Origin of the sequence: Coralliovum pocilloporae (assembly GCF_030845175.1) — a bacterium.
Classification (GTDB): Bacteria; Pseudomonadota; Alphaproteobacteria; order Rhizobiales; family Cohaesibacteraceae; genus Coralliovum; species Coralliovum pocilloporae.
The window spans coordinates 3,146,963-3,204,633 of record NZ_CP132542.1; the positions used below are offsets into that span (position 1 = coordinate 3,146,963).

The window sequence follows — 57,671 nt, forward strand, 5'->3', positions numbered from 1 at the left end:
ATCCATATGATAAAGGCCGGAACTAGTTCCGGCCTGTTTCCTAACTCTAATCCAATTGATATCCAATGATATCAAGTCAGATATCTGACCAACTCTTTTCTTTGAAATCAAAGCATTGAGCCGTTTTGTTAAAGTCCGGAAAAATCATTGAAATCAAATCCGGTGCAACATCCCGTGGCGTCGGCAGGGTATTGGGATCCTCGCCCGGTACCGCTTGAGCGCGCATGGCTGTGCGAACAGGTCCAGGGCTGAACACATTGGCGCGAATGTTGAAATTCACATTCTCTGTTGCATAGGTTTTCACAAGGGCATTCAAGGCTGCCTTGGTGGTGGAATACGCGCCCCAGAACGGCTTGCATTTCTGGGCTGCACCGGAGGTGACAAAGACCGCACGACCCGCATCAGACTGCCGCAGCAGCGGGTCGAATGATCGCAGCAGACGCCAGTTGGCGGTCACATTGATCAGCATGGCCTCATCCCAGACCTTGGGTTCGATATGACCAACGGGAGAGATCGTGCCGAGAATGCCCGCATTGCCGATCAGGCCGTCGAGTTTGCCCCAGCGCTCATAAAGGGCCGCACCGAGGCGGTCGATGGCTTCCATGTCTTTCAGATCAAGAGGCACCAGAGTGGCCTGGCCACCTTCGGCCTTGATCGCATCATCCAGATCTTCGAGGCCACCCACGGTCCGCGCGATGGCTACAACATGCGCGCCAGCCTTTGCTGCCGCCAGAGCTGCATGATAGCCAATGCCGCGAGACGCGCCTGTGACCACTACGAGGCGATCCTGAAGGGCGTTTGTCATGGACTTATCTCCAGGGAAAGAGTAATGCCCGGGTTTTGGCCGGGCATCTGAATTCTAGTGATTTTCAACCAGCCGCGTAATCGGGCGGTCAGACGCTGTGCCTTCCTTGTCGGTGAGCACCGTCGGATATTCTCCGGTGAAACAGGCGTCACAGAACTGTGGAGCGTCATTGTTGCGGTTTTCATCACCAACCGCACGATAGAGCCCGTCAATGGTCAGGAAAGCGAGGGAGTCAACGCCGATATAGCGGGACATCTCTTCGATAGACATCTGAGAAGCCAGAAGCTTGGAGCTCTCCGGCGTATCGACGCCGTAATAGCAGGCATTGGTGGTCGGCGGGCTGGCAATCCGCATGTGGACTTCCTTGGCACCGGCATCGCGAACCATCTGAACGATTTTCTTGGATGTGGTGCCGCGCACGATGGAATCATCCACCAGAACCACACGACGACCTTCCAGAATGCTGCGATTGGCATTGTGCTTCAGCTTCACGCCCATATGACGGATCGTGTCTGTGGGCTCAATGAAGGTCCGACCCACATAGTGGTTACGGATAATGCCGTAGTCGAACGGAATATTGGATGCTTCGGAAAAGCCGATGGCTGCAGGCACGCCTGAATCAGGCACAGGCACCACCACATCAGCTTCCACACCCGATTCACGGGACAGCTCGCCACCAATACGCTTGCGCACATTGTAGACGCTGGTTCCGGCAAAATTGGAATCCGGGCGGGCGAAATAGACATATTCGAAGATGCAGAAGCGGGAGGCATGGGTCCGGAACGGATGGAGGCTCTCAAGGCCCTTGTCCGTAATCACCACCATCTCACCTGGTTCGATCTCGCGAATGAAGTCCGCGCCGATAATGTCAAATGCACAGGTCTCGGATGCCAGTACATAGGCGTCATCCAGCTTGCCAAGTACCAGTGGACGGACCCCGAGAGGATCACGCGCCCCAATCAGCTTTTTCTCGGAAAGGGCAACAATCGAGAAAGCACCCTCCAACTGACGCAGGGCATCAATCATACGCTCAACCAGCGGACCGCGATTGGATGTGGCGATCAGGTGAATGATTGTTTCCGTGTCCGATGTGGACTGGAAAATAGAGCCCCGTTCCTGAAGCTGACGCTGCAGGGTGCGGGCATTGGTGATGTTACCGTTATGGGCCACTGCAAAGCCGCCACCGGCAAACTCCGCATAGAGCGGCTGAATGTTGCGGATACCGCCACCGCCAGCCGTGGAATAACGATTATGCCCAATGGCACGGGTGCCCTGCAGGCGATCAAGAACGGCCTGTTGGGTGAAGTTGTCGCCGATCAGCCCAACATGGCGCTCGGAATGGAACTGGGTTCCATCATAGCTCACAATGCCGGAAGCTTCCTGACCGCGGTGCTGCAGCGCGTGCAGACCAAGAGTGGTCAGCGCTGGTGCGGCCTCATGATTGAAGATGCCAAAAATCGCGCATTCTTCATGAAAAGCATCATCATCCGAAGTGCAGGCAGAGCCTGCGGCCTCAAAGGGGTGGGACGTGAAATCTTCCACAGTCTTGAGCCTCATGGTCTTGTGTCGTGCCAGAGCGGCACATTTAGCGATATTCTTGCGTTTTGTCGCCCGGAAAAGAACCCCGGCTTATAATTATTGTGCATCGCTCGCCACAAGTTGATCAAGCTGACCGCGGCTGGCGTCGGAATAACGCGCCGGTTCATCTGTGATCGTACGTGACGCCTGATCTCCGCTTTCTTCAGCAAAGACGTTTTTGAGCGCATCAATCCATGTGTTGAACAGCTCCGGATCATCGGGCAGAAGTGTGATGATCTCTTCAGCAGCGGTATCGAGTGCCGGCTTGGACTTGGCATCCTCAATCCAGCCCGGACGTCCGTCAGAGGGAACCAGCCAGTTCACAAAGATCATCGCAATGGTCATCAGCAGGAATCCACGTGCAGAGCCGAAGACAAAGCCCAGTGTTCTGTCGAGCGGGCCGATCTTGCTGTCGAGAACAAGGTCGGAAATCTTGATGGTGATAAGGGAGACCAGCAGAAGGGTCACGAGAAACACACCACCAACAGTGGCCGCTGCAGCGATTGTCTTGTCGGAAATCTGTTCAAGCGCGAAGGGATAGACAGATTTGAACAGCACAAATACGGCTACAACCGCAGCCACCCAGGATGTGATCGACAGGACTTCCCGCATGAACCCGCGAACCATCGCCAGAATTGCGGAAATGAACATCAGACCCAAAAGAATGCCATCAAGCCAGGTAATCGGCATTGGACACCGTCCTTTTCAAACATATCCAGAGACCCATGGATTACGGGTCGTTACTTAGCAGATCAGTACGCTACAGTCTTTAATCTTTTCTTTGTGCTGGAGCCTGGGCCGCAATCCGGGCAACAAAACCGGAAAGTGAGGTAATGGCTTCTAGCGTCAGCCCGTAGGACTTTGTGTCAATCTTGCCTGGCATAGGCGCGGCTGCTTTTCCAAAGCCGAGTTTTTCAGCTTCTTTCAGCCTTTGCGGCGTATGACTGACCGGTCGTGCTGCCCCCGACAAACTGACTTCGCCGAAATAGACGCAATCAGAGGGAAGAGCAACCCCCGCCAGCGAGGAAATCAGTGCAGCGGCTACAGCCAGATCTGCTGCAGGTTCCTGAATACGCAAGCCGCCTGCCACATTCAGATAGACATCATGCATCCCGAGCTTGACCCCGCAGTGAGCCTCAAGCACGGCAATCACCATGGACAGCCGGCTTGTATCCCAGCCGACAACAGCACGGCGTGGCGTGCCAAGGCTTGATGGTGTGACGAGAGCCTGGATTTCCACGAGAATAGGACGGGTGCCCTCCATACCGCCGAAGACCACAGTGCCGGGAGACGGATTGTCCCGATCACCGAGAAACAGCTCGGATGGGTTATGGACTTCGCGAAGCCCTGAATCCCCCATCTCGAAGACGCCGATTTCGTCAGTCGGACCAAAACGGTTTTTCACCGCCCGCAGGATGCGGAACTGATGGCCTCGTTCACCTTCAAAATAGAGCACAGCATCGACCATATGCTCAACCACGCGAGGTCCGGCAATCTGACCGTCCTTGGTCACATGACCAACCAGAATAACCGCAGACCGGCTTTTCTTAGCGTAACGGATAAGGCTTTGCGCCGAGGCGCGCACCTGAGTGACCGTACCGGGGGCTGATTCAACGGCGCTCGTCCATAGCGTCTGGATGGAATCAATGATGACAAGGGCAGGGGGCTTGTCCGCGTTCAGCGTTGCGAGAATGTCTTCAACGCTGGTCTCTGATGCCAGCTTGACCGGCGCATCACTCAACCCGAGGCGTTCAGCCCGGAGCCGGACCTGGTCGATGGCTTCCTCACCGGAGATATAGACAACCCCGTGCCCGGCGCGTGCCAGGGAGGCTGCGGCCTGGATAAGGATTGTGGATTTGCCAATGCCGGGGTCTCCGCCCACCAGCAGAGCTGAGCCGTGGACAATGCCGCCGCCGGTGACGCGGTCAAGCTCCTTGATGTCGGATGCGATCCGGGGGGCTTCCTTGCGGTCTCCATCAAGGCCGACAAGTTCAATCACCCGACCTTTGGCACCAAGGCGTGCTCCGCCTGAGGCAATCGGTGCTTCAAGAGCTTCCTCGACAATGCTGTTCCATTCACCACAGGAATCACAACGCCCCGCCCAGCGGCTGCTGACAGTGCCGCAGTTCTGGCAGATATAATTTGTCTTCTGCTTTGCCAAATCGCCCGTATCCCTGACTCTAGTCGACCACGGAATGGCGGTCTATGTAGACCCGTTCGTAACGATGTCCGAGATTGGTCAGGATCTCGTAACTGATCGTACCGCATGCCTTTGCAACATCGTCCACAATAGCATGATCGCCGAGTAGCTCTATCAAAGAGCCGCGTTGGAGGTCAGGACTGTCTGTTGCATCCAGTGTGATCTGATCCATCGAAACCCGGCCGAGGAGTGGCACAGCCTGTCCCTTGTGATAGGCGACCCCGCCTGTCTGGCTGTCCGTATTGCTGGCCATGCGCTTGTAGCCGTCTGCATATCCGGCAGCGATGACAGCAAGCCGCGTCTCGCGCTTGAGTGTCCGGTTCGCACCATATCCAACGGTTTCACCGGCAGGGACCGTACGCACCTGCATGACACGTGCATCCAGATAGGCAACCGTCTTCATCGGGTTTGGGTTGCCTGGTGTCGGGTTGCCGCCAAAGAGCGCGATGCCTGGTCTGACCAGGTCGAACCGATAGGCCTCGCCCAGGAAAATCCCGGAGGAATTGGCAAGTGAGCATGGCAGGCCGGGATAGGCCCTGCGGATTGCTTCAAACTCAGCCAGCTGCTGTGCATTCATCGGGTGATCGGGTTCATCCGCACAAGCCAGATGCCCCATCAGCAAGGTGGGTGCGAACGCGCCGAGCAGGTCGTCCTGTGCTGCGAGATATTCAAGGTCTTCCCGTCGCATGCCAAGGCGGTTTATTCCTGTCTCCGCATGCAGAGCCGCGGGGAGACGATCACCTGTATCGCTGCAATAGGATGCCCAGTCCCGCACCTCATCCAGACTTGAGAGAACCGGACGAAGCTGGGCGCTGGCCAGAAGAGATTCAACGCCGGGGAAAAGGCCGTTGAGAACATAAATGACCGCGTTGGGGGAAACACGGCGGACAGCGACGCCTTCTTCAGGCAGGGCGACGAAGAAGGTGTTACATCCGGCCTGCTGCAGAGCCACGACGGTTGGTTCGACGCCTGTTCCGTAGCTGTCTGCCTTGACGACTGCCGCACATTCCGCAGCACCGGATTCCGCGTTCAGATAGGACCAGTTGTCTGCCAGGGCGGACAGGTTGACAGTGACACGCGCACCGGACAACGGGTTGATTGGCCTGTTTCCCGATTTGGACATGAAAGGTACCCCGATGGACTGAACTTCACTTATGCGGCGACCCTAGGGTTACCCATGAGTGATGGCAAGAGCAGATCGGCAGGAAAGCCTACTCCATTCGTTCGGGAAGGTAATCATCATCGATCAGGTCATCAAAGCGGGTGAATTCCTTGGTGAACTGCAAGGGCACACTGCCTGTGGGGCCGTGACGCTGTTTGGAGATGATCACTTCGGCCTTGTTCATGACCCGGTCCATTTCGGCCTGCCACTGGGCCATGCCTTCCAGATTGTTCTCTTTCGGCATCTGTTTTTCGAGATAGTACTCTTCGCGATAAACAAACATCACGACATCGGCGTCTTGCTCGATAGAGCCGGATTCACGCAAGTCAGACAATTGCGGGCGCTTGTCATCACGACTTTCCACCGTACGGGAAAGCTGGGAAAGCGCGATAACCGGAACATTCAGTTCTTTCGCCAGTGCCTTGAGACCGGTGGTGATGGCCGTGATCTCCTGAACACGGTTCTCACTGGATTTCTTGCCGGAACCGGTAATGAGCTGCAGATAGTCGATGACCAGACAGTCGAGACCGCGCTGGCGCTTCAATCGCCGGGCCCGGGCCGTCAGAGCTGCAATGGAAATACCACCGGTCTGGTCAATATAGAGCGGAACCCGCTGCATCTCCTGCGAGACGTTGACGATCCGGGAAAACTGGTTCTCGTCAATCTTGCCGCGCCGGATGTCACCGGATGGAACTTCGGCCTGCTCGGAGATAATACGGGTGGCGAGCTGTTCGCCGGACATCTCCAGAGAGAAGAAGCCGACAACGCCGCCATTCACGGTCTTCACCGTACCGTCCGGCTGTTCCTCTGACTGATAGGCGCGGGCAATGTTGAAAGCGATATTGGTCGCAAGCGAGGTCTTGCCCATGGCGGGACGACCGGCAAGGACAATCAGATCCGAATGCTGGAGACCACCCATCTTTTCATCAAGGTCTTTCAGGCCGGTCGAAATCCCTGAAAGCTGGCCATCTCTCTGATAGGCGGCACTGGCCATGTCGATGGCGTCGCGCAGTGCATCGGAAAAGGTAATAAACCCGCCGTCGGATCGGCCCGTCTCAGCCAGGTCAAACAGACGCCGTTCCGCATCCTCGATCTGTGAAGAGGGTGGCATGTCAATCGGCGCGTCAAACGCGATATTGACCATGTCCTCGCCAATGCGGATCAGGTTGCGCCGGGTCGCCAGATCCTTGATCAGTCGACCATAGTCTTCGGCGTTGATGACAGTTGTTGCCTGGCCAGCCAGCCGCATCAGATATTGCAGCACCGGCATGTCGGCAACCTGCAGGTCATCGGCAAAGAAGGTTTTCAGGGTCAGAGGGGATGCTGTTTTACCCGCCTGGATCAGCTGAGCCGACTTCTCGTAGATATCCTTGTGGGTCTGGTCATAGAAATGGCCGGCCTCAAGGAAATCGGACACACGGAAAAAGGTCTCGTTATTGACCAGAATCGCGCCGAGAAGCTGCTGTTCAACTTCAAGATTGCGCGGTGCCTGACGCGTCAGCATCTGATCCGCAGAAGATTGCTGTCTTGCAGGCTCTGCCATGCCCTAGACCTCCGGTGCCCCTCAAGGGCAAACGCAATGATTACCCTCTGTCGGTTCGCATTATGCAGAAGCTTGGATGGGATGGAAGGAGGTGCGTGGTAGCGTTGTACGGATTCAGAAGAAAAACAGCGTTTTCCACGGATTCCCACAGGGGTGAAAATCTCCCCTGTGAAAGCTTGTGAATCGCTCTGGATTTTGGCACGGACCCGATTCGATCCGGCATTTCATCTCTACTCGCAGGCCACGCCAAAGCGGGGTTTGTCGCCATCCTGCTGACGAAGACGGTCTTCCTCATCCTGCATGTAAGCCCGTGTCATGGGCAGGACAGTCTGATCCTTCACCATCTGGATCTGGAAGACCATCAGATCCTGATAGCGGAATGCGGTTTCACAGGCGGCAAGATAGAATTCCCACATCCGACAGAAACGTTCATCGTAAAGCATGGCCGCCTCATCCCACCGAGCCATAAAGCGGTTTCGCCAGGCACGGAGCGTATCAGCATAGTGAAGGCGCAGAATTTCAACATCTGTGACCTTCAGACCTGAGCGCTCGAGAACGGGCAGGACCTCGGAGAGAGCGGGCATGTAACCGCCCGGGAAGATATATTTGCGAATCCAGGGATTGGTTTCGCCCGGCCCGTCAAGTCGACCGATGGAGTGCAGAACCATCACACCATCATCTGCAAGCAGATTGTGGCACATATTGAAAAATTCCGGGAAATGACCAATGCCGACATGCTCAAACATGCCCACCGAGACAATCCGGTCGAACTTCTGTTCCAGTTTGCGGTAATCCCTGAAACGGAAATCCACCCGGTCTCTCAGGTTTTGTGTTTTTGCACGACAGCGGGAAATATCAAACTGCTCTTCAGACAGCGTCACACCGGTTACGGAAACGGGATAGTTCTGCGCCAGATAAAGGCTCAGGCCGCCCCAGCCGGACCCGATATCCAGAACAGTCTGGTTTGGCTGAATATGAAGCTTGGCCGCAAGGTGGCGTTTTTTTGCCAGCTGGGCGTCTTCCAGGGTTGAGGTACTGTCTTCGAAATAGCCACAGGAATATTGTTTGTCTGTGTCAAGAAACAGGTCATACAGAGCGCCACTCAGGTCGTAGTGATGAGCCACGTTCTGCTGGGCTCTCTTCCTGGTGTTGTTTTGCCGGAAACGACGCGTCCAGACACGCAGGCGGGAAAGCGTAGCCATCCACCAGGGGCGTTTCGCAGCCTCCATATTGGCAATAGCCAGGGCAAGAAAGTCGTAAAGGCTACCCTGTTCCACCAGAAGGCGGCCATCCATATAGGCCTCGCCAGCCTCTCGTTCCGGGTCGGCGATCAGTTTCCATTCTGTTGTCCTGTTTGTCAGGCGAATGGTGACGGTCTGCTTGCTTTGGACTTCTCCGAAGTGAAAGGATTGTCCGGCGCAGTCAATAACTGTCAGACTCCCCTTAACAATGATGCGATTGAGAAAACTGAATAACAGGCGGTTCATGCTCATCTCCCGCACTGCCACGTGATGAAAATGTCGCAACCCATATCCAGATATGCCGCGGATAGTCTAAAAAGTAAAAATCAATGACAGTTCGGGTTTTCCAATAATAAAGACATATCTGAACGTATAAGCATATCAACAGAATAAAGTGGCAGTATTGTTCTGATTACTGAAATATTTAGGTCTTCAAAATGCGGAAACCATAAGAACCACAGCTTTGTGTTTTCTTTGTGATGGTACGAAAAAAAAGCCCGGCCATTGGCCGGGCTTCTGCAATATCAGAGAAAGTGGATCTCTGACTATATTATTCAGCAGAGGCTTCTTCGCCTTCTGCTGCTTCTGCTTCGTCGTCAGAACCGGCTTCTTCGCCGTCTTCGTCTTCATCGTCAGCTTCGAATTCGAACTCGTCGTAATCGGTGACGGTGAGGTCTTCACCGCTGGCCTGACGGGCAGCTTCGTCTTCAGAACGGGCAACGTTAACAGAAACTTCGACTTCCACTTCCGGGTGGAGGACGATGGCAACGCTGTGCAGACCGATGGTTTTGATCGGACGCTCAAGGCTGACCTGGTTACGGGCAACGGTGAAGCCGGAATCGGTCAGGGAGTCTGCGATGTCACGGGTGGAAACGGAACCATAGAGGTGACCTGTTTCACCAGCCTGACGGATAACAACAACGCTCTCGCCATTGAGTTTCTCGCCAACCTGCTCAGCTTCCTGACGACGCTCGAGGTTGCGTGCTTCAAGCTGGGCGCGCTGTGCTTCGAACTGGGCTTTGTTTTCGTTGTTGGCGCGCATGGCTTTGCCCTGCGGCAGAAGGTAGTTACGGGCATAGCCGTCACGAACGTTGACGATTTCGCCCATCTGGCCGAGCTTGGCTACACGCTCAAGAAGAATAACCTGCATGGTTCAGTTCCTTTTATGGGGCCGGAGAGGTCCGGCCGGTTTCTTTCCGGACTACTCAGAGTCCGGCTGGTTTGTGTTCTGGCCGATAAAGCGGCCACGGAAGTTCTTGCTGGTCTCAATGGCGCCCAGAATCATGATGGGAATGCCGATCCAGCCGAAGAAAAACAGAAAGAGATAGAGGCCTCCCAGCAACAGCGGGCGAGCTGAACGACCTCGGGTAATGACGTGCAGAACCGCCAGCCCCAGAAACAGGAAGCTGCCGGCAATCGAGATGGCAATCACCTGAAAGCTTCTGCCGATCATGCCGTCCAGAAACAGAGCGACGGCAAAGACCAGCGCAAACAGGATTGGGAACCACTGCGGCAGCTCGAATGTGGACAGATCAGGCCATGGTCGGGCGAGGCGGCCTGACATCCGAACGATACGTGCTGAGAGGTAGAGATTGCCAAGAAGCGTCACAAAGCTGAACAGCGCAAAAGACAGCGGTAGCAGGACCATCATCATATTGGTGATGCTGGCTTCGTTCACGCCTTCAGCGGTGTTGATCAGCCCGGACGCAAAAAGCTCCTTGGACAGATTGCCGATGACTTCAGCCATCCGTACTTCACTGAAGGAGAAGGCGACGAGGAAGACCAGAATCACGAGGGCAGAAGCAATGCCGCTTGCCCAGGCGACGATATTGCCAACCGGATACCACTCGGTCTGTTCCTGACCGCGATCATCTGTATAGGTGCGTGACAGCCCGGCCAGGTTTGAGAGCCAGAAGGCTGGAAGACCCGTTGCCAGGCAGAACAGGAAACCATCAAGGGGGGCTGACGCTATCGCGACAGACAAACCGGATATGGCTGCGGCAATCAGGCCGGTCAGATTACCCCAGCCGAGGCTCGCAATAAAAATCGGAAGCGGGGAGAGCATCACCAGAATCAGGCCAAGTCCAGTGCCGGACAGAGCTGCAAAATTGAGCACTGCGGCGCCAAGGCCAGAAAGAATACCGATGAGCCAGTAAGGAAGCATCCGAGCTGTCCCGCCTTTGCGGTTAGAGGGTGGTCGCGGAAAATCCGGCCAGTCCCCAACATGGGTTTAAATCAACATCAAAACGGAGGGCGACAGAGCCGCCCTCCGGAATTTCCAGAACTGCTTACTTGATGACGTAAGGCAGCAGGCCGAGGAAGCGAGCGCGTTTGATGGCACGGGCCAGTTCGCGCTGTTTCTTCATGGAAACGGCCGTAATACGGGACGGTACGATCTTGCCGCGCTCGGAAACGTAACGCTGCAGCAGACGGATGTCCTTGTAATCGATCTTCGGCGCGTTCTCACCGGAGAACGGGCAGGTCTTGCGACGACGGAAGAACGGGCGACGGGTTGGGATCTGTGAAATATCCATGGTTCTCTATCTCCCGGTTCGATTAATCGCGCGGGCCGCGCTTGCCGCGGCGGTCGTCACGGTCACGCTTCTGCATCATTGCAGACGGACCTTCGTCATGACCTTCAACACGAACGGTCATGTAGCGCAGAACATCTTCGTTCAGACGCATCTGGCGTTCCATTTCGGAGATCGCGTCGTGACCGGCGTCGATGTCCATCAGAACGTAATGCGCTTTACGGTTCTTGTTGATCCGGTAAGCCAGGGTTTTCAGGCCCCAGTATTCGGTTTTGCCGAAGGAACCGCCGGTTTCTTCGATGATAGCTTTGAACTGCTCGGTCAGGGCATCAACCTGCTGAGCAGAAACGTCCTGGCGAGCCAGGAATACGGTTTCGTAAAGTGCCATAGGGCCTTCCTCTTATTCAATCAACGCGTCCGGATCAGCGCAAAGCCTCATCGAAACCTCTGGAAAGGCCTCTAAGACGTCTTCGAGAGCGGAGACACGGGAAGCCGGACCCTCGTGAGATCCTGCAGGGCGATCATTCTTTATGGAATAACCCCCAGCCTTCCGTTCAGCCACCAGCTGATCAAGACCGGATGCGCGGGTTATAGAGGCTTTTACCGGGAATGCAAGGGGAAAGTAGCCTTGTATGGGAAAGCGACGTAACGGCATCTCGTATTGCTCCGGACCTTGACATCCGGCAAGATTCTGGGCCTAAGAGAAGGCCGACCCCGGAGAGGGTCAACCAGAGAATAACCCAAGTGGGGCACAAGAGGAAGAAGCCGGATGAGCATTGCGTTCACGTTTCCCGGGCAGGGCAGTCAGGCCGTCGGTATGGGTAAGGCTCTAGCTGACGCATATCCAGAAGCAAAAGCCGTTTTTGATGAAGTTGATGAAGCGCTGGGCGAGAAACTCTCCGATATTATGTGGAACGGTCCTGAAGAAACGCTGACGCTGACCGCAAACGCCCAGCCTGCGCTGATGTCTGTCAGCCTTGCTGTCATGCGGGTGCTGGAGGCTCGTGGATTCTCCATGGCCGATAAGATTTCCTACGTGGCCGGTCATTCTCTCGGTGAATATTCAGCCCTTGCTGCTGCTGGAGCGCTGTCCATCAGTGATGCAGCCCGTCTTTTGCGCATTCGCGGCAACGCCATGCAGAGTGCCGTGCCGGTGGGTGAGGGTGCCATGGCTGCGCTTCTGGGACTTGATTTCCCGACTGCCGCAGACGTGGCCGATGCCGCAGCCCAGGGTGAAGTCTGCACTGCAGCCAATGATAATGCCGATGGCCAGGTGGTTATTTCCGGTCATAAGGCCGCTGTTGAGCGTGCCGTTGACATTGCCAAGACCAAAGGTGCCAAACGGGCCATGCTGCTGCCTGTGAGTGCGCCATTCCATTGTGCGCTGATGGCACCAGCCGCTGACGCAATGGAGCAGGCACTGTCGGAAGTAACGGTCAATGCACCGGTTGTTCCTGTTGTGGCCAATGTTCTTGTCAGCCCGATTTCTGACCCGGATGCCATTCGCCGCAGTCTGGTTGAACAGGTCACCGGCATGGTGCGCTGGCGCGAGACAGTACAATGGTTTGCTGGCAATGATGTCACCACGCTTTATGAGATCGGTTCAGGTAAAGTGCTGACTGGTCTTGTGCGCCGGATCGACAAATCCGTCCAGGGTGTTGCCGTCAACGGCCCGGATGATATTGACGCTGCACTGGCCAATCTGACTGCTTAGAGCGTGTTGCGCCAAAGTGGCGGCCGGTTTGGCGACAGACAACTCGCGTCATCAAGGACAGAGAGCATGCGCATGAATCCTGTTCATCGCAAAATGCTCTAAGGTTCGGCCCCTGAATTTTTGAAGGATAATCTGATGTTTGATCTCACTGGCAAGAAAGCTCTTGTTACCGGCGCCAGCGGCGGTATCGGCAAGGCGATTGCAAAGGCACTGCATGAGCGTGGTGCGGACGTGGCCCTGTCAGGCACCCGCATGGAAGCGCTTGAAGCCGTGCAGGCGGAGCTCGGTGACCGGGCCCACATCCTGCAGGCCAATCTGAGTGATATGAGTGAGGTGGATCAGCTCGCCCCCCGTGCCGAAGAGGCAATGGGTGGTCTCGACATTCTGGTCAACAATGCAGGTATCACCCGCGATGGTCTTTTCATGCGTATGAAAGATGCAGACTGGGATGATGTGATTGCCGTCAACCTGACAGCAACATTCCGCCTCTCCCGTGCTGCCATCAAAGGTATGATGAAAAGGCGTCATGGCCGCATCATCGGCATTTCTTCTGTAGTTGGTACTACGGGCAATGCCGGGCAGGGCAATTATGCAGCCTCCAAGGCAGGCATGATCGGCATGTCCAAGGCGCTGGCTCAGGAAGTGGCGTCACGCGGTATCACCGTGAATGCCATTGCGCCGGGCTTTATTGAAACAGCCATGACGGACAAACTGAATGACAAGCAGCGTGAAGCGATCCTTGGATCCATCCCGGCAGGCCGCATGGGTTCCGGAGACGAGATTGCCTCTGCCGTTGTCTATCTTGCCTCTGATGAGGCCGCTTACATGACGGGTCAGACCCTGCATGTAAATGGTGGTATGGCAATGATCTGATGTCGATTCAGGTGGGCAGATGTCGCTTTTCCTACACTGCATTTGGATGCTGGCATGTATAAGGGAAATGTGATAACACCCGCCTGAATGTTCACCTGTCCCTGTGTTCTTGGACGATTCTCAACGGTTTTTACGGGATTCTGGCAATGACCGTTTGAGCTCTCTTCCTGCACGTGGTAGGGACCAACCGAATTGCGGTCTGACTGACTCGGTGCAAGCAGCCTGCAAACCGTAATTGTTATAGAAACGAGGAAGATAAACATGAGCGACGTCGCTGATCGCGTGAAAAAGATTGTTGTTGAGCATCTCGGCGTAGATGCTGAGAAGGTCGTCATTGGCGCAAGCTTTATCGATGATCTTGGCGCTGACAGCCTTGATACCGTTGAGCTCGTTATGGCGTTTGAAGAAGAGTTCGGTTGTGAAATCCCGGACGACGCTGCTGAAACGATCCTGACGGTCGGCGATGCCGTCAAGTTCCTCGAAGCCAACGCCGGCTAAGGATCTGTGATCCTCTGTTGGAAATGACAATGGCCGGGCTCCGGATGACGGGGCCCGGCTTGAGGTGTTCTGAATGAGACGTGTAGTAGTTACCGGACTGGGTATGGTTTCGCCACTGGGCTGTGGCGTCGAAGAGACCTGGAAGAATATTCTCGCTGGCAAGAGCGGTGCTCGTGCTGTCGAGCAATTCGATGTGTCAGATATCCCTTGTAAGATTGCCTGCACCATCCCGCGCGGTGATGGAACAGACGGAACTTACAATCCGGATGACTGGATGTCGCCGAAAGAGCAGCGCAAGGTCGATGAATTCATCGTCTACTCCGTTGCTGCTGCGACGATGGCGCTGAAAGATGCCGACTGGGCTCCTGAAGCCTATGAAGACCAGATTCGCTCCGGCGTTCTGATCGGTTCAGGCATTGGTGGAATTTCCGGTATCGTGGAAGCGGGCTACACGTTGCGGGACAAGGGTGCACGGCGCGTCAGCCCGTTCTTTATCCCGGGCCGCCTGATCAACCTGGCCGGTGGATATGTCTCCATTCAGCACGGCCTCAAGGGCCCGAACCACGCTGTGGTTACGGCCTGTTCAACCGGTGCTCATGCTATCGGTGATGCCTCGCGTCTGATCGCTCTTGGTGATGCGGATGTGATGGTTGCCGGTGGAACGGAATCTCCGGTTTGTCGCATCTCGCTTGCTGGTTTCTCGGCATGTAAGGCACTGTCCAGCGGCTTTAATGAAGAACCGACCCGCGGTTCCCGTCCATATGACAAGGACCGGGATGGCTTCGTCATGGGTGAGGGTGCAGGTGTTGTCGTGCTTGAGGAATATGAGCACGCCAAGGCACGTGGCGCCAAGATCTATGCTGAAGTGGTCGGCTATGGTTTGTCCGGTGATGCCTATCACATCACAGCTCCATCATCTGATGGCGATGGCGGTTATCGCTGCATGGAAGCCGCGCTCAATCGCGCTGGTATCACCATGGCTGATGTGGACTACATCAACGCCCATGGCACATCCACTCCGCTTGGAGATGAGATTGAGCTGGGTGCTGTTGAGCGTCTTGCCGGTGATGCAGCGTCTTCCCTGACCATGTCTTCAACCAAATCCGCTGTTGGTCACCTGCTTGGTGCCGCCGGTGCCGTTGAAGCGATTTTCTCCATTCTGGCCATTCGCGACCAGATTGCACCGCCGACACTCAACCTGGACAATCCGTCCGTTGACACGGCGATCGATCTGGTGCCGCATGAGGCCAAGAAGATGGAAATCAATACGGTTCTGTCCAACTCCTTCGGGTTTGGTGGAACAAACGCATCACTCGTTCTGCGTAAAGTGAACGACTAAATCTATCAGCCATGGCGGAGACCGGATCTCTGCCATGGCCTGACAGTCTGATGGTTTAAATGCCAGATTGTAAACGGGGCCGGACTACCGACTGATTTCCGATTACAATGCTATTCTTTGGCGCAACGGATGAGTGACATGATGTCGAATAACTCGGACACAGATCCTTCCGCACACGAAACAGAGAATGGCGACGTCAAGGCCGACGATCTGGACGTGACGTCATTTGCTGATGGCGGAGATGCGTCTGCGTCTGCCGATCTGATCTCATCCTCCAGACCGAATCCCAGAAGCCCGCGCGAGGCTATCCAGCCGGAACCTGGCCCGAAGCCTCCAGCGCGTTCACGCGTTGCCAAGCATCCGATTATCATCTTCATGAATTTCTGCATGTCGGTGCTGATGCTCCTGGTCCTTGGTGCCGGTGGGCTGCTCTATTATGGCAAGACCCGTTTTGATGCTGAGGGACCGCTATCCAGTGACCGGACGATCCTGATCCCGAATGGTGCATCACTCGCGTCTATCTCGGATATCATGCGCCGTTCTGGCGTCATTGATCGTCGTGAAGGGCTTCTGTCCGATGCAACCGTCTTTGAGTTTGGCGTTAAGGCATCCCGTGTTGCCGGATCACTGAAAGCCGGTGAATATCTCATCCCGGCGCATGCCAGCATGCGCACGATTATGGATACTCTGGTGAAGGGTAAGGCCATTCTGCATACGGTTACCTTGCCGGAAGGTCTGACCAGTCTGCAGATTGTTGACCGCCTGCGTCAGGCTGAGAAACTTGTCGGTGATATCACCGATATCCCTGCAGAGGGTTCCCTGCTGCCGGAAACCTACACGTTCACCCGTGGCACCACCCGACAGGAAATCATCGAGCGGATGCGCAGGGAACAGAAAAAGATACTCGAATCCATCTGGAATCGCCGGGTTGATGGGCTCCCCGTCAAGACCCCTCAGGAACTGGTGGTTCTTGCATCTATCGTTGAGAAAGAAACAGGACGTGCCGACGAGCGCCCGCGCGTGGCTGGTGTGTTCATCAACCGCTTGAACCAGGGTATCAAACTACAGTCCGACCCGACCATCATCTATGGACTGGTTGGCGGCAAGGCCACTCTTGGACGGTCTATCCTGAGAAGTGAGATTTCCAAGCCGACCCCATACAATACCTATGTGATCGAAGGCCTGCCACCGGGACCAATTGCCAATCCGGGACGCGCAGCCCTTGAGGCCGTTGCTAATCCGTCCCGGACCAAGGATCTGTTCTTCGTGGCTGATGGTACAGGTGGCCATGCCTTTGCCGAGACATTGGCAGAGCACAACAAGAACGTGGCGCGCTGGCGTAAAATTGAGAAAAAGCGCAAGGAAGAGGCGGAAGCCAACAGCCAGTCCACAAACTGATTGACGACCAACGAGGCGGGGCAACAACACAGAGCGAGGACACATGACTCTGGCTAGTATGACGGGTTTCGCCACGGCAGAGGGGGAAAGCGGTTCAGCCCAATGGGCCTGGGAACTCAAAACAGTCAACGGCAAAGGGTTGGATATCCGCTTGCGCCTGCCGTCAGGGTTTGAGGCGCTTGAAGCTGCCGCCAAGAAAGATATCGCCTCGGTCCTGCGCCGCGGAACGGGTTACGCGACGCTCAGCGTGCACAGAGTGGACGAGAGTGATCAGCCGACGATCAATGAGGCTGTGCTGATCGATTTGGCGCATCAGGCGAAAGCACTCGCGGAAAAATGCGGACTGGCAGCCCCGACCATTGAAGGACTGCTGGCTATTCGCGGCACCATCGATGTGCGAGAAAAGCGCGACCAGTCTCCCGATGACATGGATAGTCTGCAAAGAGATATCCTCTCCGGTCTGTCCGGCGCATTGGCTGAGTTGAAGGAGATGCGACAGCGTGAAGGCGCGGAGACGGCCTCTGTTCTGCTGGATCGCCTCTCGGAAATTGAGGATCTTGTTGCCCGTGCCGAGGCTTCGCCAGCGCGAACGCCGGATGCCATCCGCAAAAAGCTGTCAGAGCAGGTCGAAAAACTTCTGGAAAGCGCGTCTGCACTGGATAGCGAGCGCCTGCATCAGGAAGCCGTTATTCTGGCGACCAAAGCTGATATTCGTGAAGAGCTTGATCGATTGACGGCCCATATCCAGGCAGCCCGTGACTTGCTTGCAAGTGGCGAAGCGGTTGGACGGCGGCTTGATTTTCTCGCGCAGGAATTCAACAGGGAAGCCAATACCCTCTGTTCAAAATCCAACGATAGCGGTCTGACGGCAATCGGGCTCGACCTGAAAGCCACGATAGACCAGCTTCGGGAACAAATTCAGAATATAGAGTAAGACTAGAGTAAGACCTATGGACCAAGCCAACAGACGTGGCCTGATGCTCATCCTTTCCTCTCCATCAGGAGCCGGGAAGTCCACTATTGCCCGCCATTTGCTGGATTCAGAAGATCTGGAGATTTCAGTTTCTGTGACGACCCGTGCCCGGCGCGGCAGCGAGATTGACGGCAAGCATTATCACTTCCTGTCTGTCGAGAAATTCCAGGACATGCGAGAGCGTGATGACCTGCTGGAATGGGCCCAGGTGCATGATAATTTCTACGGCACACCGCGCGAGATGGTGGAGAAAGCTCTTCAGGCCGGGCGTGATGTTCTCTTTGATATCGATTGGCAGGGCACTCTGCAGCTTTATGAAAAGATGCGCGCTGATATCGTCTCGGTCTTTGTTCTGCCTCCGTCAGCTGTCGAGCTACGGTCTCGTCTTGAGCGCAGGGCTGAAGACAGTACGGAGGTGATTGAACGACGTCTGAAAAATGCCAGCGAGGAAATGAGCCACTGGCAGGAATATGACTACGTGATCGTCAATGATGATCTGCAGACGTCTTTTGAAACTGTGCAGTCTATTCTCAAGGGAGAACGATCCCGTCGCAGCAGGCAGGTTCATATGGCCGATTTTGTCGATGGACTGCGGTCTGATCTGTCCTGATCACCCGTTTCGGCTGAGCATTTGAGCCAACGCCAGAAAGGCAGGAACAGGAACCTGTTCGGCCCGTTCTGTTGGCTCAATACCCACGTCCTCGAGATAAGCCAGAATCTCAGGCTCAAGGCTCTTCAGGCTTTGGCGCAGCATCTTGCGGCGTTGGCCAAAGGCTGCGGCCGTCAGATTTTCCACGGCCTCCGCATCAGCTGTGACAATGGCATCTTTCGGAACCAGATGGACGATGGATGATGTCACTTTGGGTGGTGGCGTAAAAGCCGAGGGCGGCACATCGAACGCAATAAAAGCGTCTGTGCGCCATTGGGACAGCACACCGAGACGGCCATAAGCCTTTTCACCAGCTTCGGCAACAATCCTCTGGGCAACTTCCTTTTGAAACATCAGCGTCATCGATTCATACCAGGGCGGCCATGGATCAGTTTTCAGCCAGTTGATCAGAAGCGGGGTTGCCACATTGTAAGGCAGATTGGCGATGATCCGGGCAGGACCGGAGACCAGCGTCGTCATGTCGACGGTCAGAGCATCTGCATCAATCACATCAAGTTTGCCGGGATAGGCGTCAGCTATTTCCTGCAATGCTGGCAGACACCGTTGGTCTTTTTCGATTGCAATAACCTTGTCTGCTCCAGCAGCCAGAATAGCGCGGGTGAGACCACCCGGGCCCGGACCGACTTCCACAACGGTCCGGCCTTCAAGAGAGCCCGCAGTCTTTGCAATCTTGAGCGTCAGGTTGAGATCAAGCAGGAAGTTCTGACCCAGAGTCTTCTTGGCATTCAGGCCATGTTGCCGAATGACGTCCCTGAGTGGGGGAAGATTGTCTATCTGAGCCATGACTATTCAGAACCCGCAGATGACAGCTGGTGGGCCAGTTTCAGAGCTTCCTGAAAGCTCTCAGGATTAGCATGGCCTGAGCCGGCAATATCCAGAGCTGTGCCATGGTCCGGAGACGTGCGTACGAATGGCAGGCCAAGCGTTACATTCACCGTGCTGTCAAATGCCAGCGTTTTTACCGGAATCAGGGCCTGATCGTGATACATGGCCAGCGCTGCGTCATAGGTCTTGCGTGCTGCTGCATGAAACATGGTGTCAGCGGGCAGGGGGCCTCGAATGTCCAGTCCGTCCTTCTGCAGACGCTCAACGACTGGCGTGATGATATCTTCATCTTCGTGACCCATGCTGCGGGCTTCACCCGCGTGTGGATTAAGCCCGGCACAGGCCAGACGAGGCCTGGCGAGACCAAACCGCTCACTCAGATCCTGAGCGACGATCCGGGCAACAGTCTCGAGCCGCTCCTGGGTCAGAAGGCTCGGGACTTCAGACAGGGCGTTATGGACGGTAACGGGGACAGTCCTCAGGTCCGGGCCAGCCAGCATCATGACAGGTTCACAAGGCTGACCTGTCCGTTTGGTGCCAAGTGCTCCCAGAAATTCTGTATGGCCCGGATGATGGAACCCGGCACTATAGAGGGAGCTTTTCTGAATGGGCGCGGTAACAACGGCAGTGACTTCGCCGCGCTCCTCAAGAGCAACAGCAATCTCAATCGCTTCGATTACACAGGCAGCATCAGCCTCATCCGGCTGGCCGGGTATACCGGATGTTACACGATTTTCCGTTTCAAAGACCGGCAAGGCTTCATCAAAGCAAGCCATGGCCTCAGATGCTGAACGGACAACTGCAACCGGGACGGAAAGACCCAGAAGATGGGCTCGTTGCTCCAGGCAATCAGCGTCGCCAACCACGAGAAACTCAGGCAGGGATTGTTCCCTGCGCCCAAGCCAGGATGAAAGAATGATATCCGGCCCGATACCGGCAGGTTCACCCTGAGTAACTGCTAGCATATGGTGTTGCCCCCATTGCAGTCGAGTAGGTGCGGTGCAGTCGTTTAACGGCGAACGATAATGGCATCCTGCCGGAGGTCACGGATGACGCGCTTCTGCATGGCGTCTGCCTGTTCCGTACGCAGATCCTGGCCAATTTCGATCCTTGCATCTGCATCACTGGCAATCTCGCGCTTGCTGCAGACCGCAATCATTTCAAGGCCCAGAGGTGATCTGATCGGTTTTGAAGCTTTGCCGATCGGTGTGTCCTTGACGATCTTCCGCATCCGGCCCTGGATTTCACCAATGCTACGTCGCCCTGCAGATCGAACCACCACTTCTTTGAGAGATCGAGCCAGCTTTTCACCTTCCTCACAGCCATCAAATCGTCGTCTGAGAGCATTTGCTTCCGTCTCGCGACGGCGAACAAGGGCTGCAGAAGCTTTCTCTGGAAGAACAAAGATGATCTGCTTCAGCTCATATTGGGTGCTGGTTTGTGCTCCATCACCCTTTTTCTTGAGGGCGGCGGACAGACGTTGTTCTGTGACACGCAAGCGAGACCGTGCAACGGCGCCTGTGTAACGCTGATAAGTCATACGTCCACGGAGGAAATCCTTAAATGCCCGCGGATTGACGCCGCGCTGACGCAATGCCTGCTGCATCTGGGCAGGTGACAGGCGTGCAGCTTTGGCTCGGCTCGCAAAAAAGGAATCGACCTGACTGTCGTCGACAGAAAGGTTCCGCCTGCGAGCTGCCTGGATGACGAGCAGGTCATCAATCAGCATTTCGAGAGCCTGATTGCGTGCGTTACCACGTGCCTGGCCAATAAGGGTCAAAACACGGGCGCGCTGGTTCACATCCAGAGAGGTGATCGGCTCATCATTCACGACGGCGACAATCTTGCTCTGGGCCATCGCTGCGTTAGGCACAGAGAGAACAAGCAGCGCTGCTGCACAAAGGATCAGTCGAGCCATGTTCATTCGATCAAGTCCTCATAACCATCGTTCTTGCCGTATCAGCGGCAGTCAATGACGTTGAATTGTGGCGATGTCACGACAGTTTGGAAGTCTGAACATCAATTGTCCAGAGACTGATTTGTCGACAACTCACCAAGAGTACGGAACTGCATGCGCAACAGGATCGTCTGTTCCACATTCTGGTCCGTAAAGAGCTGACGGTTTTCTCCATAAGTCACTGACATGGAGAAACTCTCATCATCATAGGCCAGCCCCACGTTACCCGAGACCACTTCACCAAGGTCCGCATCGAAACGAATGCCACCAAAGGCACGCCAGTAGTCGGTCATCTGCACAGCGAGGGAACCGCTGATTTCTGACCTGACACCTGTCACATTGACGGAGTTACGCTCATCGAAATAGGTGTAACCCACAGCCGCTGCGATTGGGCCATAGGCGCCATTGATGTTCACTTCACCGCGCCGGACTTCCCTGGCATCCTGATCATACCGGATATGAGCAGCAGCGCCGATACCATGCTTGGACGTGATGCTGGCACCAGCAACGATATCTGATACATCATCCTCAAGGCCTGAGCCGATGGTATTCTGGACGATATCCTGATTATCAAACGGATTGTCACCTGCGAGATGATAGGACTGGCCGATAACGGCGCGCAGTGCGTAACCACTCTGGAACTGCGCTGTATATTTCAGCCCTACATTGGCTCGGGTGCCGCCCTCAATCCGGTCGTAACCGGAGAACTTGTTGAGAGAGAACAGGTTAGTGTCATCAAAAACAAGACTCTGGGCATCCTCATTGGGGATGCTGGAGAAGTTGTTGGAATCCGGACGGACAATGATCTGCGCTACAGGTTCGAAAACCTGAGTAACAGATTGAGAGGCAACCAGAATGGGCCAGCTGGCTTCAAAGCCGCCAGCAATCATGCCCCGGGTGACAGCCTGATCATCTTCAATCAGAGCCGGTGCAGAGGTCTCGCTGTTGACGTAAGCCAGATCACCACGCGCATTGACAAATGGCTTGATGAGCAGGCCACCCGGCGCGATCAACTGCTTTTGCCAGTTCCCCTGAACCGTGCCGCGTGATGTTGTGCCTTCAATGCCGGGTGAGAAAGTTGTTCCACCGGCAACAAATGTTTCAGGATCCTGACGTGTCAGACTGGTGAAGTTGACGTCATAGCTCAGTTCGCCGCCAAAGACCGGCTGATCAAAGATTACGTTGTAATCAAGAACCGGATGAACGACGGGAAGAGTATCCTGATTGTCTGTGGAGTTGAAGGTGCGGAAGTGATAGGCGCGGAGGTCAAAGAAATTCCGCTCGCCTAGTCCGGACAGATACAATTCTGACGCGATATCCTGAGACAGACTTGGCACAAGGCCGTAATCCTCGCCAAAGTCCCGGTCTGTATCCACATAGCCCTGCCAGCCCCAGACCCAGTTGTCGTTGATGTTGAAACGACCATCGGTCTCAATGCTGCCACGGAAATCACGATCACCGGACTGGCCAAGAAATGCTTCCGGGTCACGCTGGAAAATGCCTGATGCGCGGATGGAATAGGCGCCATCAAGAATCTTGTGTCGCCATTCAGCCTGAGCAAGAAGTCCCTGATCACTGTAATAGGTGGGCGTTACAGTCAGATCATAATCCGGTGCCAGAGCGAAGTAATAGGGAACACTGATGCCGAAGCCGAGATTGTCACGCTGTCTGAGTGTCGGGGTCAGAAAACCGGAACGGCGTTCGGAGCTCGGATCGGGATGTGCGAAATACGGCAGATAGGCCACCGGCACGCCGAGGAACTCAAATTTCGCATCATCATATTCGATCAGCTGGCTTTCCTGATTATAGATGATCTTGCGTGCCTTGATCTGCCAGACAGATCGTTTGTTCGAGTCTTTCACACAGGATGCGCAGGCGTCATATACACCATTATGAAACACCACGCTGCCATCTGGCTGCCGTTCAGCCCGCTCTGAGGCGAAATGAATACGATCCGGTGTTTCCAGCTGAAGTGCAGCAACAAAACCTTCGCTGAAATCCTGGGTCACATCGATCTGGCTTGCGCGGATAATGTTTCCGTCAGGCTGAATAAGCGTAACGTCACCCGATGCAATCAGACGGCCTGTTTTCTGATTATAGACAAGCTTCTGCGACCGGAGGGAATTGTCCTCGTAGTAGACCTGAACATTGCCCTCGGCGATAACCTCTCCCTTGTCGAAATCGTAAGTCAGCTCATCTGCTTCAACCAACAGAGGCGCATCCTGCTTCACATCGATGCTTGAGACTTTATCGGCAATGGTCTGGGCCTGGGCCAGCTCGGCAAGAGGGAAGGCAAAAAGACAAACAGAAGCCAGTAGCAAACGGCGCAGCCGCTTGGCTTGTCTGGTGGTATTCTCTCTGCGGACGGTACACAACAAACTCATCCGTCCTCCGTATACAGCAGGATCGTCATACTCATTAGCATTGCGACAATAGAGGGCGTCCAGGCAGCTATGCCAGGCGGCACTAGTCCGGTCGCTCCCAAGTCCCCAGCAATCTTTGAAATTACATAAAGCACGAAGCCAGCGGAAACACCACCCAGAATCAGCTTTGTCAGCCCGCCCATCCTCGAAATTTTCAGCGAAACGGTTGCTGCAACGAGAACCATTGAAATCAGAAGAACGGGAAGGGCTATCAGCGAGTGCAGTTTTTGGCGATATCGATCCGCCGGAAGGCCTGCAGCCTCCGCAAATTCAATGAGGGTCGGCAGACGCCAGACGGATACCGTGTCAGGTTTGGACAGCCGCTCTCTGAGATAGGTCTCGCTCAGATTCGTCGCGATCAGTTCGGTCTCGAACGGGACCGGTGCCGAATCAGCGGCAATAATCTTGCCGTCTTTCAGCAGCCACTGGCCGTTTTTCAGTTCTGCTGACTGTGCATCAAGCCTGCGGCTGAAGAGCCCGTTCTGATCAAACTCAACAATTGTAACGCCGTAGAGCAGCTTGCCATCATTCAGGCTGGCTTTGGCATTGAGGATCGAATCTCCCGCCGACCCTCCCTGTCGCAACCAGGCCTCGCTATCCAGCGCACCCGTTACATTATCGCCAACTGTGAGAAGGCGCACCAGGCGGGTATCGGCTTCGGCTTTCAGGTAAGTGGTGACCGGGTTAAGGAGCGCCACAAGGACAAGGCCGATGGCACCGGCAGAAAGAGCGATGGGCAGGAGAAACTGCCAGACGGAAATGCCTGCCGCCCGTGTCACCGTCAATTCTGACCGCCGGTTGAGGCTGACCAGCGTGGCAATGGCACTGAACAGGGCTGCGAACGGAAAGGCCTGCTCGAGAAAGGTCGGAGCGCGGAATGCAGCAATCAGAAAAGCATCCCAGGTGCTGTAATTGGGCTTGTCTCCGGCGCGCCTGATCACCTCGACGAAATCAACAAGGAAGATCAGCGTGAAACAGAGCGCCAGCACAACAAGAAAATTGCGGACGAACTGGCTTGCAAAGTAAAACCCGAGAACCCGAAGAGCCATTGCTATTGCCGCCCCTCAACCGGATCGTGCGCCTTGGTCAGGCGGGCTGCATGGGCCTTGATCGTATCGAGAGAGAGATACAGCTTCTGTTCGCTCCAGCTGAGAATTTTTGGCTTACGCCCTCCTGTAATCAGGAAGACGGGCAGGAAAACCCCAAGCGCAGGGGAGAGATACATGCCGAGAAAGCCGTAGGTGGTTGTCTTGGCAAGACCTGCGCCAAGGAAACCGCCAAGACGCACAGCCACAACACCTGCAATGACCATGACAATGGCTGTCATGCGCCCCTGGCGAATGCTCTGAGGAGAGCCCAGAAACGCCAGAGCCACCATGACAAAGGCCAGATTGTACCAGGGACCGGAAAGCCGGTCATGCAGTTCAATGACATAGCGTTCCGGATAGCGCTGGAAGTAGGCATCATCCGGGTCAGGGGACAGAAGATAGGTGACCGGCTGCTCACGTGGTTTATAGGTGGAGCTGGTTTCCACATTGGTGAATTGCGACAGATCGAATGCATAAGATTCGAACTTCACAATTGAAATCTCGCCGTTCTGCTGATTGATCCTCTGGATGTTGCCGTCCTGCATCACAAGATAGGTGCCCTGCGGTGCCTCGATGACCTGTCCCTTGTCCGCCAGATAGACAAAGCCGAATTCCTTGTCGCGCTTGTCGCTGACAAAGATGCCGCGCATGGTGCCGTTGGCCTCACGGTCACGAATATGGAAGGTCAGCCCGTCATCCAGCGTCCGGAAGTTGCCGGGCTTGACGATGGAGGCAATCAGATCAGCCTGTACCTGCGTGACGCTGTCCCGGAGATTGCGTAGGGACAGAGGGGCGAGCCACAGGCTGAGAACAAGCCCGAAGATCGTGCATATAATCCCAAGTGTAATCAAAGGTTTGGCAACAGTCTTAGGGGACCCGCCATTGGCATTGATCACAATCAGTTCGCTGTCTGTGCTGAGCGTGTTCAATGTATAAATGGCTGCTATCACCAGCGCAAAGGGCATGGTGACGATCAGCAGAACGGGGATCAGCAGAGACGTAATCTGGATAAAGATGAGGATTGTCTGACCCTTGGACGTGATCAGGTCAAACTCGCGCAGGGCCTGCGTCACCCAGACAAGGCCTGTCAGAGCCGTCAGGCACAACAAAAACGCGCCGAAGGCACGCTTGAAAATGTAGCGTTCTATAAGGCTCATCGCCGCCTGCGTCCTGACATGATCCGGTGGGAGCACCCCGTGCCCCGATTCAGACCAGTTTATCAGACACGGTCTTGGCTAAAAATAGGCAAAGAAAGATGGTTAATAAAACTTAATCTTGACCCCGGTCGCGCTGCGTACCAACTTAGCGACACTTAATTAAGGCCTCGGGACATGCTCCCGGTATGGGCCAGACCGACCAGACTGCTCAGGGACACTTGTTTATATGGCTGCTCTTCCTACTGTTACATTTTCAAAACTGACCATGCCGACCAAGGGGACGGCTGTTGTCTTCGTCAACGATGACCTTGCCAAGGGAACTGTGACGGAAGAGATCAATGCAACTGGCAACGGGTCCATCGACCGGGCGTCATCCGCTGCAGACTTCAAGGGCAAGGCTCTGTCGAAAATGTCTGTCCTGACACCGGCAGGCACGACGCTGGACAGTCTGATCGTGATTGGCCTCGGAGCACCCGCTGAAATGACGGAATATGACTGGCTGCGCCTTGGCGGTACAGTGATGAGCCAGATTTCCGCCTCCAAAGCCAAACAGGCAACGATTATCGGCGAGTTCCCCGGGGCGGATGCAACACCTGAGCGGCTTGCTGATTGCGTCATGGGCCTGCGTCTGGCGGCCTATCGTTTTGATACCTACAAGACAAAGACGAAGGATGACGAGGCCGCCAAGCCGGTCAAGGTTTCCTTCGCTGTTGAAGATGCTGCCAAGGTTCGCAAGGCTGCCGCCGCTGCCAATGGTGTTGCCGATGGCGTTCTGCTCGCTCGCGACCTGGTAAACGAGCCGGCCAATGTTCTGGGGCCTGAAGAATTTGCCAAGCGTGCAGTAGCCCTGACTGAACTGGGTGTTGAAGTTGAGGTTCTCACCGAAAAAGAGATGGCCAAGCTTGGTATGCGTGCGCTTCTTGGCGTGGGGCAGGGCTCAGACAGGCCATCCCGTCTTGCCATCATGAAATGGAATGGCGGTCGCAAGAAGGACAAGCCGATTGCCTTTGTCGGCAAAGGTGTTGTGTTCGATACCGGCGGTATTTCCATCAAGCCAGCCGGCGGTATGGAAGACATGAAGGGCGATATGGGCGGTGCTGCCGCTGTGACCGGCCTGATGCATGCGCTTGCTGCCCGTAAGGCGAAAGCCAATGTGATTGGTGTGATTGGTCTGGTCGAGAACATGCCGGATGGTCGGGCACAGCGTCCGGGCGACATCGTTGAATCCATGTCCGGGCAGACCATCGAGATTATCAACACGGATGCCGAGGGACGCCTGGTTCTCGCAGATGCTCTGACCTATACCCGTCAGGAATTCAAACCGGCCTTTATGATCAATCTGGCGACGCTGACCGGTGCTGTTCTGGTTGCTCTTGGTAATCATCATGCCGGTATCTTCTCCAATGATGATGAGCTGTCGGAGCGCCTGACCCAGTCCGGTCTGGCCACGGGCGAGAAAGTCTGGCGTCTGCCTCTGTCACCTGATTATGACAAGATGATCGATACCAAGAATGCCGATATGAAAAACACGGGCGGTCGCTATGCGGGATCGATCACTGCAGCCCAGTTCCTGCAGCGTTTCGTTGAAGATACGCCATGGGTTCACATCGATGTGGCCGGTACTGCCATGGGTTCTCCGCAGACCGAGATCAACAAATCCTGGAGTTCCGGCTACGGCGTTCGGCTTCTGGATCGTCTGGTCCGGGATTACTACGAGGCCTGACCGGAAAAGGCGGGAGACCTGTCGGTGGCACCATGACGGATATTCTTTTCTATCATCTGCAGCATGCGCCGCTGGAGCAGGTTCTGCCGACACTTCTTGAAAAGACACTCGAGCGTGGCTGGAAAGCCGTTGTTCAGGCCGGATCGGCTGAACGGCTGGCTGCGCTCGACAGTCATCTCTGGACCTATCGTGACGAGAGCTTCCTGCCGCACGGGACGAAAGAGACCGGCGACCTGGACAAGCAGCCTGTCGCGCTTGTTCTGGATGATGATAACCCCAACGGTTCGAATGTCCGGTTCTATGTGGATGGGGCCTCGGTCGGCGATGTATCCGCTTATGAGCGCGCAGTCTATATTTTCGATGGCAGTGATGAATCCCAGCTGCAGCAGGCGCGCAGCCAGTGGAAGACCTTGAAGGCTGCTGAACATAACACCACCTACTGGCAGCAGACCGAGCGGGGGCGTTGGGAGCAGAAGGCATGACTGACCCGAAGGATCGTCCCGGGGACGAGAGTTTTGAAGCCCGCCGCAACGAAGCCCGTTCCCGTCTGGACACACTGACGGGTGCAGTTGGTGGTGATCATAAGGACCGGAATGACTGGTTCGATCAGGTCTATGATCTGGCTGATGGTGATGCCGCCGGTGTGCCCTGGGCTGATCTGGAGCCAAAGAAAGCGCTGGTTGACTGGCTAGCGAACAATCCTGGTGAAAGGCAGCAGGCTATCGATATCGCGTGTGGTCTTGGAGACAATGCAGAGGCACTCGCATCTCATGGATGGCAAACAACAGCCTTTGATTTTGCCAGCGGCGCCATAAGCTGGGCCGGGCAACGCTTTGAGCATTCAGAGGTTGCCTATCAGGTGGCAGATCTGATGGATCCGCCTGCCCATTGGATTGAAGCCTTTGATCTGGTTCATGAATGCTACACCCTTCAGGCGCTGCAGGGTCCTATGCGTGAGGCTGCTTTTTCTGCAGTCGCGGCTCTGGTCAAACCCGGCGGCCGCTTGCTGCTGATCACGAGAACGCGCGATACGGAAAGCCAACCCGACGGGCCACCGTGGCCACTCTCACCGGGTGAGTTGAACCGGTTTGACTCTCTCGGTTTCAGTCTGGTTGAGCGCCACGACTACGAAATCGTCAAGAAAGGCCGGTCCATCCCCCATACCCGCCTGGAGCTGTTGCGCAAACAGGGGGATTGATGCGTCTCACGGAGACGTGACCTGATCCTCCTTGCAGTTTGACCGCTCTGAACCCTAAGTCTGTCGACAACAGATAGGGGCAAATCATGCAGCAGTTTTTCAAGCGCCATCAACCGGCTCAACCCGTTCAGAAATCCCTTTTGGCTGGTCTCGGCGGCATGCTGGCCATCGGGCTTGTCGGTCTGCTGTCGCACCTCTCAGGAATACCATGGTTGATGGCACCGTTTGGCGCGACTGCTGTGCTGCTGTTTTCAGTGCCAGCCAGCCCGTTGTCACAACCTGCCAATGTGGTTGGCGGCCATCTGATCAGCGCAGCTTCGGCTCTGATCCTGATGCAGCTTCTGCCAGAAGCCTGGTGGGCGATAGGTTTTGCCGTCGGCGTTGCTATTGCTCTTATGGCACTCCTGCGTATCACACACCCGCCAGCAGGGGCCAATCCGATTGTGATTTTCCTGAGCCAGCCGGGATTCGATTTTCTGCTGTTCCCGGTCTTGATTGGAAGCGTAGCTCTGGTGGTGCTGGCTTTTGCCTATCACCGTCTCGCAAAAACGGCCAGTTATCCGCTGGATTCCTAGAATCGCACTCTAATCGGCCATAGCCTCTTCAAGTTCGGCTGAGCGTTCAAGCCAGTCTTCTTCCGTCTGCAGGAGAAGCCGTTCCGTATCCGCACGCTCTTTCGACAGTTGAACGCCTTTTTCCGGATGATCTGTGAAAAGGTCCGGCGTTGCGAGGCGCTTGTCCAGCTTGTCAAGTTTGGTCTGAAGCGTCTCGAGCTGGTCCTCAAGTGCCTTTACCGTCTTACGGAGTGGCGCCGTTTCCTTGCGCCTGTCTGCAGCCTGTTTGCGGCGATCCTGAGCAGATGGTGTTGTTTTGACCTGATCTGCAGACCGGTCCTGCTTGCTGTCTGCTGACAGGATCAACCGTCGATAATCGGTCAGATCCCCATCATAGGCCTGAACGGTTCCGTCACGCACAATCCACAGACGATCAGCCACGGCCTCTACCAGATGCCGATCATGCGAAATCAGGAGAACAGCCCCCTGATAGTCGTTGATGGCCTGAATGAGTGTCTGGCGGCTGTCCACATCCAGATGGTTGGTGGGCTCGTCAAGGATCACCAGATGAGCACCACTGAACGTCGCCAGTCCCAGAAGCAGCCGCGCCTTCTCTCCACCGGACAGGTCCTGAGCGGCTGTTTCCATCTTCGAGGTGGCCAGTCCCATCTGGGCGACTCGGGCCCGAACCTTGGCTTCAGGCGCATCCGGCATCAACGCTCGGACATGGTCAACAGCGGACTGGGATGGAACCAGCTCATCAAGCTGATGCTGGGCGAAATAGGCAATGTCCAGCTTGTCGGCGCGGGTGAGGGTGCCTGAAAATGGCTCAAGACGCCCGGAGATAAGTTTGGCGAAGGTGGACTTGCCGTTGCCGTTTGCCCCCAGAAGCGCAATCCGGTCATCCGGGTCAATCCGCAGGTCAAGACGCCTGAGAACGGGCTTGGCCTGATCATAACCGACAATCAGCTTCTCCATCCGCAGAATAGGCGGGGAGGCGGGTTTTTCGGGATCAGGAATCCGGATGGGCTGGATTTCGCTGTCTATGAGCGCTGCAACCGGCTCCATCTTTTCAAGCGCCTTCAGGCGGCTCTGGGCCTGGCGGGCCTTGGTTGCCTTGGCACGAAACCGCTCCACAAAGGCTTCCATATGCTTACGGGCGGCATCCTGCTTGTCTTTCAGCTTCTGTTGAAGAGCCTGCTTCTCCCGGCGCTGACGTTCGAACTGGTCATAACCGCCCCGGTAGGAGGTGAGCTGGCCCTGATCCAGATGAAGGATCCGCCCCACCACATTGTTCAGCAGGTCCCTGTCATGGCTGATGATGATAACCGTATAGGGATAACGGCTGAGATAGGTCTCGAGCCAGACTGTGCCTTCCAGATCGAGATAGTTGGTCGGTTCGTCAAGCAGCAGCAGGTCTGGTCGGGCAAAGAGAACACCGGCAAGGGCAACACGCATGCGCCAACCGCCGGAAAACGCATGGCAGGGGCGCTGTTGCGCCTCGTGATCAAAACCCAGACCATGAAGAATGGCTGCAGCTCTCGCTTCTGCCGAATGGGATTCGATATCTGCCAGTCGTACCTGAATTTCAGCAATCCGGTTCGGGTCTTCAGCCGTCTCTGCTTCCGCCAGAAGAGCGGTTCGTTCGGTATCAGCGCGGAGCACGAAGGAAATCAGGCTTTCATCAGTCGCTGGAGCTTCCTGGGCGACCTGGCCAATCCGAGCCTCTTTCCGCAGGCTGAGAGTACCGGATTCCTGGGATATATCCCCCGTAATCAGCTTGAACAGGGTTGTCTTGCCGGTGCCATTGCGGCCCACCAACCCAATCTTGTCTCCGTCCGGCACCACAGCGGAAGCTGTATCCAGCAGAGTTCGTCCGGCAATGCGATATGTCAGGTCTTTGATCGTCAGCATGGGGTTCTTTTGACCTGAAACACCTGACAGGGCAAGCCCCTGTCACGTCCGGGATTTATCCCGACCTCTGCATGGTCCGTTTCTCCACAGATCACACCTGCTGTGCGGGGTCGTGAGTGAACGTGAAGACGGTCAGGTCTGAAAATATGGTTATGTGGTAAAAATGCTTAATTTTTTTGAGCAGTCGTTCAAAAACCGGGTTCCATTCATAGGGCTTGAGCAATATGGTTTTGGACCGTTCGTTCAGCGGGTCATGTGGCTACATGAGGGGCAGGCGGTAGTGCTTTTGTCTTTTAAATTTAAATCCCGGGGGAGAAATTGATGACGAGACAATTGTATGAATTGTGCGGTGCAGACAAGACTGTCCGCTTCAGCCCCTATTGCTGGCGCACACGTCTTTCACTGGCACACAAGGACCTGCCTTTTGAAACTGTGCCAGTACTGTTTACGGAAATCCCCGACATCGCGGGATCAGACAGCCCCACAGTACCCATTCTGTTCGAGGCAGATATGTCCCGCTCCGATAGCTGGGCAATCGCGACCTATCTGGATGAAACCTATGCCGACCGATCGAGCCTGATCGGTGAGGGCGCTGCGGCTTCGCTGGCGCGTTTCGTCGATAACTACAACAATACGCTTCTGGTTCCGGGCGTTGCCCAGCTTATCATCCTTGATATCCACGATATGCTGGACCCTGCGGATCAGACCTACTTCCGCGAGAGCCGGGAGAAGCGGTTTGGTCGCAGTCTCGAGGATATTCAGGCAGGCAGGGATGAGCGGGTAACACAGTTCAGATCCAGCCTGGTCGCATTGAGACGGACCCTGGAACAGCAGATGTATATTTCCGGTGATGATCCCGCTTATGCGGATATCTCGGTCTATGGCACCCTGCAATGGGCGCGCTGCTGCTCATCATTTCAATTGCTTGAAACCGATGATCCCATCGCACTCTGGTTCGACCGCATGACCAGACGCTATGATGTTCAGGCACAAACAGCCTGGTGAGAACACGAAAGCCCTTGAAGGACTGGGTGGCCGCCTGTATAAGCCTCGCAAATCCTCCCCTTAATGGTTTTTGTCAGAGGCAGAACAGATGGCCATCGAACGTACCTTTTCCATGATCAAGCCGGACGCAACGGCTCGCAATCTCACCGGCAAAATCGTTGCCAAACTCGAAGACGCTGGTCTGCGCGTTGTTGCTCAGAAGCGCGTTTGGATGTCCCGCAAGCAGGCTGAAGGCTTCTATGCAGTGCACAAAGAGCGTCCGTTCTTTGGTGAACTGTGTGACTTCATGTGCTCTGGCCCGACTGTTGTTCAGGTTCTGGAAGGCGAAAACGCTATTGCCAAAAACCGTGAAGTCATGGGCGCAACCAATCCGGCTGAAGCTGCTGAAGGCACCATCCGTAAAGAGTTTGCTCAGTCCATCGGCGAAAACTCTGTCCACGGTTCAGATGCTCCTGAAACCGCAGCAGAAGAAATCGCTTACTGGTTTGCTGGCATTGAGCTGGTTGGCTAATCCAACGCTCTGTCGGTAAGTGATTGAGGGGTGCCTGATCAGGCACCCCTTTTTCGTGGGCCCAGCGGAGGTGCTTTAACATATTGTTTTCACGCGAGCTTTTATCCGAAAAGTCTGTCAACTTTTCGGAAGCACGCTCTAATCAGCTTTAGACGCGTCGAGGCTGAAAGAGACAGTCACATCGAACGGCACAAGAGAGCCGTCCTTGAATCCAATGCCATAGGCCTTGCGATTGATCTGCGCCTGCCCTTCGGCGTGAGCATCAGAATCGTTTACATTGAGTGTGAAAGAAAGTGTTGCAGGAAGCGCTATATCCTTGATGGTCAGGCTCCCTTCGGCTGAGTAGGTTCCATCTTCAAGCCTTGCTACAGACGCGCTTTCATAGACGGCTTCCGGAAACTGGCCGGTGTTGAACCACTCCGCGCCATGCAGGGCCTTGTCATTGTCAGCGCGGCCGGTCGTTGCGTCATTCAATGGTATTGTTACGCGAATGGACGCGTTTGCCAGATTGGCAGGATCAAGAATGACTTCGGCGCTGAATGAACCCAGAGACCCGCGGATGGCGTTGCCGCCTTTTCCGGCCGAAAATGTCAGGGAGCTTGTCTCTGGCTTGACGGTCCATGGGCTGGCGGATGCTGTTGCAGCAGGCAGCAGAAGGCCAGATGTGATGATTGCGGTAAAGAGAGTGCGAAAAAACATTTTTGAGACTATCCAATAAGTTGGAACACCGCGCGTCATTCTGGTTTGCCTGGCAGCATCCGCTTAAGCGTGGCATCCCGGTTGATAAAATGATGTTTCAAAGCTCCGGCAATATGAAGCAGAAGCGTGACCAAAAGCAGCTTTCCGGCAATTTCATGAACAATCGCCGCCACTGATTTCAGCGTCTCATTGGGCTCAATCAAGGTCGGGAAGGGGAACAGCAGAAACTCCTCGAACCGCTGCTCAGAGGCCGCATGCTGCAGCCAGCCGGTCAGAGGAATCAGGATAATCAGCAGGTAGAGAAGATGGTGCACGCCCTTGGCCAGGCGAATTTCCAGCCTTGTCATCTTCTCGTCGAGCATTAAGGGGCGTGAACTGAGCGATGACCAGAGAAGCCGCGCAACAGCCAGGGCAAAAGCAATCATGCCCAGGCTCTTGTGGAGTGCATAGAGCTCGACCTTCTCAAAAGACGGCGGCAGGTCTTCCATATACAGGCCAAGGCCAAGAAGACCGATGATCAGCAGTGCGGAAGCCCAATGAAAAAGCTTCGCAATGCTGCCATAGGACCGCTCCGTGTTCTTGAGACCCATATACTGCCGCCCCTCTGAATTCATTGGCCGGAGACTATTTTTTCTTCAATTCCACATTGATTGATACATCAATGCGGTCTGACGTCAGGGGAGCAAAGGCACCAACATCGAAATCTGACCGGTTGAGGCTGGTGGTGGCCTTGAACCCGGCCCATTTGCCTGCGTAGTAGTCGATGAACGGTGCCAGAGGGTGGTCGCCCAGATGAATAAGCTGCACGGCAAGGGTCGCTGGCTTGGTGACCCCGTTTATGGTGAGGTTTCCTGCTACATCGGCGGTATTTTTACCGGTCCGATTTACTGCGGTGCTCTTGAATGTAATTTCCGGATGTTTCTTCTCATTGAGGAAACCGGGTCCCTTCAGCTCCGTATCCAGCGGGCCAAAGCCCGTATGCAGGCTGTCCACCTTGATCGTGACTGTCACATTGCTCTTGTCGGGATTTTCCTCGTCCAGAACAACGGTACCGGAAAAGTCCGTAAATTCTGCTGTCTGGTCTGATACGCCTGCATGGTTCCAGCCCATGATGATCTCGCTGTGCCCCTTGTCGAACGCAAAGCTTTCTGCAGCATTGGCCTGAGAAGAAAGCGCAAAGGGAGTGGCCAGAAGAGAAGTTGCGAGAAATGCCGAAGCAAGCAGTTTGGATGTCATTGAGGGAGACTCCTGATCCATGAGACGATGCCAGTGACCCTCAATATGGGGGTTCTGACTGATTTGAATATAAAAGTTTTGTTGAACAGTGTGAGCAGTGAAGAGCAACTAATCAAAAACACCCGACTATGCGGGAGTTGTTGTCTTCATCTGTTGTCTGATATGACAGCCAAAACGGGTCGTAACTGTTCCAGATGCGAGCCCGGAACCTTTTGGGAGCTGGAATGGAAGCGTCAGATCAGCCGGAGTTCAGATTCTCAGTCTGCCCTCATGATTGCCCATCAACCTGTGGCCTGTCTGTGGAGGTGTTGGACAGCAACACCATTGGCCGGGTTCGTGGTGCGAAGGACCATAGCTACACGGCAGGGGTCATCTGCGAGAAGGTCGCGCGCTATGCCGAGCGTGCCCATCATCCTGACCGTTTGACGCAAGCGCTCAGGCGTACCGGTGCAAAGGGGGACGGGAACTGGCAGTCATTGTCGGTGGAATCAGCCCTTGATGAAGTGGCAGAAGCCCTCCTCAGGGCTGAGCGTCTCCATGGCGCTGAAACGGTCTGGCCCTATTATTTTGCCGGAACCATGGGCCTGGTCCAGCGGGATGGCATTCAACGGCTGCGGCATGTGAAGGGGTATTCCAACCAGTTCAGTTCCATTTGTACAAACATGGCCTGGACGGGCTATGTGGCTGGAACCGGCAAGCTGATGGGGCCGGACCCCAGAGAGATGGCGGAGACCGATCTCCTGGTTATCTGGGGAACCAATGCGGTCGCGACCCAGGTCAATGTGATGACGTTGGCCGCCCGCGCCAAAAAAGAGCGTAAGGCTCCGCTGGTTGTTGTGGATATCTACGACAATGCCACAATGCAGAAGGCCGATCTGGCCTTGCGCCTGCGCCCGGGTACGGATGGCGCGCTGGCCTGTGCGGTCATGCATTGTCTGTTCCGGGATGGAAAAGCTGATTGGGACTACCTTCGGGCTTACAGTGATTGTCCTGATGCCTTCGCGGAACACCTGAAAACCAGAACTCCACAATGGGCCGCCGGAATTACGGGCCTTTCGGTTGAGAAGATTGAGCAGTTTGCAAAGCTTCTCGGCGACCGTCCTCGCGCCTACCTCCGACTGGGTTATGGCTTCGGCCGTCAGCGCAACGGGGCGGTCAACGTCCATGCAGCATCGTGCATCGCCACGGTACTTGGCGCCTGGCAGCATCGTGGAGGCGGTGCGTTTCAGAATAACGGCGCTATTTATACGCTGGATACAGAATTGAACGAGGCGAACAGCTATCGCCGGGACGATATCCGCTATCTTGACCAGTCCCAGATTGGCCGGATCCTGACAGGCGACGCGGAAGCATTGCGGCACGGGCCGCCGGTCAATGCGCTGTTTATACAGAACACCAATCCGGTCTCTGTTGCACCAGAGCAGGAGCTGGTCAAACAGGGGTTCCTGCGGGAGGACCTGTTTACCTGTGTCCATGAACAGTTCATGACGGAAACCGCAGAGCTGGCCGATATCATTCTGCCGGCAACCATGTTTACCGAGCATGATGATGTGTATCGCGGTGGGGGACAGATGCATCTTGCCTATGGTCCCAAGCTCGTCGACCCTCCCGGAGAATGCTTGTCTAACCACGCGGTTATCTGCGGACTTGCTGAAAGGCTGGGGCTTGACCATCCGGGCTTCCGGATGACCGAGCAGCAGCATATCGACGCAATGGTCTCAGGCGGTGGTCTCGGGTCTCTTGAGCAGCTGAAGACGAAGAACTGGATTGATTGCCAGCCGGATTTCGAAACCGCCCATTTCAGCAATGGCTTTGCCACACCGGACGGGAAGTTTCACTTCAAGCCTGATTGGGGGCGGTTTCCCGCACCCAACAAGCCGGTCGGCGAGCCGTTTGGTGACTGGAAAGATATCCCGCCAATGCCGGATCACTGGTCCGTCCTTGAAGACGCGGATGAGATTTATCCCTATCGGTTGGCCACGTCGCCCGCACGGACATTTCTCAACTCCACCTTTACAGAGACACCGGGCTCCCTGAAACGGGAAAAGCAGCCAACGGTCCTTATCCATCCTGAAGACGCAGGCCAGCATGACCTTGCGGACGAAGACCGGGTAACGCTCGGCAATGAGCGAGGCACAGTAATTGTCCACGCAAAGGTGACGGAAACCGTTTCAAAAGGCGTGCTGATAGTGGAAGGGATCTGGCCGAACCATGCCCATGACGATGGCCGCGGTATCAATACGCTGGTTGGAGCGGATGCCGTTGCACCCTATGGCGGGGCAGCCTTCCATGACAATCATGTCTGGTTGAAAAAGCTTTAAAGCGTGTTGCGCCAAAGTGGGAACCGTTTTGGCGACAAACAACTCGCTCCAGTAAAAGCGTGTTGCGCCAAAGTGGGAACCGTTTTGGCGACAGACAACTCGCGTCATCAAAAACATGGAGCATGCGCATGAATCCCGTTCATCGCAAAATGCTCTAGCGCAGAACCCGCAGGCAGGACTGGTCCAGATCGGTCTGCTGGTCGAGCTGTCCTGAGGCGACCCGGGCGAGGGCTTCCGGATAGAGCTTATGCTCCTGGGCCAGGACCCGTTTTGCAAGCGAGGATTCCGTATCATCGGTGAGGACCGGCACAGCAGCCTGTCCGATAATGGGCCCAGCATCCATTTCAGCCCGCACGTAATGAACGGTGCAGCCGTGCAGTGTAACACCGTCGGTCAGAGCGCGGGCGTGGGTATCCAGGCCCTTGTAGGATGGCAACAGGGCAGGATGAATGTTGATCAGCCGGTCGTGCCAGCGATCCACAAACCATGGTGTCAGAAGGCGCATGAAACCGGCAAGGCAGACCAGATCGATATCGTGCTTCCGGATGGCGCTATCGAGGGCAATCTCAAAAGCTTCCCTGTCCGGAAAAGTCTTGTGATCAACGCAGTCGGTGGCAATGCCATGGTCTGACGCAAACTGAAGTCCGGCAGCATCCGGTCTGTTGGACAGGACAAGACCAATCTCTGCCGGATAATCTGCACAGGCCGCTGCCTCGACCAGAGACATCATATTGCTGCCTCGGCCTGAAATAAGAACTGCGACCCGTGTTTTTGTCATGCGCGTTTGCCCTACAGTGCCAGGGAGCCGTGATAAACCACCGGTTCCCCATCACGAGGACCAATGGTGCCGACGCGAACAACGGTTTCTCCGGCATTGGTCAGACACTCAGTAACAGCGCTGGCGCTTTCGGCATCCACGGCGACAATCATGCCAATGCCGCAATTGAAGGTGCGGAGCATTTCATCTTCAGCGATGCCGCCAAGGCCAGCCAGCCATGAGAAGACCGGCAGAACGGGAACGGACGGAAGATCGATTTCTGCAGCGAGCGTGTCCGGAAGAACACGCGGAATATTCTCGGTAAATCCACCACCGGTAATGTGAGCCAGTGCCTTTACGGAACCAGTTTCGCGAATAGCGGAAAGAATGGGTTTCACATAGATCTTGGTCGGCTCAAGAAGAGCTTCGGCCAGTGACTTGTCGCTGGCAAACGGGGCGGGTTGATCCCAGGCCAGACCAAAGTCGGCCACCAGACGGCGCACAAGGGAGAAGCCGTTCGAGTGAACGCCGCTCGATGCGAGACCCAGCAGCACATCACCCTCCTGAAGCGCTTCTGAGGGCAACAGGGTGCCGCGTTCTGCCGCGCCAACAGAGAAGCCGGCCAGATCATAGTCGCCGTCCTGATACATGCCGGGCATTTCGGCGGTTTCTCCGCCAATCAGGGCAGCCCCGGCCTGGCGGCAGCCTTCGGCAATGCCTGCAACCACATCTGTGGCCACATCTGTCGCCAGCTTACCGGTCGCGAAATAGTCGAGAAAGAACAGCGGCTCTGCACCCTGGACCACAAGGTCATTGACGCACATGGCCACCAGATCAATGCCCACAGTATTGTGGATGTTGGTGTCGATAGCCAGTTTCAGCTTGGTTCCCACACCATCATTGGCAGCAACCAGCACAGGATCCTTGAAACCGGCACCTTTCAGGTCAAACAGGCCGCCAAAACCACCGATTTCGCCATCTGCGCCCGGCCGCATTGTGCTTTTTACATGGGGTTTGATTGCCTCAACAAGAGCATTGCCTGCATCAATATCCACGCCGGCCTGGGCATAGGAGTAGGAGTTTTTGCCGTCTTGTCCCGGAGTGTCCGCCATGGTTCGCCAGTCCCTGATCTCTGATAAGGAGTTGTTGGGAGCATCGAACAGAAAATGAGCTGAAACGCAAGCCCTTCCACTGCTTTCAACAAGTATCAGACGATAAAAACAGGCTTGGACTGGACCTTTGCGGGAAAAAGCGTATCTCTGCAAGGAGTGAACCTGGTGTCGGAGTCGGTTTCGTGACACTTCCCAATCTGATCAGCATTGCACGTCTGCTGATTGTTCCGCTGATAATCTGGCTCATACTGGACCAGTATCTAATGGCGGCCTTTGTGCTGTTTGTTGTTGCCGGTATTTCTGATGCCATCGACGGCTATCTGGCACGTCTGATGAATTCGCGCAGTGCGTTGGGTACCTATCTTGACCCAATCGCGGACAAGACCCTGCTGGTCTCCGTTTATATTGCACTGGGTATCCCCGGAATTATCCCGCTCTGGCTGGTTATTCTGATCGTCAGCCGGGATGTCTTGATTGTCGGCGGAGTTCTGCTGGCCCGCCTGATCCATCGCCCCATGGTCATGCGCCCTCTGATGATCAGCAAGATCAACACCACAATGCAGATCATTCTGGCGGCGTCCAGTCTTGGCAGTGCCGCATTTGGGGTGGATTTTGCTGCCGCCGGGCCGATTCTGTTCTATCTTGTTGCGGCAACAACGGTGTTTTCCACTCTGGCCTATGCGGTAGAATGGATGCGACACATGAGTGATCTGGATGAGGACGGGGCGCACGCGCCATGACATTGAAATCGAAAATCGGGTTCTGGCTGGCAGGTTTTGTTGCCTTTATCCTGTTCCTTTATGTATTCAGGGCTATCCTGCTGCCTTTCGTGGCGGGCATGGCGCTCGCCTATTTCCTTGATCCCGTCGCAGACCGTCTGGAACGGGCCGGGATGAACAGAACCTGGGCGACGGTTACAATCCTTGTGCTGTTCCTGATTGTCTTCGGTCTGGCCCTGATGCTGATTATCCCGTTGCTCGGGCATCAGTTGGCCGGGTTCCTGGCCAATCTGCCGACCTGGATTTCAGATCTTCAGGTGCTCCTGGCCAGCCAGTCGGAGGGCATGTTGCTTTCCAAGCTCGGTATTCCGATTACAGAGCTGAAGAATAATCTTGCTGACATCATCAAGGAAGGGGCAGGGTGGCTAGCCACGCTTGCGCAGTCTATCCTCAACGGTGGACAGGCCTTGTTGAATATCGCGGCCCTGTTCGCGGTTACGCCCGTTGTTGCCTTCTATCTGCTGCATGACTGGGACCGGATGGTCGAGAAGGTGGACAGCTGGCTGCCCCGGGATAACGTGGCGACAGTTCGCCAGCTGGCAAGCGAGATTGATGCCTCTGTATCGAGCTTTGTGCGCGGGCAGGTGAGCGTCTGCATCCTGCTTGGTATTTTCTACGCACTGGGTCTCATCCTCATTGGCCTCAAGTTTGGTCTGCTGATTGGACTGGGTGCAGGTCTCATCAGTTTTATTCCCTATATCGGAGCCATACTTGGACTGGTGGTGTCAGGCGGAGTGGCGATTGTTCAGTTCTGGCCGGACTTTACCCTCATCGGGCTGACGCTGGCCGTGTTCGCTGCCGGGCAGTTCCTTGAAGGGAATATTCTCCAGCCGAAACTGGTCGGAAAAAGCGTCGGTCTGCATCCGGTCTGGCTGATGTTTGCCCTGTTTGCCTTTGGATCTCTGTTCGGCTTTGTCGGGATGCTGATTGCGGTTCCCGCAGCGGCTGCCATCGGCGTTTTTGTACGGTTTGCTCTCAGACAATATCTGGAAAGTCCGCTCTATCATGGTCATTCCCCGAGAGTTGTTGAAACCGGGACCGCTGAGACGGATGAAACATGATCAAGCCGACCCAGCTCACTCTTGAACTGCCTCACGACCCGGCAATCGGTAGCGAGGATTTCATTGTCGCGCCGTCAAACAGCGCGGCCTTCGAGCTGGTCCACTCCTGGCCGAACTGGCCATCCCAATGGGTGATGCTCACAGGCCCCGAAGGATGTGGTAAAACTCACCTCCTCTGGGCCTGGCGGGAATTGTCGGATGCCTCACTGGTCCGGGCACAGGATTTGCCGGGATATGATCCCGGGGCTCTGGTGGCGAAGGGTGCACTCGGTATTGAGGACCTTGGTGAAGACGGCATCGATGAACGGGCCCTGTTTCACGTCCTGAATGCGGCAAAGGAGGCTAATGCCAGCGTCCTGATGACCGCACGCCGATCTCCTATGGAATGGGGCCTGGAAATTCCGGATCTTCTCTCCCGGTTAAGGTTGGCGACGCCTGTAGCGATTGATGAGCCGGATGACGGGATGCTGCGGGCTATTCTGGTCAAGCATTTCTCAGACAGGCAATTGCATGTGGAACCCCATGTGATCGATTATCTTCTGACCCGGATGGAGCGTTCGCTGGGTATGGCAGCACGGGTGGCAACAGCGCTCGACAGGCTGGCACTGCAGCGGAAAACGCGCATCACCCGTCACATAGCCGGGGAAGTTTTGGACGGACTTGATCCGATTACATCTGAATGACACAAATGCTGAACTAAAGTGTAGCCGGGTAACACGGGCAAACGGAAGAGACCTTATATGTCTATGCAATCAGAAACCGCGGTTGAAGCACTGGATGTCGTCGAGCCGGAAGACGCGACCGCTGTTGACGAGGTGTTGCGGGTATCACCTGAGAGGTTCATCAACCGGGAGCTGTCCTGGCTGCAGTTCAACAGGCGTGTGCTTGAGGAATCTGAGAACAGCAATCATCCACTGCTTGAACGTTTGAGGTTTCTGTCGATCTCGGCCAACAACCTTGATGAATTCTTCATGGTACGCGTTGCCGGGTTGAAAGGGCAGGTCGGTGCGCGGATTGAAACCAAGAGTCCCGATGGCCTCAGTGCGCTTGAACAGCTCTGCCGCATTAATGAGGACGTCTGCAGCCTGACAAATGACCAGCAGGCGCGCTGGCGGGCTCTCAAGGCTGAACTGGCCGCAGAACATATTGATATTGTTGACTGCGGTTCCCTGTCTGCTGACGAGCTTGCCTGGCTTGAAACCCATTATCTCACCTACATCTTTCCCATCCTGACACCCCAGGCGATTGACCCTGCGCATCCGTTTCCGTTCATCCCCAATCTCGGCTTTTCGCTGATGATGGACCTCAAGCGGGTCTCTGATAACATGCGGATGACTGCCCTTATCCGTATCCCGCATGTGATGAAGCGTTTTGTGGAGCTGAATACGGGTGACGCAGCATCTCGCGAGCATCGCTTCCTGCTGCTGGAAGACGTGATCTCTCGTTTTATTGACCGCTTGTTCCCTGGCTACGAGGTTCAGGGGTCAGGTGTGTTCCGGGTTATCCGCGACAGCGATATCGAGATCGATGATGAAGCGGAAGATCTGGTTCGTCACTTTGAAAGTGCTCTGAAACGCCGTCGTCGCGGCTCGGTCATCCGGCTGGAAATCTCCTCATCGACACCGGATCTGCTGCGACAGGTGGCAACTGAGTCCTTGGATATCGGCCAGGAGGACATGGTTGTCGTTGACGGTCTTCTGGCTCTTGATGGCTTATCCGAGCTGGTTGATGTGGATCGTCCGGATCTGAAATTCGAGCCGTTCCGGCCCCGGTTCCCAGAGCGTATTCGAGAGCATGGCGGGGATTGTCTGGCAGCCATTCGGGAGAAGGATATTGTTGTCCATCACCCTTATGAATCCTTTGACGTGGTTGTGCAGTTTCTCCGTCAGGCGGCCCGTGATCCGGATGTGGTCGCCATCAAGCAGACACTCTACCGGACCTCGAAGAACTCCCCCATCATCAATGCTCTGGCACAGGCGGCTGAAGCTGGTAAATCCGTAACCGCGGTGGTCGAGCTGAAAGCGCGTTTTGACGAAGAGGCGAATATCCAGTGGGCGCGAGACCTGGAGCGCGCAGGCGTTCAGGTGGTCTACGGCTTTATCGATCTGAAAACCCACGCGAAACTGTCTATGGTGGTGCGCAGGGAACAGAACCATCTGGTCTCCTACGTTCATATTGGAACGGGGAACTACCATCCGATTACGGCCAAGATCTATACGGATCTGTCCTATTTTACGGCCGACCCGACAACGGCCCAGGATGCGGCCCGGATTTTCAACTTCATTACCGGGTATGCGGAGCCGCAGGACCTTGAGAATATGTCATTCTCGCCGGTTACCCTGCGCAAGACACTACTCGACAGCATTAAACAGGAAGCCGAGTTTGCCCGTGCCGGAAAGCCTGCGCAGATCTGGTTGAAGATGAATTCACTGGTGGATGCACAACTGATTGACGCTCTGTATGACGCCAGCACGGCTGGTGTGGATATCGACATTGTGGCGCGTGGGATCTGTTGTCTGAGACCGGGTGTTCCCGGCTTGTCAGACCGTATCCGAGTCAAATCCATTGTCGGACGTTACCTGGAGCATTCCCGTATCTATTGTTTCGGCAATGGCTACGGTCTGCCGTCACCCAAGGCCACAGTCTTTATCAGTTCAGCCGATCTGATGACCCGTAACATGGACTGGCGGGCTGAATCCATGGCCAAGATCACCCATCCGACGGTGCATGCCCAGATTCTGGATCAGATCATGGTGGCCAATCTGATGGACAATCAGCAAAGCTGGACGGTACTCCCCGATGGTCGGGCAACACGTGTGAAGCCTGGCCCGGATGATCAGCCGTTCAACGCACACAACTATTTTATGACAAATCCGAGTTTGTCCGGGCGCGGCGATTCACTTAAAGAAGACCTTCCAAGAGCATTTACGGATCGCATCAGGCGATTGCGTTCGAGGTAAGAGACTATGGAAATCGCGCACGGCCGCATTATGGGCAGTGGCTTTGTTGCCGTTATCGACATCGGATCCAACTCCGTTCGTCTGGTTGTCTATGAACAGTTGGGGCGCGCGCCGGCTCCGGTTTTCAATGAAAAGGTTCTCTGTGAGCTTGGGCGCGGCATTGCTGCCAATGGCCGTATGGCTGAGGATTCCGTCGAGAAAGCCTTGGAATCCCTGAGGCGTTTTCGCGCCCTGATGAACCATATGGGCGTGGTCCAGTGCTTTGCAGTGGCAACGGCGGCCTCTCGTGAGGCGGAGAACGGCCCGGCATTTCTGGCAGAGGCTGAATCCATCCTGGGAACCCAGGTCACCGTGTTGTCCGGCAAGGAAGAAGCACAGACGGCGGCCATGGGTGTTATGGCCGGGATGATCGATCCCGACGGAGTGATCGGCGACCTTGGCGGAGGCAGTCTGGAACTGGTTGATCTGAGCGCTGGTAAAGCCCGAAGCGGCATTACGTTGCCGCTCGGTGGTATCCGTCTTCAGGAGCAGTCCGGTGAAGACCTGGAAAAGGCCAAGCGCATCTGTACACGCCATCTTGACGGACAGCCTGTGCTGGAGCGCATGAAGGGTCGTCCGTTTTATCTGGTTGGCGGAACCTGGCGCTCTTTGGCCAAGCTCCATATGGAACAGAATGATTATCCGTTGCGGGTCACCCATCACTATCGGATGGACCCGAAGGATGCACTGGCTTTCTGCAAGGAGATCATCCAGGAGGAACTCTCCCGGGTTGATTCCATCTATGCGGTGTCAAAGCCCCGTCGCGCGCTTCTGCCATATGGTGCAATGGCACTGGCAGAGCTGATCCGCCGGGGAGAACCATCAGAGCTGATCGTCTCCATCTATGGGGTGCGCGAGGGGCATCTCTATTCCATGATGGATCAGAGGGAGCGGGAAAAAGACCCGCTTCTGGTTGCCTGTAACGATCTGGCCGTTCTACGGTCACGGGCACCGCAGCACGCATTTGAGCTGATCGACTGGACAGATCAGCTTCTGCCCGAGCTGAGGCTTGATGAAACGCCGGAAGAGCAACGCCTGCGTCGGGCTGCCTGTCTTGTTGCTGATATCGGCTGGAGAGCGCATCAGGACTATCGCGGCGAGCAGAGCCTCAACATTATCGCCAATGCGGCATTCGCCGGAATTGACCATCCCGGGCGTGCTTATCTGGCCCTGGCCAATTATTTCCGGCATGAAGGGCTTGTGGACGCGCAGCTGAGCCCCCGCATCAGGGAACTGGCGTCAGAGCGGCTGGAAACCCGTGCGCGTGTACTGGGTGCGGCTTTCCGCGTTGCATATGTGATGACAGCCAGTATGCCCGGCATTCTGCTGTCCACACGGATCGTCCGGGACGGGGAAACCCTGTGCCTTGTTCTGCCGCCGGAGCTTGAAGAATTGAATGGTTCAGTGCTGCAGAAACGCCTGCGCCAGATGGCAAAGGTGAGGGGGCTGCAATCTATCGTCCGTGTTGATTAGAGCGCTTATCAATAGAGCATTTTGAGTGAAAACAGAATCACGCCAAATGCTCTATCTCTTTGTTTTCAAGCGTATCCCTATCCGAAAACCGTACACACTTTTCGGGGACAGGCTCTAGCCGAGCGCGGATGTTCTCAGGGCAGGCTCATCGCTTGACTGCAACTGCTCGATATCGATAACCGCCGTCTTCCTGTCGACAATTGCCAGAGCCAGCTTGCCATGTTTCAGGCGTAGAGCGTCTTTGCCGAACAGATCACGTCGCCAGCCCTTGAGAGCGGCCACATCCGCATTGTCATCAGCGGCAATCTGCTCAAGATCATCCACATTGGCGATAACCTTTGCGGCGACGCCATGTTTGGCAACAATGATCTTCAAGAGAACCTTCAGCATTTCGACAACGGCCTGGGAGCCTTCCGGCATCACCCGGCCTCTTGGCAGGCGGGGAAGGTCCTTCTTGGGCAGGCTGCAGGCTTTTTCTACAGCTCCAAGAATGTCTTCTGCTGCTCGCGACCGTTCAAACCCCTTGGGCATGGTGCGCAGGCGGCTCAGGGCTTCCGGAGTCCGTGGTGCCTGCATGGCAAGTTCATAGATTGCGTCGTCTTTCAGTACCCGTCCGCGCGGCACATCACGGCGCTGGGCTTCCTGCTCGCGCCATTTGGCCATGGACTGCATGATAGCCAGCTCTATGGGCTTCTTGATCCGCAGTTTCATCCGTTGCCAGGCTTCGGACGGATCGACCCGATAGGTTTTCTCGGAGGTGAGGATTTCCATTTCCTCACTCACCCAGTGAGACCGGTCCTGCTCTTCCAGATTGGCCTTGAGAGCGATATAGACCTCGCGCAAATGGGTAACGTCGGCAAGGGCGTAAGTCAGTTGCTTGTCGCTGAGCGGGCGTCTGCTCCAGTCCGTGAAACGGGAGGACTTGTCGATGCGCTGATCGGCAATGCGCCAGACAAGTTGATCATAGCTGATCGAATCGCCAAATCCGCAGACCATCGCTGCCACCTGACTGTCAAAGACAGGATGCGGGATCAGGCCGCCCAGATTATAGACGATTTCGATATCCTGACGCCCGGCATGAAAGACTTTGACTGTGCTTTCATCCGCCATCAGGTCGAAAAACGGCTGAAGATCGAGGTCTTTCTCGGTCAACGGGTCGACAATAAAGGCGCCTTCAGGGCCTGCCATCTGGATGAGGCAGAGCTTGGGCCAGTAGGTGGACTCCCGCATAAACTCTGTGTCGACAGTGACATAATCACTCTGGGCAAGAAGGGTGCAGGCAGCGGCAAGGGCGTCTGTAGTTTCTATGATCTTCATGATGTCCAGCTATAGCGCAGTCTTGAGGCTTTGTCCTGCATCATTTGGAACCCGGCATCCCTGATCCGTCAAAAAGCCCTGATGTATACGACCAAGCCTTGACAAACCGGGGCTGACATGCGCTTTTCCGGGCTGAATTTCCAAGGATAGGCCCCTCAGCAGAGGCCATCTGTAACACGACTTTCTCGATGGGTTCATTCATGCATCGCTATCGCAGCCATACGTGCGGAGAACTGCGCGATTCTCACGTTGGAGAGACCGTCAGGCTCTCCGGTTGGGTTCACCGTGTGCGAGACCATGGCGGTCTCCTGTTTATCGATCTCAGAGACCATTACGGAATCACCCAGTGTGTGGTGGATCCGGATTCTCCAGCCTTTGCTCTGGCAGAAACCGTTCGGGCCGAATGGGTTCTGCGGATTGACGGTGAGGTGAAAAGCCGCAGCGCGGAAACGTCCAATGACAATCTGTCCACCGGTCAGGTTGAGATCTTCATCCGTGAGCTTGAAGTGCTCGGCGCGTCGAAAGAACTGCCGCTACCGGTCTTTGGCGAGCTGGATTATCCGGAAGAAACCCGCCTGAAGTACCGCTTTATTGATCTGCGTCGGGAAACCCTGCACCAGAACATCATGAAGCGCTCTGCGATCATCGCCTCTATGCGTGAGCGGATGCGGTCCCACGGCTTCAACGAATACCAGACCCCGATCCTGACAGCGTCTTCCCCGGAAGGTGCCCGCGACTTCCTGGTTCCGAGCCGTATTCATCCGGGCAAGTTCTATGCTCTGCCGCAGGCTCCTCAGCAGTTCAAGCAGCTTCTGATGATGGCTGGCTTCGACCGTTATTTCCAGATTGCACCGTGCTTCCGTGACGAAGACCCGCGCGCCGACCGTCTGCCGGGCGAGTTCTATCAGCTCGATGTCGAGATGAGTTTTGTCGAACAGGAAGATGTGTTCCGTGTAGCGGAAGACGTGCTGAAAGGCATCTTCGTCGAGTTTGCCGATGGCAAGCGTGTGACAGATGTCTTCCCGCGCATTCCGTATTCGGAATCCATGCGCAAATACGGCTCTGACAAGCCGGACCTGCGGAACCCGATCGAAATGCAGAACGTATCCGAGCATTTTGCAGGATCCGGGTTCAAGATCTTCGCCAATATGCTGGCGTCTGATTCCAAGAACGAAGTCTGGGCTATTCCTGCCCCGACCGGCGGCAGCCGCGCTTTCTGTGACCGGATGAATTCTTGGGCGCAGGGTGAAGGCCAGCCAGGCCTCGGCTATATCTTCTTCCGTGACGGGGAAGGGGCCGGACCGGTTGCCAAGAATATCGGCCCTGAGCGTACAGAAGCCATCCGCACCCAGCTTGGGCTGAATGATGGTGACGCTGTCTTCTTCGTAGCAGGCCAGCCGAAGAAATTCGTCGATTTCGCCGGTAAGGCGCGCCAGAAGGCAGGTTTCGATCTTGATCTGGTCGACCAGGACCAGTTCGCACTCTGCTGGATCGTTGATTTCCCGATGTATGAGTGGAATGAAGACGAAGACCGGGTGGACTTCTCCCATAACCCGTTCTCCATGCCGCAGGGCGGTCTTGACGCGCTTGAGAATACCGACCCTCTTGAGCTCAATGCCTGGCAGTATGATGCGGTCTGCAACGGCTTTGAAATCCTGTCCGGTGCTATCCGGAACCACGAGCCGGAGATCATGAAAAAGGCCTTTGCCATTGCCGGATACCCAGAAGAGGTTCTGGAGGAAAAGTTCGGTGGCATGCTGCGGGCGCTAGAATATGGCGCGCCTCCGCATGGTGGCTGTGCGGCTGGTATCGACCGGATTGTGATGCTGCTCTGTGGCGCGCAGAACCTGCGTGAGATCACGCTGTTCCCGATGAACCAGCAGGCCATGGATCTGCTGATGGGTGCACCATCAGATGTGAGCAATCAGCAGCTCCGCGATCTGCACATCCGGCTGAACCTGCCGGAATAAAGCGCGCGGCAGCGAAGCTGTCCGTTCCTGAAATCGAAAAAGGGGCCGTTTGGCCCCTTTTTTATTATTGATTAGCTTCGATCTCCGCGCCCAGAATATCCGGCAGAATTTGTGGCGCAGTCGCCACGCCGCCAATAATCTGGGTCACCGGTACGGGATTGTCCGGGGACAGGCGAAGGCGCAGATTGCGCGGATCAGCGAAGAACGTCTCTGCTGCGGCCTTGACCTTGGCTGCAAAGGCATCATTGCCGATTGAGCCGAGCAGTCCATCGAGGACGAGCAGGAGGCCTTGGGCCATCTGTGCCCGCTCTATGCCCGCTTCCTTTGCCTGTTGGTCGAGTGCTTTTTCGACACCACCGTCATTGATGAGTTCCAGTTCCAGAGACTTGACGGACAATGTGGCAATGGCTGCCTGAATCTGCTCGGGGTTCTCAAGAATGGAGCGGGGCAGGCCGCCAAGATGAGCCTTTGCGTGAACGCGCCCCACATCACCGAGTTCCAGGGTGAGATCATCAATAAAGACGTCTTCTGTCTGTTCATCCCAGCGGATGCGTAGGCCGTCTGTCCAGCGCAATGTGGTCAGACCAAAGGCTTCAAACGCTTTGATAGCCTCTTCGTCGTCCAGATATTTGACCGGGATTTCAAGCCCGTCCGTCTTCATTTCAATTTCTGTGGGGATGGGTGGAATAAGGGATGCCATACCGAGGAAATAGGATGACAATTTCATTTCAACGCCATCCGGGATGACCACATCAATCTCTCCCAGCTCAAAGGCAAATGAGCGGGGTGTCAAAGCCCTGGCAACCACAAGAGGGTCCGGTTCACTGTTATTGCTCTGCTGGGCGATAAGGTCTCTTATCGGGCCGACCGGCGGGAAATTGATATCTCCGATGGCAAACTTGCCTAGAAGAACCGATCCGCCCGGAGCGATATCTGCCTTGATCCCGTTTACGGATAGTTCTTCAAGCCCGTCCGCACTGAGATCGCGGATGAGATATTGCTCCATGCTGACCTGATCTGTCTCACCGGTCACCTTGGTGCTCGGGAAAGAGGCGGCAATGCCTTCTATTGAAAAGCGGTCAACGGCCAGCGCGCGATAGAGCTCCAGAATCCAGGACAGAGCACTTTCCTCTGATATCGTATCGGATGTAAAAGCCTCGTCGAGAATCTCGGCAAGGTTGATATCGGGACGCCTCACGGAAAACCCATCCATGGATATCCGATCAATCGTTGTCTTTACAGGATTGGCATTCAGCTTGTAGTCGCGTGCCACCGCCGATCCAAGCGCTTCCACATAGTCGGATGTTTCAAGCAGGCTCGGGTACAGAAGCGCCAAAATCGCCTTGACGTCGTAGTGGTCAATTGATGTCTCTGCGATGGAGAACAGGATATCAATCGGTGTGCCTGACTTGTCCTTGCCGACGATTTTCTCGACGAGAGGACCGGTCGCATAGCGTTTGATGACGCCATCCCTGATTTCACCGATGCGGATGTCTTTGATGTCATAGGTAATCGAGATTGTGCCATTGTGATCAGCATCCTCATAAGGTGCTGATTCCATGAAAAGCCGACCAATGGTCTGGCTATCACTCTCGGTTTTTAGATAAGCCTCAATCAGGGGAAGCCAGCGGCTGACAGGTCGGGCCGGGTCGTCCTCAATGGCGGGGTAGCGGGGCCAGAAAATACCTTTTGCTGTATATCCTTCAATGCCGCCGGAAATCTGAAAGGGCGTATCATCCGCTGTCGTGGTGAATGAAAACTCTGTGGCATCTGACATGGTGACGCCAGAGGCAAAAAAGCCGTTCTCATCGGCTTCAAAGTTATCAAGAGTGAGCGTGGGGATGCTGGACCGGATGGAGAGTGTGACCGTCTGTGTACCATCTGCTGATTGAGGAGTGCCTTCAGAACCGTCTGTCGAGGCCTTCTCACGGGGAACCTTGATATCAAACGATGTCTCGAAGGAATGTGTCAGGTTCTCGATTGTCAGTTGGTCACCATCTTCGACTACCGCTTGATAGGAGACGTCTATCCCAACATCCGCATGCGACTGGAACCACTGCTTGAGCGCGGCTTTTCCTGTCGTCTCCTGCGCTGATGCAGGTAAGGAAAGTGCCACAAATGCTACGCATGCGATGGAAAGGCGATGGGTCATATGCTTGTCCCCCCAAGTCTGACCGCTGAATGGGTCGTCGAAGCTCTTTATAAAGCTTCGACGATTGATCCGTGTTTGTCTACTCCGCAGCCTCGACAGAGACATTGAGAACATCTGGCAGTGTCTGCGGTGCGGCGATGCCCGCTCCGATCAACTGCGAAACAGGAACCGGGTTGGCCGGTTTCGCTGTTGCCGTCAGAGTGGTCGGGTTTGCCAGAAACTTAGCCGCTGCCTTGGCAAGCTTATCAGAAAACTCAGGGTTCCCGATAGCAGACAACAAGAGCGGCATGACGCCGGAAATCTGCTGGACGAACTGATCCCGTTCTATCCCGGCATTTTTGGCCTGCAGATCCAGAACGCGATCAACAACAGACTGATTTTCAAAACTCAGCGTCAGATCATCGACGGTCAGTCCCTGAATATGCGCCATAACATCAGCAGGTTCTGTGACGGACTGAAGCTTGTTCAGAAGGTCGGCCGAGAAGCCCCCGAGCGTACCATTCAGAGTGACAGTACCCATGTCCTTTGCATTGATTGACAGGGTCTTGATAGAGGCCAGTGTTGTCTGATCGTCCCATGATCCGTCATAGGCAACGGAAAGGGTGAGGGCGTTGTAACCCAGAGCCTGAAACTGCGCCTTGACCTGAGGGTTGCGCGAGAATGCTATCGGAATAACCAGATTGTTGAGATGGCCAGACGACTGTTTGGCATATTTGCCGACAAAATCGCTCTGCTCCAGATGAATTTCACCGATCCGAATGGCGCTGGGAAGATCTGAGCGCGTAAACGAGAAGTTCTTTAGAGAGAAGGATTCGTACTTTTCGGAAAGCGCATTTTCCAGACCCTTGGCAAGGAGAGCTTTCAACGCGTCTGGTCCAGGAACAGTATAACCGCCGATAGAGGCCGGGCCCGTGGTGACCGTCAGGCCATGCGGGTCGTTGAAAACCAGGTTGGAAATCGCGATGGAGGATGATTTGAAGCCTCCATCATCCTGTTCCTCGATCCCTTCAATGGTCAGGACAGGGAGTGTCAGCGTGGCGTTATGGCCATGGCTGTCGGGCGCCTCTATGACAACATCATTGATGGTGGCCGAATTCCCGGATGTGCTGAGTTTCTTATACTCTACGTTTGTGGCACCCAGTGTCTTGAAGCTGTCGAGAAGATAGGTTGCTGCCTCTTCGGGTCCCGCATTGGCCGGTTGAACCAGGCTGCCTGACAAGAGCAGCGTGCCAAGAAAAACTGATGGCACAAATGAACGATTAAACAATTCAATTCCTCCAATGGCTGCTGATAAGGGGAGCCTGAATTAAGCTCCGAACCCCATCGCAGTGCGTTAAGACCCTGGAAGCAATATAAGCGAGCTTGTGGCAAACCGAAGGCCGAAAATGCAACTTGTGCTGCCTCAACCGGTATAAAGTCGGGGCAAGGGTTGTCCAGATCGCAAATTGCATCGCTTCTATAGCTTGGAAAAGGGCATGCGTTGCCGGAGGACATGGGCGCCAATGGCGTTTAGCCGGATAATAGTTAGATTGCTACGAAAGCCGTTGGAAATCGGGCTTTCGATGCAGATTTACCAAACCTGAAAATCAAAAGAACTTTGTTCGTTGATTTTATCATTTTTACTTGCAGTCGCGAGAAAAACGTGTACAAACCGGCGCTCACGATACGGGCTTCAAGCGGTTTTCTTTTTGATATAATCCCGCCCAAATCCGGGAAATCTAATCTATCTACTGGTTGGGGAGGTCGTCATGTCGACAAGCAACGCCCTCTTCCAATTGGGGATGGACTTGGACGCTCCAAGCACCGCCCAAACGGAAGAACTCTCTTTGAACGTCGCCGCTGTACCACAGAGCGAGCAGGCAGATCATTTCATCGTCAAAAATGGCGTGAGATGCGCTGGAACTCATCTGATCATCGATCTGCATGATGCTGATCGTCTTGATGATCTGGAGCATATCGAGCAGACCATGCTCGAATGTGTGGAAAAAGCGGGCGCGACGCTTCTGCATATTCATCTGCACCATTTCCAGCCGGAAGGCGGTGTCACAGGTGTAGCGGTGCTGGCGGAAAGCCACATCTCAATCCACTCCTGGCCGGAAAACCGCTATGCGGCATTTGACGTGTTCATGTGTGGCGATGCCAAGCCGGAGCTTTGTGTGGACATCCTGCGCAATGCCTTCAGTGCTGGCCGTGTGGTTGTTGGAGAACACCTGCGGGGCCGCGGCGCATGACCGACAAGGCCTGGTTCAGCGAAACGCTTCATGATGGTATCCGCTTCTCCTTTGAAGCGGATACTGTGCTTTACGAGCAGAAAACCGAGCACCAGCATCTTGCTTTGATCGAAAACCAGATTTTCGGCAAGGTCCTGATGCTGGATGGTGTGACACAGGTCACATCCGCAGACGAGTTCATCTACCATGAGATGATGAGCCATGTGCCCATTCTGGCACACGGTGCTGCGAAGAATGTTCTGATCGTCGGCGGCGGTGACTGTGGCCTGGCTGAGGAAGTTCTGAAGCACAAGTCTGTCGACAAGCTGGTCCAGGTTGAAATTGACCCGGCTGTTGTGGATTTCTCCAAGGAACATTTCGCGGATTTCAATGAAACTGTCTTCGACGATTCCCGGTTTGAGCTGGTGATTGACGACGGTATGAAATTTGTGGCCGAAACAGACCGCCGGTTTGATGTGGTGATTGTTGATTCAACCGATCCGATCGGACCGGGCGGCATTCTTTTCACCAAGGAATTCTATGCGGCTGTTCGCAACTGTCTGACACCGGGCGGTGTGCTGGTTACCCAGAATGGTGTTCCGTTCCTGCAGAAAGACGAGCTTGAGCAGAGCTGTCGTTTCTTCGCTGAGCTCTATAACGATTCTTCAGCTTATGTGATCTGCGTGCCGACCTATATCGGTGGTCATATGTCGCTCGGCTGGGCCACGGACAATGCGGCGCTGAGGAAAACGGATGTGGCGACAATCGCCGAACGTTTTGACGTGGCCGACATCGAGACGCGCTATTACACCCCGGATGTTCATGTGGCTGCATTCGCCTTGCCAAAATACATTCTGGACGCTGTGGATGCAGGTATTGCTTCGGCGCAGAGATAGATTGCGTTCAGCTTCGATATTTACGGAAAACCGGGTCCTTTGGGTCCGGTTTTTTCTTTGCTGTGAACATCGGTAGTTCTGTCAATCGCATTGTGGCTTTTATGTGAAAAGTTAGGAGCTTCTTAACGGGTGCGGCGCATATCTTGGAGGTATCTCTGGAGAATCTCAATCGTGCGTTACCGCTTGAAAACTATAGGGCTTGCAATTATCGGCCTGCTTGGTGCGTCGATGCCGATTATTCTGGTCAATTTTTTTCTCCTGCATTACGCCCGGATTGATGGTCAGAAGAAGCTGGATGTGCTGGCTAACCGTATGCTTATACATGCGGAAACTGAAATCAGGGGTGCGGCCAACGAGTTGCGGAATCTGGCAGATGCCGGCATAGCCACATGCAGCCTGCCGAACCGGGCGGCCATGCGCGAATCTTTCTATCGCCATTATTCAATCAAGGCGATTTTTCTCTCAGACGAATCCGGTTCCAACACGTGCAGCTATTCCGGTGAGACCATTGACGTGATCGGGTTGTCAGAACCGTTTACGGTCAAGGACAGCCCGGCCATCTTGCAGATGGTAGACCCGCGTGGCTCCGGATTGACCAGTCTCATGATCTCAATGCCGGTCGATGAGGCCGGGTCAAAAACGATCAATGCTCTTTTGCCGAGCCGTATTTTCGTGCCGGACGATGTTCTTCGGTCAGCCGGGACTCGCGGGCAGGTTCAGGTCACGCTGGATGACGGATCCATTATCGGCTCGACCATTTTGGTTGCTGGTGAGCAAAGTCTGGTCGAGGACGATGTTGTTCTCTCACGCAGTACATCAGATACATTTCCAGTTCGCGTGTTGACGGTCGAACGGTTCTCCTCGATCTGGGGCGGGTTCGGCGATATGCGCACCTATACCAATCTTGGTTTTGCCTTTGTCGGTCTCTCTATCCTTTTGATTGTTGTCTATATCGGACGTCGGCAGTCGCGCGCGGCAGACGAGCTCGAGCGTGGTATCGAGAACGGCGAACTGATTCCGTATTATCAGCCGGTTATCAGCCTTGAAACCGGTAAGCTCGCCGGTTGTGAAGTGTTGATCCGCTGGCGGAAGCCGGATGGCACCATGATTTCTCCGGCCAACTTCATCGGGTTGGCTGAAACATCAGGTCTCGGGTTGCCGATGACGCGCAAGCTGATGGAAACCGTTCGGAATGAACTGGGTGCTGTCTACCGTGAACGCCAGGAAATGAAGATTGCCTTCAACCTGTTCGGCGACCATTTCGACAATATCGATATCATCAAGGACCTGGGCGACATCTTCGGCCCGTCCGGTATCGGCTATAATCAGCTAGTTATGGAGATTACGGAGCGCCAGCCTCTTGCCAATGTGGAAAAGGCCAAGGTTATCATCCGGCAACTCCAGGCCATGGGCGTTCGCATTGCACTTGATGATGTTGGGACAGGGCACAGTGGCCTGGCCTATATCCAGGAACTGGGTATTGATATCCTGAAGATCGACAAGCTGTTTATCGATGCTATCTGTACCAACAAGTTCTCCGGCCCGATTGTGGCATCGCTGAAGGATCTGGCCAACACCACGGGCATGACCATCGTGGTGGAGGGGGTTGAGACCTACGATCAGGTTCAGGTTCTCCAGGAACTTGGTATTTCAGAAGTGCAGGGCTTCCTCTTCGCGCCTCCGCTGCCAGGCTCGTCCTTCGTGTCTCTGGTGGAGGCTATGGTGCCTGTAAGGCGATCTGGCGATATGGTGCTTCCGGTTGATCAGCACGTCGCTTGATCCTAGCGCCTTAGGAGCCGAACCCTAATTCTCTGAATCTTCATAGAGAATTTACCTGTCACAGTGCAAGATAATCATCTGTTTATTCGCGCGGGGCTTTCGGAGCCGATGTTCTCAAACCTCAGAATTGGACTGGTTTTTCTGGGCGCTTTGCTGACCGCCGCGATACCTGTTTTCGGTTCTCTGATTATGCTGAATATGCACAGTGAAGACCGCCTTACGGCGGACATCCGTGCTGCTGCTCAGCTGATGCTTTCGCGGGCCGAAGCGGCTATTGCCTCTTCGGTCAGTGCTGTTGATACAATGCAGAAGCGGAACATCTCAAGCTGCAGCGTCAGTGACCGCTATCATATGTCCCGCCTTGTGGCTGCGGAGCCGTGGCTCGATCAGATCGGCATCGTCGACAGAGGTGGCACCCTCAGATGTATGCACAATCGCCCGAAGCATGTGATCAACGGCTTCCTGCCAGCTCACGACCGGAATGCCCGCAAGATTCAGTTGGCTCTTCTGGAGGAACCGATCCGCGGGACACGGTCTCTCGTTGTTGCTGTCCATATCGGCAAAGGGGTGAGGGCCATCGCTCGTATTCGTCAGGAAGCGATCCAGATTGACCCTGTTGCCAATGAGATTCGCGCAGATCGTGCCTCTGCCCTTGTTCTTTCAGATTCCTCCGTCTGGTACGGACACGGGGAATACGAACTGCTGAAACTGCCTGATGGTCGTCTTGATACCTATATCGTTGTGACAGAGCGGTCTGAGAAATTTCCGATCCAGGCCAGGATTGCTGTTCACGAGTATATCGTTGCCAAAGTCGATACGACCTTGAGAACCTGGGTCAAGGTTGGGGGAGCGTTTCTCGGCCTGCTGGTTTTCGCTGTGACGCTTGGTATTCTGTGGCGGTTTGATCAGGCCAGCCAGATGAGTATCAAGACGGCGATTTTGAACGGGGAGTTTGTGCCGTTCTACCAGCCGATTGTCGATCTCTCCTCAGGTGAAATTGTTGGAGCGGAAGTCCTGACCCGCTGGATGCGCAGGGGGGAAGTCGTGCTGCCCCCGTCCGAATTTATCCCGCTTGCAGCCTCCCAGGGACACATTGATGATCTGGAACTCGCGATCTGGGATCGTGTGGTTGACGATATGGGGGCGTTCTACAAGGAACGCTCCGACCTTAAACTGGCCTTGAATATCTATGGCGGACGGTTCAGCAGCGTGGAGCTGACCAGTGACCTGGAAGAACATTTCGGTTCCACAGCAATTGCCCTGAACCAGTTGATTGTGGAAGTGAATGAACGCCGGGCGATTGATGATATTCAGACCGCCCGTATCGTCATTGACAGCATCAGGCAGCTCGGCATCCAGGTCGCCCTTGATGATGTGGGGTCCGGGCATGGTGGGCTGGCTGTCCTTAATCAGGTCAGTGTTGATATCGTCAAGCTGGACAAGGTTCTGGTCGATGTGCTGGGCTCAAAATCCGTATCGGTGACTGTCATCAAATCCTTGATTGATATGGCGGGATCTCTCGGGATTGGAATCATTGCAGAAGGTCTTGAGACACAGGAGCAACTGGTGGCTCTGAGATCACTCGGTGTTTCCACCGCTCAGGGATATCTGTTCTCGGGTATTGTCGCTGCTGATGACTTCAAGGAACTTGCAAATCACTCGGCAGCTGCAAAGGGCGAAGGGGCTGAGGAGACCCTGGATGACGCGGAAGCCGAGGAAACAGCTGACGCCGCATAAAACATACGGCCTGACGGTGTGAACCTTTCTCTGCCCGGAATGTATGGCTTAGGGCTCAAGATAGCCATGTCAATGTTACCCGGCGGAACCATCTTCACAAACCATTCATCAGCTTGAAAGTCTGTCTTGCAAACTGGACTGGCTTTACCCGGTTCAGTATCGCACAATGGCGGGACCTGTTTACCGACAGGAATCACTGGACCCTGTGTTCCACCGGGTCCGATCCTTCCGGTAAAACGGGGCATGTGATGTGCATTATTGAAATGAATCCTGTTCGACTGAATTTTAGAGCC

At 55.1% G+C, this 57,671-nt stretch carries 51 protein-coding genes (1 of these 51 cut by a window edge); 25 read left to right on the forward strand and 26 right to left on the reverse strand.

The genetic code is table 11. The annotated features are described in order from the left end of the window. Window positions 1-26 carry the end of a ribosome biogenesis GTPase Der gene (der, locus tag RA157_RS14290; RefSeq protein ID WP_350333803.1) on the forward strand. The gene continues 1,366 nt to the left of window position 1, outside the view, so only the last 26 of its 1,392 coding nucleotides appear in the window; its start codon lies off the left edge, out of view; its stop codon occupies window positions 24-26. Window positions 27-76: 50 nt separating this feature from the next. Here the strand turns inward: der and RA157_RS14295 are convergent, their stop codons facing one another. The 11 genes from RA157_RS14295 to rpsF all read right to left on the reverse strand — a co-directional run bounded on the left by RA157_RS14295 (window position 77) and on the right by rpsF (window position 11,448). Then, window positions 77-805, reverse strand: a complete 729-nt coding sequence (locus tag RA157_RS14295; RefSeq protein ID WP_350333804.1) for an SDR family NAD(P)-dependent oxidoreductase — start codon at window positions 803-805, stop codon at window positions 77-79. A 54-nt stretch (window positions 806-859) separates the two neighbouring features. Further along, window positions 860-2,362 (reverse strand): amidophosphoribosyltransferase, encoded by a 1,503-nt coding sequence (gene purF, locus RA157_RS14300; RefSeq protein ID WP_350333805.1) that lies wholly within the window; start codon window positions 2,360-2,362, stop codon window positions 860-862. Window positions 2,363-2,440: 78 nt separating this feature from the next. After that, window positions 2,441-3,073: a CvpA family protein gene (locus tag RA157_RS14305; protein WP_350333806.1), complete on the reverse strand. Its 633-nt coding sequence runs from the start codon at window positions 3,071-3,073 to the stop codon at window positions 2,441-2,443. 79 nt (window positions 3,074-3,152) lie between these two features. Beyond that, window positions 3,153-4,544: a DNA repair protein RadA gene (radA, locus tag RA157_RS14310; protein ID WP_350333807.1), complete on the reverse strand. Its 1,392-nt coding sequence runs from the start codon at window positions 4,542-4,544 to the stop codon at window positions 3,153-3,155. A 19-nt stretch (window positions 4,545-4,563) separates the two neighbouring features. Then, complete coding sequence (gene alr, locus RA157_RS14315) at window positions 4,564-5,706, reverse strand: alanine racemase (RefSeq protein ID WP_350333808.1); 1,143 nt, start codon at window positions 5,704-5,706, stop codon at window positions 4,564-4,566. Window positions 5,707-5,794: 88 nt separating this feature from the next. Further along, window positions 5,795-7,288 (reverse strand): replicative DNA helicase, encoded by a 1,494-nt coding sequence (locus RA157_RS14320; protein WP_350333809.1) that lies wholly within the window; start codon window positions 7,286-7,288, stop codon window positions 5,795-5,797. 230 nt (window positions 7,289-7,518) lie between these two features. Further along, a complete protein-coding gene (locus RA157_RS14325; RefSeq protein WP_350333810.1) occupies window positions 7,519-8,775 on the reverse strand; it encodes a cyclopropane fatty acid synthase in 1,257 nt (418 codons plus the stop codon). A 304-nt stretch (window positions 8,776-9,079) separates the two neighbouring features. Further along, window positions 9,080-9,679, reverse strand: a complete 600-nt coding sequence (gene rplI, locus RA157_RS14330; protein WP_350333811.1) for a 50S ribosomal protein L9 — start codon at window positions 9,677-9,679, stop codon at window positions 9,080-9,082. A 51-nt stretch (window positions 9,680-9,730) separates the two neighbouring features. After that, window positions 9,731-10,693: a DUF2232 domain-containing protein gene (locus RA157_RS14335; protein WP_350333812.1), complete on the reverse strand. Its 963-nt coding sequence runs from the start codon at window positions 10,691-10,693 to the stop codon at window positions 9,731-9,733. Window positions 10,694-10,817: 124 nt separating this feature from the next. Continuing rightward, entirely contained in the window at window positions 10,818-11,063 is a 246-nt protein-coding gene (rpsR, locus tag RA157_RS14340) for a 30S ribosomal protein S18 (RefSeq protein ID WP_350333813.1), read from the reverse strand. 22 nt (window positions 11,064-11,085) lie between these two features. Beyond that, window positions 11,086-11,448, reverse strand: a complete 363-nt coding sequence (gene rpsF, locus RA157_RS14345) for a 30S ribosomal protein S6 (RefSeq protein ID WP_434058447.1) — start codon at window positions 11,446-11,448, stop codon at window positions 11,086-11,088. Between the two features lie 381 nt (window positions 11,449-11,829). On the opposite strand from rpsF, the gene fabD reads away from it, so the two are divergent. The 7 genes from fabD (at window position 11,830) to gmk (ending at window position 18,465) form a co-directional block, all read left to right on the forward strand. Next, window positions 11,830-12,774, forward strand: coding sequence for an ACP S-malonyltransferase (gene fabD / locus RA157_RS14350; protein ID WP_350333814.1), 945 nt, complete (start codon window positions 11,830-11,832; stop codon window positions 12,772-12,774). A gap of 135 nt (window positions 12,775-12,909) precedes the next feature. Then, a complete protein-coding gene (gene fabG / locus RA157_RS14355) occupies window positions 12,910-13,647 on the forward strand; it encodes a 3-oxoacyl-[acyl-carrier-protein] reductase (RefSeq protein ID WP_350333815.1) in 738 nt (245 codons plus the stop codon). Between the two features lie 261 nt (window positions 13,648-13,908). Beyond that, window positions 13,909-14,145 carry an acyl carrier protein gene (locus RA157_RS14360; RefSeq protein WP_350333816.1) on the forward strand — a complete coding sequence of 79 codons (237 nt, stop codon included), beginning with the start codon at window positions 13,909-13,911 and terminating at the stop codon, window positions 14,143-14,145. A gap of 73 nt (window positions 14,146-14,218) precedes the next feature. Then, complete coding sequence (fabF, locus tag RA157_RS14365) at window positions 14,219-15,484, forward strand: beta-ketoacyl-ACP synthase II (protein WP_350333817.1); 1,266 nt, start codon at window positions 14,219-14,221, stop codon at window positions 15,482-15,484. 138 nt (window positions 15,485-15,622) lie between these two features. Beyond that, a complete protein-coding gene (gene mltG / locus RA157_RS14370; RefSeq protein WP_350333818.1) occupies window positions 15,623-16,882 on the forward strand; it encodes an endolytic transglycosylase MltG in 1,260 nt (419 codons plus the stop codon). Window positions 16,883-16,925: 43 nt separating this feature from the next. Next, a complete protein-coding gene (locus tag RA157_RS14375) occupies window positions 16,926-17,816 on the forward strand; it encodes a YicC/YloC family endoribonuclease (protein ID WP_350333819.1) in 891 nt (296 codons plus the stop codon). A 16-nt stretch (window positions 17,817-17,832) separates the two neighbouring features. Beyond that, window positions 17,833-18,465, forward strand: a complete 633-nt coding sequence (gene gmk / locus RA157_RS14380; RefSeq protein WP_350333820.1) for a guanylate kinase — start codon at window positions 17,833-17,835, stop codon at window positions 18,463-18,465. Here the strand turns inward: gmk and rsmA are convergent, their stop codons facing one another. From rsmA to lptF, 6 genes are all read right to left on the reverse strand, one after another. Further along, entirely contained in the window at window positions 18,466-19,308 is an 843-nt protein-coding gene (rsmA, locus tag RA157_RS14385) for a 16S rRNA (adenine(1518)-N(6)/adenine(1519)-N(6))-dimethyltransferase RsmA (RefSeq protein WP_350333821.1), read from the reverse strand. A 2-nt stretch (window positions 19,309-19,310) separates the two neighbouring features. Then, window positions 19,311-20,315, reverse strand: coding sequence for a 4-hydroxythreonine-4-phosphate dehydrogenase PdxA (pdxA, locus tag RA157_RS14390; RefSeq protein ID WP_350333822.1), 1,005 nt, complete (start codon window positions 20,313-20,315; stop codon window positions 19,311-19,313). A gap of 44 nt (window positions 20,316-20,359) precedes the next feature. Then, a complete protein-coding gene (locus RA157_RS14395) occupies window positions 20,360-21,274 on the reverse strand; it encodes a SurA N-terminal domain-containing protein (protein ID WP_350333823.1) in 915 nt (304 codons plus the stop codon). A 95-nt stretch (window positions 21,275-21,369) separates the two neighbouring features. Next, window positions 21,370-23,691, reverse strand: coding sequence for an LPS-assembly protein LptD (locus RA157_RS14400; RefSeq protein ID WP_350333824.1), 2,322 nt, complete (start codon window positions 23,689-23,691; stop codon window positions 21,370-21,372). Further along, a complete protein-coding gene (lptG, locus tag RA157_RS14405; RefSeq protein WP_350333825.1) occupies window positions 23,688-24,779 on the reverse strand; it encodes an LPS export ABC transporter permease LptG in 1,092 nt (363 codons plus the stop codon). The genes RA157_RS14400 and lptG overlap by 4 nt, the downstream gene beginning before the upstream one ends. 2 nt (window positions 24,780-24,781) lie before the next feature. Then, entirely contained in the window at window positions 24,782-25,975 is a 1,194-nt protein-coding gene (gene lptF, locus RA157_RS14410; protein WP_350333826.1) for an LPS export ABC transporter permease LptF, read from the reverse strand. Window positions 25,976-26,201: 226 nt separating this feature from the next. Between lptF and RA157_RS14415 the strand changes: the two genes are divergently transcribed. The 4 genes from RA157_RS14415 (at window position 26,202) to RA157_RS14430 (ending at window position 29,471) form a co-directional block, all read left to right on the forward strand. Next, entirely contained in the window at window positions 26,202-27,698 is a 1,497-nt protein-coding gene (locus RA157_RS14415; protein WP_350333827.1) for a leucyl aminopeptidase, read from the forward strand. A gap of 32 nt (window positions 27,699-27,730) precedes the next feature. Then, window positions 27,731-28,180, forward strand: a complete 450-nt coding sequence (locus tag RA157_RS14420) for a DNA polymerase III subunit chi (protein WP_350333828.1) — start codon at window positions 27,731-27,733, stop codon at window positions 28,178-28,180. Continuing rightward, window positions 28,177-28,896, forward strand: a complete 720-nt coding sequence (locus tag RA157_RS14425) for a class I SAM-dependent methyltransferase (protein WP_350333829.1) — start codon at window positions 28,177-28,179, stop codon at window positions 28,894-28,896. The genes RA157_RS14420 and RA157_RS14425 overlap by 4 nt, the downstream gene beginning before the upstream one ends. Window positions 28,897-28,982: 86 nt before the next feature. Then, window positions 28,983-29,471, forward strand: coding sequence for an HPP family protein (locus tag RA157_RS14430; RefSeq protein WP_350333830.1), 489 nt, complete (start codon window positions 28,983-28,985; stop codon window positions 29,469-29,471). A gap of 9 nt (window positions 29,472-29,480) precedes the next feature. Here the strand turns inward: RA157_RS14430 and RA157_RS14435 are convergent, their stop codons facing one another. After that, the gene (locus RA157_RS14435; RefSeq protein ID WP_350333831.1) at window positions 29,481-31,364 is read right to left on the reverse strand and encodes an ABC-F family ATP-binding cassette domain-containing protein; all 1,884 of its coding nucleotides are present in this window, start codon (window positions 31,362-31,364) and stop codon (window positions 29,481-29,483) included. Between the two features lie 321 nt (window positions 31,365-31,685). Between RA157_RS14435 and RA157_RS14440 the strand changes: the two genes are divergently transcribed. Together RA157_RS14440 and ndk are read left to right on the forward strand one after the other, a co-directional pair. Beyond that, complete coding sequence (locus RA157_RS14440; RefSeq protein WP_350333832.1) at window positions 31,686-32,369, forward strand: glutathione S-transferase family protein; 684 nt, start codon at window positions 31,686-31,688, stop codon at window positions 32,367-32,369. Between the two features lie 88 nt (window positions 32,370-32,457). After that, window positions 32,458-32,880 carry a nucleoside-diphosphate kinase gene (gene ndk / locus RA157_RS14445; protein WP_350333833.1) on the forward strand — a complete coding sequence of 141 codons (423 nt, stop codon included), beginning with the start codon at window positions 32,458-32,460 and terminating at the stop codon, window positions 32,878-32,880. 138 nt (window positions 32,881-33,018) lie between these two features. On the opposite strand, the gene RA157_RS14450 is transcribed toward ndk, so the two are convergent. The 3 genes from RA157_RS14450 to RA157_RS14460 are packed head-to-tail and all read right to left on the reverse strand — an operon-like array spanning window position 33,019 to window position 34,815. After that, a complete protein-coding gene (locus RA157_RS14450) occupies window positions 33,019-33,579 on the reverse strand; it encodes a YceI family protein (protein WP_350333834.1) in 561 nt (186 codons plus the stop codon). A gap of 35 nt (window positions 33,580-33,614) precedes the next feature. Beyond that, entirely contained in the window at window positions 33,615-34,169 is a 555-nt protein-coding gene (locus RA157_RS14455) for a cytochrome b (protein WP_350333835.1), read from the reverse strand. Between the two features lie 34 nt (window positions 34,170-34,203). Beyond that, a complete protein-coding gene (locus RA157_RS14460; RefSeq protein WP_350333836.1) occupies window positions 34,204-34,815 on the reverse strand; it encodes a YceI family protein in 612 nt (203 codons plus the stop codon). Window positions 34,816-35,039: 224 nt separating this feature from the next. On the opposite strand from RA157_RS14460, the gene RA157_RS14465 reads away from it, so the two are divergent. Beyond that, window positions 35,040-37,136: a molybdopterin oxidoreductase family protein gene (locus RA157_RS14465; RefSeq protein ID WP_350333837.1), complete on the forward strand. Its 2,097-nt coding sequence runs from the start codon at window positions 35,040-35,042 to the stop codon at window positions 37,134-37,136. Between the two features lie 154 nt (window positions 37,137-37,290). Here RA157_RS14465 and purN read toward each other — a convergent pair whose 3' ends face one another. Together purN and purM are read right to left on the reverse strand one after the other, a co-directional pair. Continuing rightward, window positions 37,291-37,914, reverse strand: a complete 624-nt coding sequence (gene purN / locus RA157_RS14470) for a phosphoribosylglycinamide formyltransferase (protein ID WP_350333838.1) — start codon at window positions 37,912-37,914, stop codon at window positions 37,291-37,293. Window positions 37,915-37,925: 11 nt separating this feature from the next. Further along, window positions 37,926-39,005, reverse strand: coding sequence for a phosphoribosylformylglycinamidine cyclo-ligase (gene purM / locus RA157_RS14475; protein ID WP_350333839.1), 1,080 nt, complete (start codon window positions 39,003-39,005; stop codon window positions 37,926-37,928). 182 nt (window positions 39,006-39,187) lie between these two features. Between purM and RA157_RS14480 the strand changes: the two genes are divergently transcribed. The 5 genes from RA157_RS14480 (at window position 39,188) to RA157_RS14500 (ending at window position 45,317) form a co-directional block, all read left to right on the forward strand. After that, window positions 39,188-39,745, forward strand: a complete 558-nt coding sequence (locus tag RA157_RS14480; RefSeq protein ID WP_350333840.1) for a CDP-alcohol phosphatidyltransferase family protein — start codon at window positions 39,188-39,190, stop codon at window positions 39,743-39,745. Then, a complete protein-coding gene (locus tag RA157_RS14485) occupies window positions 39,742-40,845 on the forward strand; it encodes an AI-2E family transporter (RefSeq protein WP_350333841.1) in 1,104 nt (367 codons plus the stop codon). Before RA157_RS14480 ends, RA157_RS14485 begins: the two co-directional genes overlap by 4 nt. Next, on the forward strand, window positions 40,842-41,528 hold the full coding sequence (locus RA157_RS14490; RefSeq protein WP_350333842.1) for an HdaA/DnaA family protein: 687 nt from the start codon (window positions 40,842-40,844) through the stop codon (window positions 41,526-41,528). Before RA157_RS14485 ends, RA157_RS14490 begins: the two co-directional genes overlap by 4 nt. Window positions 41,529-41,591: 63 nt before the next feature. Beyond that, window positions 41,592-43,805 carry an RNA degradosome polyphosphate kinase gene (locus tag RA157_RS14495; RefSeq protein ID WP_350336210.1) on the forward strand — a complete coding sequence of 738 codons (2,214 nt, stop codon included), beginning with the start codon at window positions 41,592-41,594 and terminating at the stop codon, window positions 43,803-43,805. A 6-nt stretch (window positions 43,806-43,811) separates the two neighbouring features. Further along, window positions 43,812-45,317 (forward strand): Ppx/GppA phosphatase family protein, encoded by a 1,506-nt coding sequence (locus tag RA157_RS14500; protein WP_350333843.1) that lies wholly within the window; start codon window positions 43,812-43,814, stop codon window positions 45,315-45,317. A gap of 114 nt (window positions 45,318-45,431) precedes the next feature. Here RA157_RS14500 and rnd read toward each other — a convergent pair whose 3' ends face one another. After that, entirely contained in the window at window positions 45,432-46,634 is a 1,203-nt protein-coding gene (gene rnd, locus RA157_RS14505; protein ID WP_350333844.1) for a ribonuclease D, read from the reverse strand. Between the two features lie 200 nt (window positions 46,635-46,834). On the opposite strand from rnd, the gene aspS reads away from it, so the two are divergent. Further along, the gene (gene aspS / locus RA157_RS14510) at window positions 46,835-48,604 is read left to right on the forward strand and encodes an aspartate--tRNA ligase (protein WP_350333845.1); all 1,770 of its coding nucleotides are present in this window, start codon (window positions 46,835-46,837) and stop codon (window positions 48,602-48,604) included. A 64-nt stretch (window positions 48,605-48,668) separates the two neighbouring features. Here the strand turns inward: aspS and RA157_RS14515 are convergent, their stop codons facing one another. Both RA157_RS14515 and RA157_RS14520 read right to left on the reverse strand, forming a co-directional pair. Further along, window positions 48,669-50,756: an aq_1923 C-terminal domain gene (locus RA157_RS14515; protein WP_350333846.1), complete on the reverse strand. Its 2,088-nt coding sequence runs from the start codon at window positions 50,754-50,756 to the stop codon at window positions 48,669-48,671. A gap of 79 nt (window positions 50,757-50,835) precedes the next feature. Beyond that, window positions 50,836-52,023 (reverse strand): aq_1923 C-terminal domain, encoded by a 1,188-nt coding sequence (locus tag RA157_RS14520; RefSeq protein ID WP_350333847.1) that lies wholly within the window; start codon window positions 52,021-52,023, stop codon window positions 50,836-50,838. A gap of 481 nt (window positions 52,024-52,504) precedes the next feature. Between RA157_RS14520 and speD the strand changes: the two genes are divergently transcribed. The 4 genes from speD (at window position 52,505) to RA157_RS14540 (ending at window position 57,378) form a co-directional block, all read left to right on the forward strand. Next, window positions 52,505-52,987: an adenosylmethionine decarboxylase gene (speD, locus tag RA157_RS14525; protein ID WP_350333848.1), complete on the forward strand. Its 483-nt coding sequence runs from the start codon at window positions 52,505-52,507 to the stop codon at window positions 52,985-52,987. Next, window positions 52,984-53,862: a polyamine aminopropyltransferase gene (gene speE / locus RA157_RS14530; protein WP_350333849.1), complete on the forward strand. Its 879-nt coding sequence runs from the start codon at window positions 52,984-52,986 to the stop codon at window positions 53,860-53,862. The genes speD and speE overlap by 4 nt, the downstream gene beginning before the upstream one ends. A gap of 171 nt (window positions 53,863-54,033) precedes the next feature. After that, on the forward strand, window positions 54,034-55,641 hold the full coding sequence (locus tag RA157_RS14535) for an EAL domain-containing protein (protein ID WP_350333850.1): 1,608 nt from the start codon (window positions 54,034-54,036) through the stop codon (window positions 55,639-55,641). A gap of 189 nt (window positions 55,642-55,830) precedes the next feature. Beyond that, window positions 55,831-57,378 carry an EAL domain-containing protein gene (locus RA157_RS14540; RefSeq protein ID WP_350333851.1) on the forward strand — a complete coding sequence of 516 codons (1,548 nt, stop codon included), beginning with the start codon at window positions 55,831-55,833 and terminating at the stop codon, window positions 57,376-57,378. Window positions 57,379-57,671 lie beyond the last annotated feature (293 nt).

What these genes read in the sequence shown, in the direction of transcription:
- RA157_RS14435 (WP_350333831.1), bottom strand. Translation starts at nt 31,364, where the DNA reads ATGCTGACGATCAAAGACCTGACATATCGCATTGCCGGACGAACTCTG.
- gmk (WP_350333820.1), top strand. Translation starts at nt 17,833, where the DNA reads ATGGACCAAGCCAACAGACGTGGCCTGATGCTCATCCTTTCCTCTCCA.
- speD (WP_350333848.1), top strand. Translation starts at nt 52,505, where the DNA reads ATGTCGACAAGCAACGCCCTCTTCCAATTGGGGATGGACTTGGACGCT.
- RA157_RS14515 (WP_350333846.1), bottom strand. Translation starts at nt 50,756, where the DNA reads ATGACCCATCGCCTTTCCATCGCATGCGTAGCATTTGTGGCACTTTCC.
- ndk (WP_350333833.1), top strand. Translation starts at nt 32,458, where the DNA reads ATGGCCATCGAACGTACCTTTTCCATGATCAAGCCGGACGCAACGGCT.
- purM (WP_350333839.1), bottom strand. Translation starts at nt 39,005, where the DNA reads ATGGCGGACACTCCGGGACAAGACGGCAAAAACTCCTACTCCTATGCC.
- fabD (WP_350333814.1), top strand. Translation starts at nt 11,830, where the DNA reads ATGAGCATTGCGTTCACGTTTCCCGGGCAGGGCAGTCAGGCCGTCGGT.
- RA157_RS14455 (WP_350333835.1), bottom strand. Translation starts at nt 34,169, where the DNA reads ATGGGTCTCAAGAACACGGAGCGGTCCTATGGCAGCATTGCGAAGCTT.
- RA157_RS14425 (WP_350333829.1), top strand. Translation starts at nt 28,177, where the DNA reads ATGACTGACCCGAAGGATCGTCCCGGGGACGAGAGTTTTGAAGCCCGC.
- mltG (WP_350333818.1), top strand. Translation starts at nt 15,623, where the DNA reads ATGATGTCGAATAACTCGGACACAGATCCTTCCGCACACGAAACAGAG.
- alr (WP_350333808.1), bottom strand. Translation starts at nt 5,706, where the DNA reads ATGTCCAAATCGGGAAACAGGCCAATCAACCCGTTGTCCGGTGCGCGT.
- RA157_RS14400 (WP_350333824.1), bottom strand. Translation starts at nt 23,691, where the DNA reads ATGAGTTTGTTGTGTACCGTCCGCAGAGAGAATACCACCAGACAAGCC.
- RA157_RS14450 (WP_350333834.1), bottom strand. Translation starts at nt 33,579, where the DNA reads ATGTTTTTTCGCACTCTCTTTACCGCAATCATCACATCTGGCCTTCTG.
- rpsF (WP_434058447.1), bottom strand. Translation starts at nt 11,448, where the DNA reads ATGGCACTTTACGAAACCGTATTCCTGGCTCGCCAGGACGTTTCTGCT.
- fabF (WP_350333817.1), top strand. Translation starts at nt 14,219, where the DNA reads ATGAGACGTGTAGTAGTTACCGGACTGGGTATGGTTTCGCCACTGGGC.
- RA157_RS14440 (WP_350333832.1), top strand. Translation starts at nt 31,686, where the DNA reads ATGACGAGACAATTGTATGAATTGTGCGGTGCAGACAAGACTGTCCGC.
- RA157_RS14305 (WP_350333806.1), bottom strand. Translation starts at nt 3,073, where the DNA reads ATGCCGATTACCTGGCTTGATGGCATTCTTTTGGGTCTGATGTTCATT.
- RA157_RS14295 (WP_350333804.1), bottom strand. Translation starts at nt 805, where the DNA reads ATGACAAACGCCCTTCAGGATCGCCTCGTAGTGGTCACAGGCGCGTCT.
- RA157_RS14320 (WP_350333809.1), bottom strand. Translation starts at nt 7,288, where the DNA reads ATGGCAGAGCCTGCAAGACAGCAATCTTCTGCGGATCAGATGCTGACG.
- RA157_RS14540 (WP_350333851.1), top strand. Translation starts at nt 55,831, where the DNA reads ATGCTGAATATGCACAGTGAAGACCGCCTTACGGCGGACATCCGTGCT.
- RA157_RS14500 (WP_350333843.1), top strand. Translation starts at nt 43,812, where the DNA reads ATGGAAATCGCGCACGGCCGCATTATGGGCAGTGGCTTTGTTGCCGTT.
- fabG (WP_350333815.1), top strand. Translation starts at nt 12,910, where the DNA reads ATGTTTGATCTCACTGGCAAGAAAGCTCTTGTTACCGGCGCCAGCGGC.
- RA157_RS14375 (WP_350333819.1), top strand. Translation starts at nt 16,926, where the DNA reads ATGACTCTGGCTAGTATGACGGGTTTCGCCACGGCAGAGGGGGAAAGC.
- speE (WP_350333849.1), top strand. Translation starts at nt 52,984, where the DNA reads ATGACCGACAAGGCCTGGTTCAGCGAAACGCTTCATGATGGTATCCGC.
- lptF (WP_350333826.1), bottom strand. Translation starts at nt 25,975, where the DNA reads ATGAGCCTTATAGAACGCTACATTTTCAAGCGTGCCTTCGGCGCGTTT.
- RA157_RS14430 (WP_350333830.1), top strand. Translation starts at nt 28,983, where the DNA reads ATGCAGCAGTTTTTCAAGCGCCATCAACCGGCTCAACCCGTTCAGAAA.
- lptG (WP_350333825.1), bottom strand. Translation starts at nt 24,779, where the DNA reads ATGGCTCTTCGGGTTCTCGGGTTTTACTTTGCAAGCCAGTTCGTCCGC.
- purF (WP_350333805.1), bottom strand. Translation starts at nt 2,362, where the DNA reads ATGAGGCTCAAGACTGTGGAAGATTTCACGTCCCACCCCTTTGAGGCC.
- RA157_RS14360 (WP_350333816.1), top strand. Translation starts at nt 13,909, where the DNA reads ATGAGCGACGTCGCTGATCGCGTGAAAAAGATTGTTGTTGAGCATCTC.
- RA157_RS14335 (WP_350333812.1), bottom strand. Translation starts at nt 10,693, where the DNA reads ATGCTTCCTTACTGGCTCATCGGTATTCTTTCTGGCCTTGGCGCCGCA.
- RA157_RS14420 (WP_350333828.1), top strand. Translation starts at nt 27,731, where the DNA reads ATGACGGATATTCTTTTCTATCATCTGCAGCATGCGCCGCTGGAGCAG.
- rnd (WP_350333844.1), bottom strand. Translation starts at nt 46,634, where the DNA reads ATGAAGATCATAGAAACTACAGACGCCCTTGCCGCTGCCTGCACCCTT.
- rplI (WP_350333811.1), bottom strand. Translation starts at nt 9,679, where the DNA reads ATGCAGGTTATTCTTCTTGAGCGTGTAGCCAAGCTCGGCCAGATGGGC.
- RA157_RS14495 (WP_350336210.1), top strand. Translation starts at nt 41,592, where the DNA reads ATGCAATCAGAAACCGCGGTTGAAGCACTGGATGTCGTCGAGCCGGAA.
- pdxA (WP_350333822.1), bottom strand. Translation starts at nt 20,315, where the DNA reads ATGCTAGCAGTTACTCAGGGTGAACCTGCCGGTATCGGGCCGGATATC.
- RA157_RS14415 (WP_350333827.1), top strand. Translation starts at nt 26,202, where the DNA reads ATGGCTGCTCTTCCTACTGTTACATTTTCAAAACTGACCATGCCGACC.
- RA157_RS14325 (WP_350333810.1), bottom strand. Translation starts at nt 8,775, where the DNA reads ATGAACCGCCTGTTATTCAGTTTTCTCAATCGCATCATTGTTAAGGGG.
- rsmA (WP_350333821.1), bottom strand. Translation starts at nt 19,308, where the DNA reads ATGGCTCAGATAGACAATCTTCCCCCACTCAGGGACGTCATTCGGCAA.
- RA157_RS14485 (WP_350333841.1), top strand. Translation starts at nt 39,742, where the DNA reads ATGACATTGAAATCGAAAATCGGGTTCTGGCTGGCAGGTTTTGTTGCC.
- RA157_RS14490 (WP_350333842.1), top strand. Translation starts at nt 40,842, where the DNA reads ATGATCAAGCCGACCCAGCTCACTCTTGAACTGCCTCACGACCCGGCA.
- RA157_RS14465 (WP_350333837.1), top strand. Translation starts at nt 35,040, where the DNA reads ATGGAAGCGTCAGATCAGCCGGAGTTCAGATTCTCAGTCTGCCCTCAT.
- purN (WP_350333838.1), bottom strand. Translation starts at nt 37,914, where the DNA reads ATGACAAAAACACGGGTCGCAGTTCTTATTTCAGGCCGAGGCAGCAAT.
- aspS (WP_350333845.1), top strand. Translation starts at nt 46,835, where the DNA reads ATGCATCGCTATCGCAGCCATACGTGCGGAGAACTGCGCGATTCTCAC.
- rpsR (WP_350333813.1), bottom strand. Translation starts at nt 11,063, where the DNA reads ATGGATATTTCACAGATCCCAACCCGTCGCCCGTTCTTCCGTCGTCGC.
- RA157_RS14460 (WP_350333836.1), bottom strand. Translation starts at nt 34,815, where the DNA reads ATGACATCCAAACTGCTTGCTTCGGCATTTCTCGCAACTTCTCTTCTG.
- RA157_RS14395 (WP_350333823.1), bottom strand. Translation starts at nt 21,274, where the DNA reads ATGAACATGGCTCGACTGATCCTTTGTGCAGCAGCGCTGCTTGTTCTC.